Annotated in this window: 51 protein-coding genes (1 of these 51 running past the window's edge); 20 read left to right on the forward strand and 31 right to left on the reverse strand. The window is 69.4% G+C overall.

The genetic code is table 11. From position 1 onward, the window contains the following. Positions 1-596: 596 nt before the first annotated feature. The 11 genes from HSX43_RS15235 to HSX43_RS15285 form a co-directional block, all read right to left on the reverse strand. Positions 597-1,313: a DJ-1/PfpI family protein gene (locus HSX43_RS15235; RefSeq protein WP_208454629.1), complete on the reverse strand. Its 717-nt coding sequence runs from the start codon at positions 1,311-1,313 to the stop codon at positions 597-599. A gap of 129 nt (positions 1,314-1,442) precedes the next feature. Then, entirely contained in the window at positions 1,443-2,735 is a 1,293-nt protein-coding gene (locus HSX43_RS15240) for a PepSY-associated TM helix domain-containing protein (protein ID WP_179380997.1), read from the reverse strand. A 57-nt stretch (positions 2,736-2,792) separates the two neighbouring features. Then, a complete protein-coding gene (locus HSX43_RS15245) occupies positions 2,793-3,131 on the reverse strand; it encodes a hypothetical protein (protein ID WP_179380998.1) in 339 nt (112 codons plus the stop codon). A gap of 320 nt (positions 3,132-3,451) precedes the next feature. Further along, positions 3,452-4,819, reverse strand: coding sequence for a hypothetical protein (locus HSX43_RS15250; RefSeq protein WP_179380999.1), 1,368 nt, complete (start codon positions 4,817-4,819; stop codon positions 3,452-3,454). Beyond that, a complete protein-coding gene (locus tag HSX43_RS15255) occupies positions 4,722-7,277 on the reverse strand; it encodes a peptidoglycan-binding protein (protein ID WP_179381000.1) in 2,556 nt (851 codons plus the stop codon). Before HSX43_RS15255 ends, HSX43_RS15250 begins: the two co-directional genes overlap by 98 nt. Further along, positions 7,274-8,095: a M15 family metallopeptidase gene (locus HSX43_RS19940; protein WP_179381001.1), complete on the reverse strand. Its 822-nt coding sequence runs from the start codon at positions 8,093-8,095 to the stop codon at positions 7,274-7,276. The genes HSX43_RS15255 and HSX43_RS19940 overlap by 4 nt, the downstream gene beginning before the upstream one ends. A 340-nt stretch (positions 8,096-8,435) precedes the next feature. Then, positions 8,436-10,592, reverse strand: a complete 2,157-nt coding sequence (locus HSX43_RS15265) for a TonB-dependent receptor (RefSeq protein WP_179381002.1) — start codon at positions 10,590-10,592, stop codon at positions 8,436-8,438. Next, positions 10,589-11,824, reverse strand: coding sequence for an MFS transporter (locus HSX43_RS15270; protein WP_179381003.1), 1,236 nt, complete (start codon positions 11,822-11,824; stop codon positions 10,589-10,591). The genes HSX43_RS15265 and HSX43_RS15270 overlap by 4 nt, the downstream gene beginning before the upstream one ends. A 99-nt stretch (positions 11,825-11,923) precedes the next feature. Then, on the reverse strand, positions 11,924-13,645 hold the full coding sequence (locus tag HSX43_RS15275; RefSeq protein ID WP_179381004.1) for an IucA/IucC family protein: 1,722 nt from the start codon (positions 13,643-13,645) through the stop codon (positions 11,924-11,926). After that, on the reverse strand, positions 13,645-14,520 hold the full coding sequence (locus HSX43_RS15280) for a GNAT family N-acetyltransferase (protein ID WP_179381005.1): 876 nt from the start codon (positions 14,518-14,520) through the stop codon (positions 13,645-13,647). The genes HSX43_RS15275 and HSX43_RS15280 overlap by 1 nt, the downstream gene beginning before the upstream one ends. Further along, a complete protein-coding gene (locus HSX43_RS15285) occupies positions 14,517-16,148 on the reverse strand; it encodes an IucA/IucC family protein (RefSeq protein ID WP_179381006.1) in 1,632 nt (543 codons plus the stop codon). The genes HSX43_RS15280 and HSX43_RS15285 overlap by 4 nt, the downstream gene beginning before the upstream one ends. Before the next feature lie 89 nt (positions 16,149-16,237). Between HSX43_RS15285 and HSX43_RS15290 the strand changes: the two genes are divergently transcribed. Then, on the forward strand, positions 16,238-17,371 hold the full coding sequence (locus tag HSX43_RS15290) for an MFS transporter (protein WP_179381007.1): 1,134 nt from the start codon (positions 16,238-16,240) through the stop codon (positions 17,369-17,371). Next, on the forward strand, positions 17,346-18,656 hold the full coding sequence (locus HSX43_RS15295; RefSeq protein ID WP_179381008.1) for a lysine N(6)-hydroxylase/L-ornithine N(5)-oxygenase family protein: 1,311 nt from the start codon (positions 17,346-17,348) through the stop codon (positions 18,654-18,656). The genes HSX43_RS15290 and HSX43_RS15295 overlap by 26 nt, the downstream gene beginning before the upstream one ends. Positions 18,657-18,665: 9 nt before the next feature. On the opposite strand, the gene HSX43_RS15300 is transcribed toward HSX43_RS15295, so the two are convergent. The 8 genes from HSX43_RS15300 to HSX43_RS19695 form a co-directional block, all read right to left on the reverse strand. Continuing rightward, positions 18,666-19,700: a siderophore-interacting protein gene (locus HSX43_RS15300; protein ID WP_179381009.1), complete on the reverse strand. Its 1,035-nt coding sequence runs from the start codon at positions 19,698-19,700 to the stop codon at positions 18,666-18,668. Between the two features lies 1 nt (position 19,701). Further along, positions 19,702-20,622: a TonB family protein gene (locus HSX43_RS15305; protein ID WP_179381010.1), complete on the reverse strand. Its 921-nt coding sequence runs from the start codon at positions 20,620-20,622 to the stop codon at positions 19,702-19,704. After that, positions 20,619-21,005: an ExbD/TolR family protein gene (locus tag HSX43_RS15310; RefSeq protein ID WP_179381011.1), complete on the reverse strand. Its 387-nt coding sequence runs from the start codon at positions 21,003-21,005 to the stop codon at positions 20,619-20,621. The genes HSX43_RS15305 and HSX43_RS15310 overlap by 4 nt, the downstream gene beginning before the upstream one ends. Further along, positions 21,002-21,361: a biopolymer transporter ExbD gene (locus tag HSX43_RS15315; protein WP_179381012.1), complete on the reverse strand. Its 360-nt coding sequence runs from the start codon at positions 21,359-21,361 to the stop codon at positions 21,002-21,004. The genes HSX43_RS15310 and HSX43_RS15315 overlap by 4 nt, the downstream gene beginning before the upstream one ends. Further along, positions 21,348-22,004 carry a MotA/TolQ/ExbB proton channel family protein gene (locus HSX43_RS15320; RefSeq protein ID WP_179381013.1) on the reverse strand — a complete coding sequence of 219 codons (657 nt, stop codon included), beginning with the start codon at positions 22,002-22,004 and terminating at the stop codon, positions 21,348-21,350. The genes HSX43_RS15315 and HSX43_RS15320 overlap by 14 nt, the downstream gene beginning before the upstream one ends. Next, positions 22,001-22,438, reverse strand: coding sequence for a hypothetical protein (locus tag HSX43_RS15325; protein ID WP_235962688.1), 438 nt, complete (start codon positions 22,436-22,438; stop codon positions 22,001-22,003). The genes HSX43_RS15320 and HSX43_RS15325 overlap by 4 nt, the downstream gene beginning before the upstream one ends. 126 nt (positions 22,439-22,564) lie before the next feature. After that, positions 22,565-23,293, reverse strand: coding sequence for a LysR substrate-binding domain-containing protein (locus tag HSX43_RS15330; protein ID WP_235962689.1), 729 nt, complete (start codon positions 23,291-23,293; stop codon positions 22,565-22,567). A 51-nt stretch (positions 23,294-23,344) separates the two neighbouring features. Beyond that, entirely contained in the window at positions 23,345-23,470 is a 126-nt protein-coding gene (locus tag HSX43_RS19695) for a LysR family transcriptional regulator (RefSeq protein WP_235962690.1), read from the reverse strand. Between the two features lie 97 nt (positions 23,471-23,567). Between HSX43_RS19695 and HSX43_RS15335 the strand changes: the two genes are divergently transcribed. Next, a complete protein-coding gene (locus HSX43_RS15335) occupies positions 23,568-24,140 on the forward strand; it encodes an NAD(P)H-dependent oxidoreductase (RefSeq protein ID WP_179381014.1) in 573 nt (190 codons plus the stop codon). A 430-nt stretch (positions 24,141-24,570) separates the two neighbouring features. Here HSX43_RS15335 and HSX43_RS15340 read toward each other — a convergent pair whose 3' ends face one another. From HSX43_RS15340 to HSX43_RS15370, 7 genes are all read right to left on the reverse strand, one after another. Further along, positions 24,571-26,289: an ABC transporter substrate-binding protein gene (locus tag HSX43_RS15340; protein ID WP_179381015.1), complete on the reverse strand. Its 1,719-nt coding sequence runs from the start codon at positions 26,287-26,289 to the stop codon at positions 24,571-24,573. Between the two features lie 30 nt (positions 26,290-26,319). Continuing rightward, positions 26,320-26,595, reverse strand: coding sequence for a DUF2160 domain-containing protein (locus HSX43_RS15345; protein ID WP_179381016.1), 276 nt, complete (start codon positions 26,593-26,595; stop codon positions 26,320-26,322). 189 nt (positions 26,596-26,784) lie between these two features. Beyond that, on the reverse strand, positions 26,785-27,069 hold the full coding sequence (locus HSX43_RS15350; protein WP_179381017.1) for a GIY-YIG nuclease family protein: 285 nt from the start codon (positions 27,067-27,069) through the stop codon (positions 26,785-26,787). A 78-nt stretch (positions 27,070-27,147) separates the two neighbouring features. Further along, a complete protein-coding gene (locus tag HSX43_RS15355; RefSeq protein WP_179381018.1) occupies positions 27,148-28,032 on the reverse strand; it encodes a carbohydrate ABC transporter permease in 885 nt (294 codons plus the stop codon). After that, positions 28,029-28,898, reverse strand: a complete 870-nt coding sequence (locus tag HSX43_RS15360) for a carbohydrate ABC transporter permease (RefSeq protein WP_179381019.1) — start codon at positions 28,896-28,898, stop codon at positions 28,029-28,031. Before HSX43_RS15360 ends, HSX43_RS15355 begins: the two co-directional genes overlap by 4 nt. Before the next feature lie 187 nt (positions 28,899-29,085). Continuing rightward, complete coding sequence (locus HSX43_RS15365; protein ID WP_179381020.1) at positions 29,086-30,162, reverse strand: ABC transporter ATP-binding protein; 1,077 nt, start codon at positions 30,160-30,162, stop codon at positions 29,086-29,088. After that, positions 30,163-31,242 (reverse strand): ABC transporter ATP-binding protein, encoded by a 1,080-nt coding sequence (locus HSX43_RS15370; RefSeq protein WP_179381021.1) that lies wholly within the window; start codon positions 31,240-31,242, stop codon positions 30,163-30,165. It lies immediately after the preceding gene. A gap of 315 nt (positions 31,243-31,557) precedes the next feature. Here HSX43_RS15370 and HSX43_RS15375 point away from each other — a divergent pair, with 315 nt between their 5' ends. Further along, positions 31,558-32,325, forward strand: a complete 768-nt coding sequence (locus HSX43_RS15375) for a DeoR/GlpR family DNA-binding transcription regulator (RefSeq protein WP_179381022.1) — start codon at positions 31,558-31,560, stop codon at positions 32,323-32,325. A gap of 9 nt (positions 32,326-32,334) precedes the next feature. Here HSX43_RS15375 and HSX43_RS15380 read toward each other — a convergent pair whose 3' ends face one another. Next, positions 32,335-33,264 (reverse strand): LysR family transcriptional regulator, encoded by a 930-nt coding sequence (locus tag HSX43_RS15380; RefSeq protein WP_179381023.1) that lies wholly within the window; start codon positions 33,262-33,264, stop codon positions 32,335-32,337. 134 nt (positions 33,265-33,398) lie between these two features. On the opposite strand from HSX43_RS15380, the gene HSX43_RS15385 reads away from it, so the two are divergent. From HSX43_RS15385 to tssH, 16 genes are all read left to right on the forward strand, one after another. Continuing rightward, positions 33,399-34,406 carry a TAXI family TRAP transporter solute-binding subunit gene (locus HSX43_RS15385; protein ID WP_179381024.1) on the forward strand — a complete coding sequence of 336 codons (1,008 nt, stop codon included), beginning with the start codon at positions 33,399-33,401 and terminating at the stop codon, positions 34,404-34,406. Positions 34,407-34,647: 241 nt separating this feature from the next. Next, complete coding sequence (locus HSX43_RS15390; RefSeq protein ID WP_179381025.1) at positions 34,648-36,858, forward strand: TRAP transporter permease; 2,211 nt, start codon at positions 34,648-34,650, stop codon at positions 36,856-36,858. Between the two features lie 4 nt (positions 36,859-36,862). After that, the gene (locus tag HSX43_RS15395) at positions 36,863-38,095 is read left to right on the forward strand and encodes an NAD(P)/FAD-dependent oxidoreductase (RefSeq protein ID WP_179381026.1); all 1,233 of its coding nucleotides are present in this window, start codon (positions 36,863-36,865) and stop codon (positions 38,093-38,095) included. 433 nt (positions 38,096-38,528) lie between these two features. Further along, positions 38,529-39,344, forward strand: a complete 816-nt coding sequence (locus HSX43_RS15400; RefSeq protein ID WP_179381027.1) for an alpha/beta fold hydrolase — start codon at positions 38,529-38,531, stop codon at positions 39,342-39,344. Between the two features lie 35 nt (positions 39,345-39,379). Continuing rightward, positions 39,380-40,351, forward strand: coding sequence for a polysaccharide deacetylase family protein (locus tag HSX43_RS15405; RefSeq protein WP_179381028.1), 972 nt, complete (start codon positions 39,380-39,382; stop codon positions 40,349-40,351). 14 nt (positions 40,352-40,365) lie between these two features. Further along, positions 40,366-41,250, forward strand: a complete 885-nt coding sequence (gene bla / locus HSX43_RS15410) for a class A beta-lactamase (protein ID WP_179381029.1) — start codon at positions 40,366-40,368, stop codon at positions 41,248-41,250. A gap of 199 nt (positions 41,251-41,449) precedes the next feature. Beyond that, a complete protein-coding gene (locus tag HSX43_RS15415; protein ID WP_328795433.1) occupies positions 41,450-41,995 on the forward strand; it encodes a DUF6931 family protein in 546 nt (181 codons plus the stop codon). Between the two features lie 6 nt (positions 41,996-42,001). Further along, positions 42,002-43,243 (forward strand): type VI secretion system-associated FHA domain protein TagH, encoded by a 1,242-nt coding sequence (gene tagH / locus HSX43_RS15420; protein WP_179381030.1) that lies wholly within the window; start codon positions 42,002-42,004, stop codon positions 43,241-43,243. Continuing rightward, positions 43,240-44,517 (forward strand): type VI secretion system protein TssA, encoded by a 1,278-nt coding sequence (locus HSX43_RS15425; RefSeq protein ID WP_179381031.1) that lies wholly within the window; start codon positions 43,240-43,242, stop codon positions 44,515-44,517. The genes tagH and HSX43_RS15425 overlap by 4 nt, the downstream gene beginning before the upstream one ends. A 103-nt stretch (positions 44,518-44,620) precedes the next feature. After that, complete coding sequence (gene tssB / locus HSX43_RS15430; RefSeq protein WP_179381032.1) at positions 44,621-45,145, forward strand: type VI secretion system contractile sheath small subunit; 525 nt, start codon at positions 44,621-44,623, stop codon at positions 45,143-45,145. Further along, positions 45,145-46,635 (forward strand): type VI secretion system contractile sheath large subunit, encoded by a 1,491-nt coding sequence (gene tssC / locus HSX43_RS15435; protein WP_179381033.1) that lies wholly within the window; start codon positions 45,145-45,147, stop codon positions 46,633-46,635. The genes tssB and tssC overlap by 1 nt, the downstream gene beginning before the upstream one ends. A gap of 60 nt (positions 46,636-46,695) precedes the next feature. Then, a complete protein-coding gene (locus tag HSX43_RS15440) occupies positions 46,696-47,193 on the forward strand; it encodes an Hcp family type VI secretion system effector (protein ID WP_179381034.1) in 498 nt (165 codons plus the stop codon). Between the two features lie 92 nt (positions 47,194-47,285). Continuing rightward, on the forward strand, positions 47,286-47,882 hold the full coding sequence (gene tssE, locus HSX43_RS15445) for a type VI secretion system baseplate subunit TssE (protein ID WP_179381035.1): 597 nt from the start codon (positions 47,286-47,288) through the stop codon (positions 47,880-47,882). Next, entirely contained in the window at positions 47,879-49,816 is a 1,938-nt protein-coding gene (gene tssF, locus HSX43_RS15450) for a type VI secretion system baseplate subunit TssF (RefSeq protein ID WP_179381036.1), read from the forward strand. The genes tssE and tssF overlap by 4 nt, the downstream gene beginning before the upstream one ends. Then, a complete protein-coding gene (gene tssG, locus HSX43_RS15455) occupies positions 49,813-50,814 on the forward strand; it encodes a type VI secretion system baseplate subunit TssG (protein ID WP_179381037.1) in 1,002 nt (333 codons plus the stop codon). Before tssF ends, tssG begins: the two co-directional genes overlap by 4 nt. Positions 50,815-50,844: 30 nt before the next feature. After that, entirely contained in the window at positions 50,845-53,478 is a 2,634-nt protein-coding gene (gene tssH / locus HSX43_RS15460; RefSeq protein WP_179381038.1) for a type VI secretion system ATPase TssH, read from the forward strand. Between the two features lie 25 nt (positions 53,479-53,503). Here tssH and HSX43_RS15465 read toward each other — a convergent pair whose 3' ends face one another. The 4 genes from HSX43_RS15465 to HSX43_RS19945 form a co-directional block, all read right to left on the reverse strand. Then, on the reverse strand, positions 53,504-53,917 hold the full coding sequence (locus HSX43_RS15465) for a hypothetical protein (protein WP_179381039.1): 414 nt from the start codon (positions 53,915-53,917) through the stop codon (positions 53,504-53,506). A gap of 105 nt (positions 53,918-54,022) precedes the next feature. Then, positions 54,023-54,847: a hypothetical protein gene (locus HSX43_RS15470; protein ID WP_179381040.1), complete on the reverse strand. Its 825-nt coding sequence runs from the start codon at positions 54,845-54,847 to the stop codon at positions 54,023-54,025. After that, on the reverse strand, positions 54,847-55,752 hold the full coding sequence (locus tag HSX43_RS15475) for a DUF4123 domain-containing protein (RefSeq protein ID WP_179381041.1): 906 nt from the start codon (positions 55,750-55,752) through the stop codon (positions 54,847-54,849). Before HSX43_RS15475 ends, HSX43_RS15470 begins: the two co-directional genes overlap by 1 nt. Positions 55,753-55,827: 75 nt before the next feature. After that, positions 55,828-57,224, reverse strand: the 3' portion of a protein-coding gene (locus HSX43_RS19945; protein ID WP_179381042.1) for a peptidoglycan DD-metalloendopeptidase family protein. It continues 937 nt past the right edge of the window; only the last 1,397 of its 2,334 coding nucleotides appear in the window; its start codon lies off the right edge, out of view; the stop codon is at positions 55,828-55,830.

The following is a 57,224-nucleotide window of genomic DNA, read 5'->3' on the forward strand; positions in this document are numbered from 1 at the left end:
GCGTCCCAGGCATCGTAGGACGTGTCGGTCGGCTTGACCGGCACGACGAGCGTGACCGTCAGGCCCTGCGCTTTCGCGTCGTCCAGAAATGCCGCGAGGGCGGCCGGAATGTCGTTGTTGTTCCGCAAAAACGGAAGCCGTGACAGGATCTTCTACAAATATCGGCATAAGAAGGGTGGCAGGGAAGTGACCGATGTAAAGCATTGAAAACCCGGAAGATCAAAATGTGAAGCTCGCAAAGATACCGGCGGAGCAGATAACGGCTCCCCGATTTTAGGTTTCTGACCTGAGCTTCGGCTGCCCTCCGGCCGATCCGAGGGTGTGTCGTTCGATTTCAAGCCCCACGCGGCCCGTATTTTCAGTCCCGGTTTGAATGCGATTTCCCAGTACGTAAGGTTGACGAAAGTTTTTGCGAGACGCGCCGTCCGAACGGCGACATGCGGGTGACTGCTCTGTTCGTTTCCTACAGGGGATGAACTTCACTTCGGACCACAGAAAGAAACAGATCAGCACATCGGGCAACTCGCTCCCGTCGATGCTGCCGATCCGAGTGTGCCCTCGATCAATGGCGTTGACCGAGGGCACGCCTTCCGTCTCTACAGCCGTTTGCCCGCCTCGCGCGCGACGCGTTCCGCTTCTGCGAGGATGCGGCCCCGTCGGTCTAGGATGGAGGCGACGTGATCGGCTTCGGCCTGTTCCGGCGTTCCACCGATAAACGGTGGCTCGGGCGCGTATTCCAGCGTCAGCATGATACGTCTGGCCCAATCATCGCCCCGAAGACGGCTCGCGATGGTCAGGCCGAAGTCGATCCCGGCGGTGACGCCCCCTCCGGTCAAGACCCTGCCGTCCTCGACCACGCGGCCCTCGGTCTGGATCGCGCCGAAATGGGTCAGCATGTCCCGAACGTACCAGTGTGACGTCGCTCGTTTGCCTTGCAGGAGGCCAGCCGCACCCAAAACGAGGGCCCCGGTGCAGACCGATGTCACATAGGTTGCGGTCGAAGCGACGTCTTGCAGGAAGGCGAGCGTCTCGGAATCCTGCATCAGTTCGATGGTACCAGCGAGGCCACCCGGCACGAACAGGACATCCACATCCCTCGGACAGGTCTCGTAGGTCTCGGTTGGCATGACGGAAATGCCGAGCTCACTCGCGACGGGCGTGGCGTCCTTCCAGACGAGGTGATTGGTCCCCATGCAGAGGTTGAAGACGGTCATGGGGCCGATGAGGTCCTGCATGATCATCTTCGGATGGACCAGCATGGCGAACTTCGGCCCCTTGGACCTGTCGGTGTCCTGTGCTTGGCCAGCGTTCATCAAGGAGAGCGAACCGGCGGCGGCAAGTGCAAGAGTGTTGAATGTGCGACGATCAATCATAGTAGACGTCCTTCGATAAAAGATAGGCAGGACCCGGGCTTCCGCGAGTGCGCATGCCCGGGTTTCGTTTCAGGCGGGGCGGAACCATCCGGCGCGGCGGAAGATCAACCGGTCGAGGACGAGCGCGACGATCAGCGACGCGCCCATCAGCGGAAACAGGATCATCAGCGCGACGGCGATCACGATCATGACCGTGCCGAGCGACGCCTGCGGTGCCGCAGGCACCCCAAGCGTCCCCTTCGGACGTCGCATCCACCAGGCGACGAAGCCCGAAACCGACAGAACCACGCCAAGCTCCGCCGCCAGCGTGTTCTGCGCCATGTTCAGCCAGCCATAAGCCTCTCCCTGGTGAAAGCTGATGCCCCAGGACACGGCCTTGGACACCACGGGGTTGTCGCCGAAGTCGACCCGCGCCAGCACCTCGCCGGAATAGCGGTCGATCACCAACTCGCTCTGGTCTGGCCGATGGATGCTGGCCGAGCGGATCCAGAAAGCGTCGTCGGGCTTGCGCGGCGGTCGAAACTCCAATGGGTAGGCGAGACCCTGTGCCTCGGCGGTGGCGATGACCTCGGCCCAGGCGATCGTCTCGCCTTCCGACGCGCCGGATTTGGGTGCGGCACCACCGAAGCGCAGCGACTTCGATGTCTGTTCCGTCGCCTCCTGCACCGCCGATAGCCCGCCACCCCAGATATCGGTCCAGGGCAGGCCCGAGATCAGGATCGGCACGATCAGCACCGTTGCCAGTATTCCCGTGAAGAGATGCGTCTCGCGCCACCAGGACCGCTCGCTCATCCCGCCACGCGGCAGGGCCACGGCATCGCGCACCCGGCGCGATCCCCGTGGCCACCACAGGATCGCACCCGTGACGAACATGACCACGGCCCAATGGGCGGCGAGTTCGACGAACTTGGTGCCGATATCGCCGAGCAGCAACTCGCCATGCCGCTTGCGCAGCACCTGCATCGCCATCGCGTCTCGGGGCGTGCTTGCCAGCACCTCACCGCGATATTGGTCGACCCAGGAGATCGAACGGGTACCGTCCGTATCGTCGTACTCGATCACGGTGGAGGCCATAGGCCCGCCCGCGACCGTCACGCCGCGGATGCGGCCGGCACTAAGCAGGGCCGCCTGCTCTTCCAGCGCAATCGCCTGCCCCTCCGCGCAGACTGTGAGGCGATCGGCATAGAGCCACGCCTCGATCTGCGGCTTGTAGAGGTAGAGGCCGCCCGTCAGTGAAAGCATCGCCATGAAGGGAAGCACATAGAGGCTGGCAAGGAAGTGCCACTTCCATACGAGCCGATAGAGGGTGCCGCCGCGCGCCGTCTCGCGCGCATCCGGCCCCCGAAGAGGGGTATCTGTCATTTGTCCTGTCCGTCTTTTCCTGTCCGTCGGTCTCCGGGCGCGAGCCCGGGGGGAGGGTCAGGCGGCAGGTGGCCCCCTGTGCGGTGGCGGGCCGGTCCAGGGGGACGGTGCGATCAGGACCGCCAGCCAACGGAGGGGGCGCGGGCGAGCAGGCACGAAGTCCGTCCATGCCGATTTCGGCACGGCCAGGCCCTTGGGCTCCACTGCGGCGAGACACGGACCGTGATCCTCGATCTCGGTCTCCACCGGCGTGCCGTCGGCACCTATGGTGATCGTCACCATGTCGGCACCCCGACAGATCACCATGCTCTCGAAGCCCGCCAAGTCCGCCAGCACCGCTCCGGTGCGGGGCAACAGGAGCCCGAAACCCAAAAGAAGGAGCAAGAGAAACCGCATCCCCAGGACGTTACCGCGACACTCGCTCTTCTTTCCAGAGCGACAAATCGCCTGCCCGCCTCATTCAGGACAATGATCTCTCCGTAAATGCAGATTGCACGCTCTCGAGGAGACCGTCTTACGGTTTTCTCGATTTAACCCGCAGAGTTCCGATCCGGAAAGTCAGCGCATCCAGGCAAGAGAGGGCGGTGAGTTCCTGATGACACTCACTGCGATCGACCACCATGCGGCTGTGATACACGGCGTTGCCGCCGTTTCACGTCGGTCTTTCCACTCTCGCGGTTGCAATGTCATTCGACCGGACGCTTCTCCGTCTGGCCCTAGAAGTCGATTTCTCGGTCCTCCGCCGCGGGCACACCGGACAACGTCTCGTCCACGATGCGCAAGGCCCCGATGTCGAGGAGCATCATGGAGAAGGCCGCTCCACCCTGCTGCGCCGCACCCTCGGGCTCGAACGTCAGGACGCGGCCGCAGCGGGTGGCCTGCTCGGCGTAGTCCACGGGCATATCCGCGATGGCCCAGTTCCAGGCGGCGGACGGTTGCGACAGATCCAGAGCGCTGTCGCCGCCTTCGCGCAGGTGCCATTCCCGAAGGTCGATGCGACGCGGAAAATGGACGCGACAAATAGCTTGGGCAGCGCCCGGTGTACCGTCGAACCAGTACATCTTCGAGCCTTCGGAAGCGGCATTCTCGATTGCGGGTAGACCGTATTTGTCGATAAGCGACTGCCGGATCGTATCGAATGGCAGATCACCTCGTGGCAGCTGCAACCGGCGCAGGATGGCAAGTACGGGACCGTCGGGGCCGGGTGCGGCCAATGTGATCGCCTCCGTGCCGTCAGCGGCGATGTACATCCTCTGGTAAAGCGTTGCGCGAACGCTGGCCGGATCGGGTTCCGGGCGGGGCCGTTCGAAGATCGTTACGATGCCGTCGCGCGCGGCCAGTACCGCCTGCGCTTGCGCAAATGTCATGCCGGTCTGCAAGCCGAGCATGTCCCATTCGCTCCGCGCCACATCCAGATCGGGCGTATCGGGCCAAGTCTCCTCCGGTTCCTGCGGCGTTGCGGGAGGCACCGCACGCGCTTCGGTACGTGGGGCAGTCACCGCAGAGGGCGTCTCGGAAGCCGGTGCAGAGACCTCGGCCGACGGCACCGCAGGGGATTCCGGCGCGGCGGGGGCTTCGAACTCCAGCAGGGCAATGGCGGTGTCACGGTCGAAGGCAGGCGAGACCCTCATGGGCTGCGACGGAGATCCCTGCGGCAGGAAGAGGAAAAGCTCGCGCAGCTGCGCGGAGGCCGCTAGCCTGTCGGGCCTGCGTGGAGGCCCCATGTCGATCCGTGCGTAAAATTCAAGCGGTCCCGACCGCCGTCGCGCCGCCGTTCGGGTCGCGTCGAAGTCGCGTGCCTCCTCGACGGACATCGGCACGGACAGCGCCCTGGTGTCGATGTCCGGCTGAACCCGACGGGCCACCGCCTCCTCCATCCGGTCGCCGGTCGGCAATGCGAGGGTCAGGCCGTTCACCGGCCAGACCTGCCGTTCGAGATCGTAGGCCCCGAGCGTGATCCGTCCGGCGACCCAGGGCGCGGCCCCTTCAGCGCCCGCTTCGGCCCGCTCGATTGCGGCCCTGGCCGCGGCGAGCGCGTCGAGACGGGCGAAGGTATCGCCGGAATGGAGGTTGGCACGGTCCATGACCGCATTCAGGTGCACGTCCAGATCCACCTCTCGCAACTCCGCCCCCTTGGCGGCAAGCCACCAGACCGACGGCAGGAACACGCGCTCCTGAGGCGCGGTTTCGGCAACGGCCAACGCAGGGCGCGCGAGTATTTGTCGCGCGCCGCCGATGCCCGGCTCCGTGATTTCGAAGGCCTCGGGCCGGACCACGGCAACCAGAGCGGATCCCGCTGCGCCTTCCATCCGCATCGGCCCCGAGATCCTGGCCAGCAGGGCCACGTCTTCCTGATTGCGCCGCTGCGCGAACGCGGGGTCTATGGGCTCGCTTTCCGAGCGCGGCATAGGGAGACGTGAAAATCAAGACGAGCTCGGTGTCGGGCACGCCCCGCGCGTTCGAGATCAGCTGCGTCCAAGCGACATGTTCCAGCGGCTCACCCGTCTGCGCAGCGACCTGCTGCGCAGGTACCTCGGGCAGGAAGAAATTGGCGATGGAGAGGCGCACCGGCTCCGCGCCGTCGGTCGGCAAGGCCGGCAGGCGGACGAGCAGACCGTCGCGCAACGCCGCGGGATCGGCGAGCACGGTGCCCAGGCGCGCCGTATCGAGCGCGGAGGCACCGTCAATCAGACGGGCGGCGGGACCGGCGAGGCGCAGATCGACCGCCTCTGCGGGGCGATTTCCAGATGGGGCATCGAAACGCAGGATCTCTTCGCCCGGCGTTCCGCTCCAGCGAAGACCCACGGGGCCGGTCCGGCGAAGCGCCTGCGTCGTGGCGACAACACCATCCGGTCCCGCCTGTGCGCCCGGCTGGCGCTCGATCCGAAGCTCCCCGTCGAACGCGAGCATCAGCGGCTGGATGCGCGTCGAGCCCTGCGCATCCGTGCCGAGATAGCGGCGGGCCAGATCCTCCACCCGTGCGGCTTCCATTTCGGTACGTTCGGGCACGGCTCCCCCAAGATCGACACCGGGATCGTTCAGGTGGCATCCGTTCTCGATCATGGAGGCCCAGTCTACTGTACCCGTATCGAAATCGTAGGCCTGGTCGATCGGCCCGAGCGGGCAGAAGACGCGCACCGGGAGCGGGACGTCCAGACGGCTTTCCTCTACCGTACGGGCGATGACCTCGGCGGCGCCCTGTTGGAAACGGCGCTGGTCGAACGTGGTCTCGAGCCGCTGCGTTGCGCAGGACAGGCGGGGTCCCCGGGTTCTGTTGAGGCAGGATTCGCTGTGGATGTCCGTGACGTTGGAGATCGACAGCCCCAGTCGCACGATCTCGTCCTGTGCCGCGCGCGGCAGAAGGTCGAAATCGGTTCGCAGGTAACCGGGGTTCGGGGTGTCTGCGAGCGTCGCGGCGAGATCGTCGGAGCCGATAGCGCGTGCGGTCAGGGCCAGGTGCCGTGCCAGTTCCTGCTCGTGTTCCCGGACGACGGAGCCGCTTTCGGTGAGTGCGAGCGCATTCGCGTCGACCAAACTATAGAGAACGCGGCCGTCCACGGTGATGAGCCCACCCTCGCCGGCAACCGCCATCGCGCCGCCCGGCTCCCCCGGCGCGGAGACCGCGAGGTCAGCCACAGGTGCCGCGGACGGCGCGGGCAGCTCTCCGCCCAGCACCGCCACGCGTTCCCGCGTCGCCTGCTCGAGACAGATCACGTCGCTTCCGCAGGCATCCCGTCCGGCGATCCAGCGCCGTTGCTCGACCAGGAGCGCGTCAGAACCGTCGACTTGCCGGCGCGCGCGCCAGGCCTCCGCCAGGGCACGATCCAGCACGGCAAGCGCGGGGTTCGCGCAAATCGCCCGCTCGGCCGGAGTTCCCGCGCGCGTGCAGTCGAAACTCGGACCGGGCGTGGTGGTCACGGCCTGCAGGATCTCCCATTCGGAGCGGGTCAGCGCGCCTGTCCCCGCACGGCCCAGACTGAGCTGGAAGGCTGCGACGGCATCGCGTGTCCGGCGTCCGGGCTGACCGTCGACTGGTCCCGCATCGAACCCGCGCGCGTTCAGCGCGGACTGGATGCGCGGGGCATCGCGTGCGATCTCGGCTTCGGTCAGCGGGGGGTCGGCGGAGCCCGCAGCCTGCGGTTCCGGCCCTGCGGCAACGTCTACGGTCACGTGGCTGACGGTCCCGCCGCCGCCCCAGATCCCGACGTCCAGCACCACGCCGCCGCGACCGTCGAGCGCTCGTTGCGCCGACGGACTTATCGACCCGCGCGCCAGCAGCGTCGCCATGGCCGCACGTCGTTCCCGAACCGAAAAGACCCCGTCCACCGTATCACCGGCCTGCCGTTGACCGAAGCGATGCACATTGGCCCGATCCTGGGCCAGGATCGCGGCCGGATCCGCAAGCACCACGCCCGAGGAGTTGCGGCGGTCGACCGCAGCTATCTCGGCCCGATATGTTTCCATGAGCGCCTGCGCTCCGGCCACGGCAGGCAGAAATGTCACGAACAACGCGGTGCTTGCCGTCATCAGTCGATTGGTCATCCTCTGTCTCCTCCTAAAATGCGCCCGTGAAGAATGAGCTCCGGGCGATACTCGAAATGCATTCCGTCGAAATGGTGCCACTTGCCGCCCCAGACGAAGCCGAACCGTTCCAGGGTCTCCACAAGAGACCAGGGCACCCGGTTGCGATACGGACCAACCGCACCCTCGGTAGAGCCCGTCCAGCGCCAGTAGCCCCCGAGCGCGGCGTTCACGTCGATCGCGATACCCCAGGAATGGGGACTGAGCCGGTCGGTCCCGGCAATGGGACGCCAGGCATAGCCTCCGCCTGCCTCCGCGAAGACGGGGGCGAGCGCCGCGCGATGGGGTTTCATCAGGTCGAGGGCAGCGCGGAGCTGGCAGGCCACGCCATGCCGCCGGGTCACGCGAAACCGCGCGGAACCGAAGGTGACAGTCTCAAGCTGCGCTTCGACGTCGACGGAATCGTGACCGTAGAGAGCCGCGAAGAATGCTCCGTTGCGCGCCCGTCCCGGGTCGAAGAACGGCTCCGAGCGGCTTTCCAGATCGCGGGAGAGCGGATAGGCCGGAACGAACTGATCGCCGAGCGTCGGAGCAGCGAGCCGTTCGCGCGGCGGCCGCCCCGTCGGCCCATTTGCGGCCAGAACCTGCCCGTCCGGTGCGCGCAGAGTGTCGGCGCGGGTTCCAGGACGCAATGCGGGATAGGCGAGCAGGAGGGCGGATCGCCAAACGGGCGAGGATTGCTCGTCCGGGAGTGGTTCGGCAAGAAAATCACGCGGCACGCAATCCTGCGCGGCCGCGACGCCGGTCATCAGACCGAAGATCAGGACTGCCGCGAACACCCTCGAACAATAACCAGCGAGTACTCGACGCAGGGCATCGCTTCGGGTCGACCGAGGCGCTGAAAGAGCCTGGAACACAACCATCATACACCGGTCACGATAGCATCCGCGCGGCGAAAAATGTAGCGTCTCGTTCGACACGCCCGCCGGCGCACCCTGGATCGCGGGCGGATAAACTGGCTTTGTCTGCGGCCCGGGATCCTTTCTTACCGCCGATCTCGGCCCGTCCGAAGGATTTTAGCGCCGTCCCGACCATGGTTCCCGCGCGTGTCGGGCCACGATATTCAACCCGGTGCCCGGGTCATCCGACGTTCGGACATCTACCGCATCGTTTGTCCGATCAGAACGTGACCGCGTAGCCGATGGCGATACGGCGGCCCTCGTCGGCGACCCGAAGCGCGTTGCCGGTGATCGGGTCGCGGCGAACGCTGCTCGCCGTATTGTTGTCCTGCCGGGTGTCGAAGAGATTGGTGACGCCGAAGGTCAGTTCGCCCGAACCGACCGGATAGCTGCCGCCGAGGTTGACGCGGACGATCTCCTCGAGGCGCGGCTCGTCGCCCTTGTCGCGGCCGGCCTCGTAGACGAGCTCGCCCGAGAGGGCGAGACCGGTCTCGAAGAGGTAGTCGGTATAGAGCGTCGCGGTCACGGGGGCCGGGATCCGGCTGTTCGGCAGCCAGCTGTCGATGCGGCCGTCGTCGTCGTCGTCGAACCGTCCCTCGACGAAGGCGAGCTGCGCGCCCGCGTTCCAGCCGTCGCGGATCAGGTAGTCGAGGCTGAGTTCTGCCCCCCAGATCCGCTCCTCCTGCTGGGTCAGCGTGTTCGTCGTGTTGTCGAAGACGGTGCCGTCCTCCGAAGTCGACAGGAAGATCGAGCCGTCTGCCGTGAGCCGCGCGCCGCTGTAGCGCAGCCCCGCCTCCCAGGTGTCGACGATCTGCGCTTCCGGGCGGATCGAGGCGAAGGAGATCGTCTGCCCGGGAAGGAGCGGATTGGCGGCGCGGGCCCGGCGGGTGAAACTCCCGACGTCGGGGATGGAGAAGCCCTGGCTGAAGCCCGCGTAGAGGTCGAGCGTATCGCTCGCGCGGAAGACCACGCCGATATTGCCGACCACCGCGTCGTAGTCGAAGTCGCCGCCCGTCACTTCGAGCGCCGGCAGGAGCTGGGGCCCGCCCGCCGTCAGTTGCACGGCGTCGGGACGCACGAAATCCTCGACCGAGAGACTGAAGCGTTCGGCGCGCAGACCGCCGCTGACCTCCCACCGGTCGCCGAGCGACAGGTCGAGTTGCGCGAAGAGCGCCGTGCTCGTCTGGGTCATCGGCGCGATCACGTCGGTCCCGTCGATCAGGCGCTGGTCCACCTCGTCGCGTCCGAGATCCACGCCCCAGGTCAGCGTCGCGCCGGAGCCCAACCCGTCGAGCGGGGTCTGCACCGTCGCCGAAAGGCCGTAGGTCCGGGTGAAAAGTTCGGTCTGCGCGTCCGGATCCTGCGCGAGGTTCGTAGGGCTGATAGGATAGTAGAGGAAGTTCGCCGGCCCCGCCTCCACGAAGGCCGCCCGGCGGTCGATATCGGTGATCGAGCCGCTGATCTCGATATCGCCGAGGGCCGAACCCGTGTGCCGGTAGGTGAGCGTGGCCGATGCACCCTCGTCGACCACGTCCTCGCCGCTGTAGGGTCGGGTCGAGGGGCGGACCGGGTCGGTCGAATAATCCGTGAAGAACGCGATGTCCTGCGTCAGCCGGTAGCGATCGAGGCGAAACTCCAGTTCATGGGGTCCCCGCGTCCAGTCGCCGGCCACCGCGACGGAATAGGTCTCGGTGTTGTCGCGGCTCCCCTGCCCGATGATCGGATCCGACGGCAGCAGGCGGCCCGCGCCATCGAAGAGGTCGCCGGTGTCCCGCCTCGACAGTTCGAACCGCAGCCCGAGGTCGCCGACCCGGCGGTCGTGCGCCACGAAGATCTCGTTCGAGAGACTGCTGCTGTCGTCGTCCTGGAACGAAAGGCGAGACTCGACGGTGGTGCGCGGCGTGTCGCCGTCGGGACGGCGGGTGACGATGTTGATGATGCCCCCGGTCGCGCCGTTGCCGAAGCGCGCGGTCGAGCCTTTGACGATCTCGATGCGTTCGATCGAGGCGGGGTCGATCGTCGCCAGTTCCCGGTCGAAACCGCGCAACTCCGACGTGCGGGCGACACCGTCGATCAGGATCTGCGCGGTGCGGCCGCGCAGGGTCTGACTCGCGCCGCCGATGGTGCCGTTGCCGGGGGCGAGGCCCGGCACCCGGTCGCCGAGCGCCTGCGCCAGCGAACGGCCCTGCCGGACGGTCCGCAGGATCGTCTCGCGGTCGATGACCTGCACCGAGCCCGGGATCGAGCCCTCGGTCGCGCCGGTCCGCAGCGCCTCGATCACGATCCCCTCGAGGAAGACCGGCTCGTCCGACTGCTGTGCCAGAGCCGGGCCGCAGAGAAGAACGGGGAGTAAAGTAAGGGAACGGGGAAGCGTCATGTCGCGGCCTCTGTCGTGTCGAGTGGGGGAAGATGCCGCACCTGACGCGGCAGGAGGGTCAACGCGAGCCAGCCGACGGTGCCCGACAGCACGGCAGCCGTCAGGAAGACAGGGCCGTACCCGAGCGTCTCGGCCAGCATCCCCGCGAGGAGACCGCCGGCCATGTACATCACCAAGGTCGCGCTGGTGAGGAGGGTGAAATCGGTCGCAGCCTGCCGCAGGGAGGCGAAGCGCATGAAGGCGGTGTAGAGCCCCGTGATCTCGATGTAGCGCAGGAAGGTGTCGAAGACCGAAAGCGCGGCCAGCCCCCAGAGCCCCGCCCCCGAGACGGCCACGGCATAGAAGGCGGCGAAGGCCAGCGTCCGACCGCAGATCAGCAGGATCAGGAACGGCAGGAGCCCCCAGGCCCGGATCATCGCCGCCCCCGCGAAGGCCCCGAAGAGACCGACCGCCGCCGCCGACCCGCCCGAGATCGCGCCCACCTGCGTCAGGGTCAGGCCCTGATCCACCAGGAAGGGCTGCTCGAGCGCCTTCACCAGCCCCTCGGGCAGACGGAAGAGCAACGCGAAGGCCAGCATCGCCATCGCTCCGGGCACCGCGAAGAACCGCCGCAGCGCGGGTCTCCCGCGGTCCCGCGGCAGCGGGCGGCGGCCGAGGTCGACGGGCTGCAGGAAGAACGGCAGGACCACGAGACAGGTGAGCGCGGCCATCACCCGCAGCGCCGCGTCCCAGCCGATCAGATCGTGCAGCACGAGCGTGCCCGAACCGCCGACGAGGACGCCGGTGGCCACCGCCGCGCCCTGCAGCGCGTTGCCGCCTGCCTGCCGGTCGGGGGCGAGGTGTTCCACCGCCCAGCCGTCCGAGGCGACATCCTGCGTGGCCGACGAGAGCGACATGGCCATGAGGATCGGAAAGAAGATCGCAGCGTCCCGGACCGGGTCGAGGGTGGACAGGGCCAGGATCCCCACGAGCGTCACCGAAAGGCAGAGCGCGACGACGGCCTTCAGCCCGACGCGGGAATGGTGGCACAGGCGGTCGACGTAAGGAGCCCAGAGCGCCTTGAGAACCCAGGGGGCCAGCAAAAGCCCCATGCCGCCGATCACGTCGAGCCCGATCCCCTTCTGCCGCAGGATCGGCGGCAGGGCGGCCGCGACCATATAGAGCGGCACCGCCTGGGCCAGATAAAGACCGAGGATCGAGACGGACAGACGGGGAACGGGCAGGGCCAGCATGAAATCGAAACTCCGATGACGATTGCTGGCGAGGGGCTGGCCCCTCCATCCATCACGTCACCATCAGTAATACAAGTGATTCAGTCAGGTATTTTGGACCTAGGCCGGCACCGCGGCCTCGGGCAGCGCGGCCAGCGGGTTGACGAGATCCGTGCCCCGGGCCGGCAGGGGCCGTGCTGCGCTGTCCTCGTAGCCGATGGCGAGACGCACGCGGTTGATGCAGACCTTGGGCATCGTGGGCGCGAAGAGGTCGAAGAGCGCGAACCGCTCGGCCCGATCGGGATGCGCCGCCGCGTGTCGCCGAAGCACCTGTCGCAGCAGGTCGTAGAACTGGCGTTCCGGCACCGCGCCCGACCGCGCCAGGCCCGCCGAAAGAAACCGCAGCACGGTCACGAAATGCGCCGTCTGGATGTCGTGAACGATGTAGGCCGGCGGCTTGCGCGGGAGCAGCGCGCGGATCGCCGGGTCGAGCCCTGACATCTCGGGAAAGTCCCGGTCGACGAGATCGAGATCGCCCTGGAAATCCTTGATCGCCATGCCGACCGGCACATGGTCTCGCAAAACGACGGTGACGTTCTGCCCGTGCGCTATGAACCCCGTCCCGTAGGTGCAGAGCGCGTGCCAGAGCGGCAGGACGGTCACCTCGAAGAGCCGCTCGAGCCATTCCGCCATGGCAAGACCCGCCGCCCGCGCGTGCACCTCGGCCAGCGTCCGGCCGCAGGCCCCCCGATGGAAGAGCGCCGCCGCCATGACGGCCTGCGCCGCCGATCCGGCGCGGTGTTCGGCGTTCTCGCGCCAGATCGCGCCCAGCATCTCGTGGTGGCGATAGGGGGCCCCGGGGCAATCGGCGAGGATGGGGTGCCTGTACCAGCAGCCATCGACCTCGCGCAGCACGGTGACGCAGGGCGACAGGACCGGATCGGCCGCGACGACATCGGCCAGCCAGTCGGAGATCGCCGCCCCATGCTCGATGTACTTGCCCGGCATCCCGCGCCAGGCAGAGGTGTTGAGAATGCCGAGCGACAGTTTCACGTCGTAGGGTCCGCCGCCCACCGGCGTCAGCGTCCGGAGGCTCGGCGTGGCGACGAAGGCCGGTCCGAACGTCCCGAGCGGCACGATGCGGCCCTCCGCGATCTCCTGCACGAAGGCCTGTTCCAGATGCGCCTGCCACTGCCACGGGTGGACCGGGACGGGCAGATGGGTCTCTGCCACGCCCGCCGCGACCAGCGCCTCTTGCAACTGCGCCGCCGCCTCCGCACCGATCGCTTCGGCGAGGACCGGTCCCTGCCCGGCCGCCCGGCCGAGGCGCAGGCTGTCGCGATCCGCGGCGATCCAGTGAAGCGGGATCGGGGCGGCATATTCGGGCGCATAGCGCTCCAGATCCGCCACGCCCCAGCCGAGCCGGCCCTTGTTCGCCACGGCCTTCGGGTGACCTTCGAGCCGCGCGTGAAGCTCCGGCACCGGCAGCGCGATCAGGGCCTCGGCCGTCCATCCATGGTTGCGCCGGGCCAGTACCGCATCCTGCCGCAGGGTGTTCGACAGCTCGCGCAGGAACATGGCCTCCGTAGCCGCGTTCATCGCGAGCTCGGCGCGCGCATCGACGACGAAACGCAGCGGGTCGACCGTCTCCGCCCCGTCGACCGACAGGCTTTCGGGATCGACGTCGAGGTTGTCCCAGATCCGCCGGACCGCGCGAAACCGATATGTCCGCCCCGACGCGAGCGGAAGCGCGAAGGCCCCGTCCCCCGTCGGGTGCAGAACCTCCTCCCACGACAGCTCGCCGATCATTTTCGCCAGCAGGGCGCGGGCCACCGCCTCCATCACATCGGAACCCGGTCGAAGAAGGCCGAACGCCGGCACCGCATGAGGGCCGATCGCTTGTGCGGGAAGTCGAATTCCTTGACCTTCTCGTAGGCCATCGCATCGGCGTAGCGCAGCAGCTTGGCGTTATCGACGCGCGGCTCGCCGACCACCACCTCGGTCATCGGGCAATCGAGGAAGATGTAATGGGTCAGCGCCCGGATCCAGGCCGAGGTCTTGCGCCGCCCGAGTTGCGCCGTCTCCCCGATCAGGCCGTGCCACCCCCGGTCCCACGCCCCCGCGTCGTAATGGGCTCCGAGCCGGTCCTCCCGCGCCCAGTAGATCTCGAAGTAGCCGACGGGTTCGCCGTCATAGGTGCCGATGACCGAGAAGTTGTGCGGATCCGCCTGCCGCGTCTCGAGGAAGGCGCGCAGCTCCTCCTTCGATTTGTCCTCCTCCCAGAAGTAGGCGACGCGCGGGTCGTTCTGCCAGCGGTGGAACATGTCGAGGTCGCGATCGACCTCGACCGACCAGAAGGCCACGGTCACGCCGGCATCCGCGAAATGACGCTCGTAGACGAGGCCCTCCGGGTTCGCGGGGCGCAGCGGGTGGTCGCGCCCCTCGGGGCCCGCGACGTCGGCCGCGCCGGGGCGCGGCGTCTGCGGATGGCGCAGCCACGCGTCGGGAGCCTGCAGGAAGCCCGCCTTGCGGATCGTCGCGCCCCCCGCCTGCCGGGTGACGTAGCGCGGCAAACCGTTCCGCGCGGCAACCGCCAACTGCTCGGCACTCAGCTCCAGTTGGCCGCGCGCCGGCTCCGCGGCGAAGCGGGCATCGACCCAGCGAGCGAAGGCGACGGGATCCGAAGGCGGACGGTCGGGAAAGGTCTGGATGTTCATGCGCCTACGGTCTCCTTGAGGGGATTGGGAATTTCGAGGAAGGCCGCCAACTGCCCGCGGGCATCGCCATCGGCCTCGTTCACACCGCTGAGGCTGGTGGCGAAATTGCCCTTGCAGGTCAGCGTCGGCCGCGTCAGCAGCTTGTCGTAGAGTGTCGGATCGCCTGGCGTTTCGGCCCGCGCCCGACGCAGCGCCTCCCGCCAGACCTCGAGGAGCGCCGCCTCCCAGGCCAACCCGTCGAGTACGAGCGTCGCCATGGTGTTCAGCACGCCGTTGACCACGACGTAATAGGTCACGAGCCCGTCGCCGAGGTCCGCGTCCACCACGTTCTCGGAGCCTTCCCCGATCGCGGGGCAGGCCGCCGTGAGATGGCCGTGGAACGCGCGCAGATGACCCGTGCCCTGGCAGTCGCGGATCCAGGCCGCCGCCGGCCAGCCGTCCTTCAGGTCGAGCATCATGTTCTGCTGATGCGCCCCGAAGAGCAGCCCGTGCCGCGCGCGCAGTTCAAGAAGCGGCAGGACAGCCACGGCGAGAAAGCGCGCGAACCACGCGGCACCGGTCCCGGGCCCGAGGCGCGCGACGATCCGTCCGAGCGGCGACCGGCCGTCCGGCCCCGGCTCGCACAGCGCCGCCAGCATGACGGGACCGGGGCGTGCCGCATCGCGGAAGGGATTGTCCCGCAGCACCGAAATCGTCTGCTCGATCGGTGCGCCGGCCGCATCGTTGAGCGCGACATAGCCCGGCTCGGCCAGCAGGCGAAGCGTCGGGAACTCTGACCGGATGCGCCGTCCGAGGGCGGAGCCCAGCAGATCGGTGATGTGGATGCCCCGCACGACCTCACGCAGCGACAGGTCGCGCACCGAATTGGTCAACCGCAGGCTGAGCGAGGTCTTGAGCATGTAGGGCGCATGGAACCCATGCAGGCTGCGCATCGAGGATGTCGCGCGCCAGGCCGCGGTGCCGGGGCCGAGATCGGTGAGCCGCCCGGCGGCGAGATGCGCCCGAAGGTCCGCGCGGTCGAGCAGGCGGCGCGCCTGCCACGGATGCCATGGCACGGGCACGCCGCGCGCGGGCAGCGTCCCGAGATCGGCCTCCGCGAGCGCGCGCATCCGCTCCGCCGCCCCCGCGCTCAGCGTGAGGAGCGCCGGGTCGACAGCGACCCAGTGCAGCGCGAACCGACCCCGGCGTTCGGGCGCGTAGCGGCGCACCTCGGCACCGGTCATGCCGTCACGGCTGCGCGGGTTCGGATGGAAGGCGTGACCGGCCAGCAGCGCCTGTTCTCCCTCGGCGAAGGACCAGCGCTCCGGATCGCCCGTCGCCCAGTCCGCCGTCTCGATCGCGGCGAGGCTGTCGAGCACGCGGGCCCGGAATGTCGCACCGCCCTCGCCCGCCAGATCCGAGAGGAGCGTTTCGATCGACACCGGCCGCCAGTTGCCCGCCTGCCGAAGCGCGCAATCGGCACCGAAACACCGCCGCCAGGTCGAGCGCGCGCGCACCGGCACGCGAACCTCCCGCCCGCGCGCGTCGCGGAATCGAAGTGCTCCCGGCTCTTCCCTCGCGTCGCGCAGACGCCCCTCGCGCAGGGCGGAGTTCAGGAAGGCGTCGAGCGCCAGAACGGCGGTGGTCATGGGCGGCATCCTCTGTCGGCGCTGGTTCGCCGATCGCATTTACGAACGGCCCTGCGGCTATTACCAAGTATTTTAGTCAGGATTCGTCAATGCCCAATACCACCGCCTCCGCCCTTGCTCCGGTTCTTGCCGGTCACGCCTTCCAGCAGACGGCGCTGATCGCGATGATTCCCCTTCTGGCGCAACAACTTGGAACAACCCAAAGCGCGATCGGCGCGGCCGTCGCCCTGGGCATGATCGCCGCCGCGCCCTTCCTGCCGTTCCTCGGCGCGATGCCTGCCCGCGGCCTCCTTCCGCTCGCGCTCGGCACACTCCTCGCGACGAACCTCGCGCTTCTCGCGCTCTTTCTGCGCGGCGACGCGGTGCCGCTGGCCTGGGTCGTGGTCGCGGTACTCGCGGGCCTGCGGTTCCTGCAGGGGCTGGCGGCCGGTGCGGTGCTGGTCTTGGCGCAGACGGCCGGGGCCGGCGCGTCGGAGCCGCGCCGCGCGCTTGGCCGGGTGCAAGCCTTGGGCGGGATCGGTCGGGCGCTCTCTGCGGTGCTCGTCGGTCCGCTCGCGCTCCTGTCGCCGGCGGTGCCGCTCCTGCCCGCGACCTTCGGCGTGATTCTCGGCCTCGCACGGTCGCGTCGCCTGCCGGTGCCGCGCTTGCCGCGTGCGGTCGCGCCGCCGCCGCTCGTCACTTTCCGCGTCACGATCCTGGCCCAGGGGGCGGTAGGCGCGGCGCAGGTCGGCCTCGCCCCGCTTCTCGCCGCACGGCTGGCGCAGACGGCCGACGGCGCGGTCGTGCTCGCCGGTCTCTGCCTCGCGGCAGCGAACCTCGGCCTGCTCCTTGCCGCCCGCCTGATCGCCCCGCGCGCCGGACGCGGCCACGCGCGCCTCGCCGCGCTCCTGCTCTGCCTCTGCGCGGGCGGCATCGGCCTTGCCGAAAGCGCGGCGGCTTTCGCGGCGCTGAGCCTCCTGCTCGGCGGCGCGGCGGCGCTGATGACCGTTCTGAACCTCGCCGACATCCTGACCCGCCCGGGCATCGCCGACCGGCAGGTCGCCGCCTGGAACGGCACGGTCCAGATCGCCGCTCTGGCCCTCGGGGTCGGGGGCGGCGCGCTTCTTCTGCCGCTAGATCCGGCCGCGCCATTCGCGCTCGTCGCCGGTTGCGGCCTCCTCCTCGCCCTCCTCCCTCCCCGATCCAGAAGGAACGACCATGACCCAGACCCGACCCACGCTTGACCTCGCCGGCATCGGCGTCGGCCCCTTCAACCTGAGCCTCGCGGCATTGGCCGACGGCGTGCCGGGCCTCGCCACCGCGTTCTTCGAACGCGATGCCGCCTTCTCCTGGCACCCGGGTCTCGGCTTCGACGGCAGCGTGATGCAGACCTCCTACCTCAAGGATCTCGTGACCCCGGTTCAACCGACGAGCCGGTGGAGCTTCGTCAACTTCCTCGTCACCCACGGCCGTTTCTACGACTTCATGGCCGGGCGCTTCGGTACGGTCACCCGACGGGAGTTCACCGACTACATGGCCTGGGTCGCGGACAAGCTGCCGCAGACCCGCTTCGGCGCTCCGATCGAGCGCGTCGAGCATGACGGCAACGGCTTCCGCCTCACCACCGCGGCGGGCGAGACTTGGCAGAGCCGCGCGCTCTCGATCGGTACGGGACAGGTGCCGCGGGTGCCGGAGTTCGCGCCTCTCGGGCCCGACTGCCTGCACGGCGTGGACTACCTGACCCTTTGCCCCGGAACCGCCGACAGGCGGGTCGCCGTGGTGGGCGGCGGGCAGACCGGGGCGGAGATCGTGCTCGACCTGCTGTCGCGTCCGGATCGCCCCCGCGAGATCACCTGGATCAGCCGCCGCGACGCTTTCTGGGAGCTACAGGAGGGCGGGCTGATCGACCAGATCTACACGCCCGCCTACCGCCGCGCCTACCGCTCGATGCCGGCGCGGCAGCAGGGCAAGGCGCTCGAAAGCCAGAAATACAGCAGCGACGGTCTCACCCCGCAAACGGCCGACGCGCTGTACGCGGCACTCTACCGGCAGCATCATCTCGGCGGCGGGACGGTCGCCCGTCTGCGGCCCGGTCGCACCGTGACCGGGATCGAGCGCGCCTTCCGGTCCTTCCGCCTGACCGCACGCACCGATTGCGGCGGCGCGGAACAGAGCACCGCCGACATCGTCGTCCTCGCCACGGGGTTCCGGCCCGAGGTGCCCGCCTGCCTCACGCCGATCCGCCATCGCCTCGGGATCGAGACCTCGGGCGCGCTGGCGCTCGGCGAGGACTACCGCGTGCTCTGGGACGGGCCGGAGACCACGCCGATCTACGGTTTGAACCACGGCCGCCGCTCCCACGGGATCGTCGACCCGCAGCTCAGCCTGACGGCCTGGCGCAGCGCGACGATCCTAGAGGATCTCTGCGGCCGCCCCATCTTCGACGCGCTGCGGCATCCGTCGCAGGGTCTGGTCGACTGGGACATGGCCCCGACCGCGCCACCGACGCTCGAGCTGCGCTCGGCCTGAGCGAGCGGGTCAGCCGGCCGCGCGGGTCCAGTAGGCTCCGACCTGCGCGGCCCCGCGGCCCGGCGGCTCGGCCTTGAAGGCGGCGCGTAGCTGGTGCGCCTCGGCCTTCTCGCCCGCGAACCAGACGGCCCGTTCGGGCCAGACCGCACGATCGGCGAGCGCCTGCGCAGCCAGATCGAACACTCCCGTGTGCCAGATCACCTCCATGCCGGAGGGCGCGACGAGAGGATAGCCGCAGGCGGCCCCCGCCCCGGCCCGCAGTACGACGCGACCCCGCGTCTCCGCCGACGCGCTCTCGACGATCCGGGCGATCGCCGGGAACGCCGTCTCGTCGCCATAGAGGTTCAGCCCCGCATCCGCCGTCGGAAGGCCGCCGCCGCCCGGTCCCAGCAGCCCGATCCGGTCTCCGGGCCGGGCCGTCTCGGCCCAGCCCTGCGCCCGTCCGCCCGCGTGGCGGAAGACGTCGACGGTCAGCAGGCCGGCATCCCGGTCGATGGTCCGCACGGTATAGACGGGGCGATGGGGCGCGGGCATCTCCGCCGGCCAGACGAGGCTCCCGTTCGGCGCGGTGCCGGGGGATGTCGCGAGAGCCCGGCCGTCGGGCGTGAGAAGAAACCGGAAATGCAGGGCGGAATCGTCGAAGGCCCGGATGTCCGGCACCGCGAGCCGCAACCGCAGGAACGTGGTGCCCAGCGGTGCGACCTTGCGCACCTCGGCGAAGCGGAAGTTCGGCGGCGGTTCCGTCGCGGCGGGCGCATCCGACCAGACCAGCGCCGCGTGCGCCACGGGGAGGTCGTCGAGCACGTGGTCGAGCACCGTTTCCTTGAGGGTCTGCAAGCGATCCGCCCGCGACGCCGCAAGGGCGAGTTCCGCCCCGTCGTCCAACGCCCGCGCCTCGAGCGTGCCGAAGGGCGTCGCGATCGAAACTTCCTCCGCCGCGTCGATATGCAGGTCCAGCCCATGCTCCAGCGCCTCGCGCCGGATCACGCCGCGCAGCGTCGCGAAGGGCACGCCGGGAAGGGCCAGTGTCGCGCGTCCTGTCATGTCAGCGTCCCTGAATCGGTATTACGAAATTGCGCTGCGCACCCGCCGGCGGTGGCGGAAACGGAGCCGCCGCCCGGATCAGGCGGAGAGCCGCGTCGTCGAGCCGCGCGTTCCCCGACGAGGCCGCGAGCCCGATCGAGGCGAGCCCGCCGCTTCCGGCGACGGTGAAGGCCACGCGCACCGTGCCACGGCCCACGCCGCGGGGCGTCCGCTCTCGCGCGATGCGCCGCTGGACCTGACCGGGATAGGACGACGCGGCCGCGGTGCCGGCCGCCTGTGTCCGTCCCGTCCCCGAAGAGGCCGCCGCGCCACCCCGATCGGAACTGCCGCGGTTGGCCGAAGGAGCCGTCGTATTTCCCCGCGGGGCGGGCTGTGCAGCGGCGGCATCGGCTTCGGCGCGCTGCCGCGCCGCGCGTTCGGCGGCCTGCGCCGCGGCGGCCCGCTGCTCGACCGAGGCAGGCCGCGTGCGGGGCCGGGCCGAGAGACGCGGCGTGGTCGTCTCCTCGATCGCCGCCACCTCGGCTCGCGGTGCCTCGACCGGTGTCGTCACCGAGGATGCCTGCGCGGGAGGCGTGACCGGAACGACGGGCACGGCCCCGGCCTCAGCGCTTCGGGGAGACGGTGCCGAAGCGGGCTCCGTCGCCGGTGTCGGCGGTACAACCTCTGGTGGGGCAACGGGTTTGGCCGCGGTCGTGGAGGCCGGGACGGGCGCGGCGACCTCGGCGGTGGGGACGGGCGCGGTGACGCCCTGCACCAGATCCTCGAAGGCGGTGCCCGCCATCGTCATTCGCGCGCCGCCCCCGCCCTCGACGGCGACCGGGTCGGGCCCTGGCCCGACGCCAGCGCCGCCCGCGTGCAGGGCCAGCGACACGCCGAGCGCCAAACCGGCGATTCCGGCCGACCGGGGCACGCCGGCGCTCACTCGAGCCCCCGCTCCGTGACGACGAAGACCTGCTCTGCCCCCGCCGCGCGCAGGGCGAGCGTCACCTCCACGAGCCGCGACGCCGGGACCGCGCGGTCCGGCACGATCCGCACGGCGCGCCCCTCTGCGCCGAGGGTCTCCAGATGCGCCGCCGGATCGGTCGCCGCCCCCCGGAACCACAAAGCCCCCGCTGCATCGAGGACCAGCGCGTCGGGCGGAGCCCGCCCGTCGAGCCCGGCGACCCGCGCGAGCGTCAGGTCGGGGCGCAGCGGCGGGGCGACCGTTCCGGCGACCAGGAAGAAGATCAGCATCAGGAAGACCACATTGATGAGCGCGATCGTCGGCTCGGCGCGGTGGCGGGCGGTGGGGCGACGGGCGATCATCGCAGCACCGTCAGCCGCAGATCCGGCACTCCGCGCATGGCCCCCATCAAGTCGATGAGCCGCTGCGCCTCGACCCCCTCGGCCAGCGAAACCAGCGTCGTCGTGCCCGGCAGCGTCTCGGTCAGGTCGGCGAAAGTGACCGCGCGTCCGGCCAGATACATCTCCTCCGACCCGAGGTGCAGGAACCGCAACTCGCCCGCCGGAGCCGCCCCGGCCCCGCCCGTTGCGGCCGCGATCTCCACCTCGCCGTAGCGCGAGAACGTCGAGGTCAGCATGAAGAACAGCAGAAGCAGGAAGATCACGTCGACGAGTGGCGTCAGCGACAGCGCCCGCCTGCGCAGGCTACGCCGGGACATGGTCCGCTCCCCCGGCGTCCGCGCGGGCCGGTGCCCGCGGGGCGGCGGCGCGTGCCAGCAGCAGGTCGGCGAAGTCCCTCTCCCGCGTCACGCGGCTTTCGAGCCAGGACAGCGCCAGCGTCGTCGGCATCGCGACGGCGAGCCCCGCCGCCGTCGTCAGGAGCGCGACCCAGATGCCGCCGGCCAGCACCGACGGGTCGACCGCCGATCCGGCCGCCTGCAGGGCACGGAAGGCGTCGATCATGCCGAGGACGGTGCCGAAGAGCCCGAGGAGCGGGGCGATCTGCCCGATGTTGTCGAGGACGCGGAAGCCGCGTTCCAACCGGGCGAAGGACATGGCCGCCTCGGCCTCCAGCCGCTCCCGGATCGCTGTGTCCCGGCCGCCGTCGAGCGCGAGATGCGCAAGCGGGGCGAGGTGGCTGCGGCTTTCGGCAAGCCGCGCGCGCGCGCCGCCCCGATCCCCCGCGTCCCAGGCGTCAAGCGCCGCCTGCAGCCGGGCATGGGTGCCGACACGGGCGGCGCTGAACTGCCAGAGCTTGTAGAGCACCACGGCAAGAGCCAGGACGGAAAGGCCGGCCAAGAGCGCGACGACCGGGCCGCCGAGATCCAGAAGGTCCGAGATGCGTTCGATCGCCCCGCTCATCCCAGAAGCTCCACGTCCGTGCGGGAACTGACAGACAGGGGGCACGCCTCCGCGCCCTCGCAGGTCTGCACGCCGTTGACCAAAAGGCTGCCGACCGCCTCGCAGGAGGTGCCCGCGATGTCGAACTGCCGCACCCGCGGCCGCCCGGCCGGCAGGTCGGCGAAGTCGAAGAGCGCGATCTGCGAAACGCCGCCCTCGGCGTCGAAGGCCACCGTCTCTAGCACGAGCGCGGTGATGTCCGACCCGAGCCCGTTGCGCGCCACGAAGACGAGGCGGCACGCCCCGTCCACCGGGTCGAGGGCGTTGAGCTCGACCGCGACGGCCGGTGCCGTCTCCTCCGCCGCGCCGGGGCCGGAGAACGCGAGGGGCAGCAAAGCCAGAAGCCCGGCGGCAAGGTGGACCGGCCGGCGAGCCGGGTGCGGGAAACGGGTCATCTGAAGCCTCTCGATCTGGGAAAGGCCCTGGCTGCGCCCGGTGGCATCTGGCTGAGGCAGGCAAAACCTACTGAAAGAATCGGAATTGTCCAGTTCGCCGTCCGCAACCCGGCGAACAAGCCCGACTCAGGCCACGATGTCGCGGAACGTGGCTTCGAGGGTCGCCACAACATGCGCCAGCGCGGGCTCGCCCGATTGGCGGACGTGCCAGGCAAGGCGCAACGGGAAGCCCGCCACCGGAAGCGGCGGCGCGAAGGTCGCAAGCCCCGCATCCCCGTGAAGCGCAAGGCTCGGGCGCGGCAGCATGGCGACGTGGTCCGACGCCCGCAGGATCGGCGGAACGAGGTGGAACGCGGGCACCGTCGCCCCGATCCGGCGGTGCCGCCCCAGAGGCGCCAGATGCGCGTCGAGCGGTGTCCGGCTGTCCCCCCGGCCCGACACGAGCACATGCGGCCAGTCGAGCCAGGCCTCCAGCCCGAAATCCGCCGCCGCGGGGTGATCCCGCCGCATCGCGACGACGTATCGTGCCTTGAGAAGCCGGCGGGTCTCCAGACCGTCCATCGCCGCATCGAAGACCGACAGCGCGAGGTCCGTCTCCCCGTCGTGCAGATCGCGCAGCGCGGCCCCTGCCCCGCGCCAGGGCCGGATCACCACCGAAACGCCCGGTGCCTCCCGCGCGAGCGCGGCCATCAGGGGCCTGAGCAGAAGCGCGGCGGGATCGTCGGCGGCGGTGATCCGGATCGTCCGTTCGATCTCGCGGAGCGCGGGCACCGGCGGGTCGATCAGCGCCGTCACCTCGGCCAGCGCGGATTTCAGCGGTGCGCGCAACGCCTCGGCTCGGGGCGTGCGCCGCATGGTCCCGCGGCCGCGCTCCAGAAGCGGATCCCCGAAGAGGTCGCGACAGCGCTAAAGCGCCGCGGAAACCGCCGGCTGCGACAGGTTCAGGCGCGCGGCCGCCCGGCTGACATGGGCCTCCTCCAGAAGCGCGTCGAGCACGACGAGCAGGTTCAGATCAACTGACCGTAAATTCATACGGTCGATAATGACACATACAAACGATCGCTTGGACAGATTTCTTGGCGATACCCATCCTCCTCCCTGTCTTCCCCCGCGACACAGGAGCCCCGACATGGCCGGCACACGCATCCTCTTCTTCCATTCCGATCCTGCGCGCTCGCGCGTCAACGCCGCCCTCGCCGCCCGGGCGCGCGACCTGCCAGACACCGAGGTCGTCGACATGGCCGCCCGCTACCCGGACGATCGCGTCGATCTCGCCTGGGGCGCGGCGGTCGAGGCGCAGGGTCTCCTCGCCGCCGATCGCATCGTGCTGCAGTTCCCGATCCACTGGTACGCGGGGCCGCCGCTCCTGAAGGCCTGGCAGGACGCGGTGCTCACCCGGATGTACTACATCCATGCCGAAACCGAGGGTGACCGCCTCGCGGGAACGCCCCTGATGATCGCCGCGACCGCGGGCAACGGGCCGACGGCCTACCGGCGCGGCGGGCAGAACGGCTATGCGCTCGACGCGATCCTGACGCCCCTCAAGGCCACCGCCCGTCGGTGCGGCCTGCCGTGGCACCGGCCCTACCTCGTCTACGGTGCCAACCGGATGGACGAGGCCGCGCTCGCGACGGCGGCGACGGGCTACGCCGGGGCGCTCCGGGCCTTCGCCGCGCGGACGGCGCGGACCGCGGCGGTCTGATTTCGTATGACTTCCGCGGAGAGGGAAGCACCATTGCCGCATGCATCACGCGCCATCTGGCGGCCACCGCGCCCGACGCTATGCCGATGCCGCTTGTGGGCGACGCCCGGTGCTACCCAACCGCATCCTCTTCGGGTTCGGCAAGCGCATCGGGCGGGCCCTCCGAAATGTTGCCGTACCGGAACTTCGTAGCCCGGGCGGAGGCCGAAGCGACTGTCGGTCCTGTCATGGATGTTCGTCGCCGACCGATCGAACGGACCTTCGACCGGTTCGCAACACAATTCGTCCGGCATATCCGTCGGGAAGGGAAAGGACAGTGGACCGGACCTCGCAGACGGGTCGGACACGGTACGCGTCGTGCATCCTGCTGTCGGAGGGCTTGCCGAGGGGAAAATGACCGGGGCCGGTCAGGCGGCCCCGGTCGCGGGCATCAGTTCTGCCAGGACTGGATCAGCTCGTCGTAGGAGACGGTGATCGGCTCCTCGTCCTCGTTTTCGAGCTGCGCCTTCGGCGAGCCCTCCTGCGAGAGCCAGAAGTCGGGCTCCTGCTCCTCGTTGAGGACAGGGCCGAGCTCGCCCTGGACGCCGGCGCGCTCGAGGCGCTCCATCACCTGCTCCTGATCGGCGCAGAGCTGGTCGAGGGCCTCCTGCGGGGTCTTGTCGCCCGACATGGCGTCCCCGATGTTCTGCCACCAGAGCTGCGCGAGGCGCGGGTAGTCCGGCACGTTCGTGCCCGTGGGCGACCACTGCACGCGCGCGGGCGAGCGGTAGAATTCCACGAGGCCGCCGAGACGCGGGGCGCGCTCGGTGAAGTGCTCGCTGTCGATGGTCGACTCGCGGATGAACGTCAGGCCCACGTCGGACTTCTTGAGGTCCACCGTCTTCGAGGTGACGAATTGCGCGTAGAGCCAGGCGGCCTTGGCACGGTCGACGGGGGTCGATTCCATCAGCGTCCAGGAGCCGGCGTCCTGGTAGCCGATCTTGGTGCCTTCGGTCCAATAGGCCCCGTGCGGCGAGGGCGCCATCCGCCAGAGCGGCATCCCCTCGTCGTCAAGCACGGCATCGGCCCCGTCACCCACCATGTCGGCGGTGAAGGCGGTGTACCAGAACATCTGCTGCGCGATGTTGCCCTGCGCCGGGATCGGGCCGGCCTCGCCGAAGGTCATGCCGGCGGCGGTGGGCGGCGAGTACTTCTCCAGCCATTCGATCGCCTTCGTCACGGCGTAGACGGCCGCGGGCGAGTTCGTCGCCCCGCCCCGCGCCACGCAGGAGCCGACGGGCTGCGAGTTCTCGTTCACGCGGATGCCCCATTCGTCGACCGGCAGGCCGTTGGGCTCGCCCACGTCTCCCATGCCGGCCATCGACATCCAGGCGTCGGTGTAGCGCCAGCCGAGCGACGGGTCCTTCTTGCCGTAGTCCATGTTGCCGAAGATCTCGCCCTCGATGCCCATGTGGCTGAGGTCGCGGCCGGTGAAGAACTCGGCGATGTCCTCGTAGGCGGACCAGTTGACCGGCACGCCCAGCTCGTAGCCGAACTGCTCCTGGAAATCGGCCATGTTCTTCTCGTCGGTGAACATGTCGTAGCGGAACCAGTAGAGGTTCGCGAACTGCTGCGTCGGCATCTGGTAGAGCTTGCCGTCCGGCCCGGTAGTAAAGCTCAGCCCGATGAAGTCGTCGAGGTCGAGCGTCGGCGAGGTCACGTCGGCCCCCTCGCCCGCCATCCAGTCGGTCAGGTTGCGCACCTGCTGATAGCGCCAGTGGGTGCCGATCAGGTCGCTGTCGTTGACGTAGGCGTCGTAGATGTTCTCGCCCGACTGCATCTGCGTCTGCAGCCGCTCGACCACGTCGCCCTCGCCGATGAGGTCATGGGTGACCTGGATGCCGGTGATCGCCGTGAACGCGGGGGCCAGGACCTGGGCCTCGTACTCGTGCGTGGTGATCGTCTCGGAGACGACGGAGATCTCCATGCCCTGGAAGGGCTGGGCCGCGTCGATGAACCATTGCATCTCGGCTTCCTGCTCCTCGCGCGTGAGGACGGACGTGTCGCCGATCTCCGCGTCGAGGAAGGCCTGCGCGGCCTCCATGTCGGCGAAGGCCGGGCCGGTCAGGCCGAGCGCGAGCGCCGTCGTTGTCATCAGAAATCTGTTCATGTTTTCCTCCCTTTTCGAACAGGTTGCGTGTCACACCCAGCGGAAGACCGCCGCGGCATAGAGGGCGCAGAGCACGAGCGCCTGCCATTGCGGCAGATCGGTCAGCCCGAGCCATGCGAGATTGATGAAGGCGGACCCGAGGAGCGTGATGAAGAGCCGGTCGCCCCTGGTGGTCTCGATCCGGAGGACGCCGCGCCGGGGCGCCTCCGGGTACTTGATCGCCAGCACTGTGAAGGTGAGCAGGATCGCCGCGATGATCGCGAAGAAGGCCGCCGTGGGCCAGGTCCAGGCCATCCAGTCAAGCATTGCGCGTCTCCTTCTCGGAGACGCGCAATGCGCAGCCCCCGGGCCTGACCCGGGGGCCTCCGATCAATGTCGTGTTGTCATTCCCGGTCGCGCCGTCATCGGCGGGCTTGACCCGGCGATCCATCGCTCGACTGGGCAGTGCGCGCGGATGCATGGATTGCCGGGTCGAGCCCGGCAATGACGCCTCAGCTAACGGCAGATGCCGGGCCAGAGGTCGTGCCAGTCGGGGTTGTGGTCCTCGATCAGGGCGATCTTCCAGGCACGTTTCCATTTCTTGAGGGTCTTCTCGCGCTGGATGGCGAGGCGCGGTTCGGACTGTTCTTCGAACAAGACGAGCTTCGTGACGCCGTAGCGCGCCGTGAAGCTGTCGGGTTGCGTCTTCACGCGATGCTCCCGGACGCGGCGGACCAGATCGCCGGTCGCGCCGACATAGAGCGTGCCGTTCTTCTGGCTGGCGAGGATGTATGTCCACATGCGCGGTGCGGGTCCCGAGGTGGATGGCGGGGTCGAGCCCGGCCATGACGCGCAGGGAGAGGTTACCAAACCGTTCCATCACACCCGCCCCAGGGCGAAGCCCTTCGCGATGTAGTTGCGCACGAACCAGATCACCAAGGCGCCCGGCACGATGGTCAGCACGCCCGCCGCCGCCAGCACGCCCCAATCGACGCCCGAGGCCCCGACGGTGCGTGTCATGGTGGCTGCGATCGGCTTCGCGTCGACGCTCGTGAGCGTGCGCGACAGCAGCAGTTCCACCCAAGAGAACATGAAGGCGAAGAAGGCGGCCACGCCGATCCCGCTCGCGATCAGCGGCATGAAGATCTTCACGAAGAACTTCGGGAAGGAATAGCCGTCGATATAGGCCGTTTCGTCGATCTCCTTCGGGACGCCGCGCATGAAACCCTCGAGGATCCAGACCGCCAGCGGCACGTTGAAGAGGCAATGCGCCAGCGCCACCGCGATATGCGTGTCGAAGAGGTTCACGCTCGAATAGAGCTGGAAGAACGGCAGCGCGAAGACGGCGGGAGGGGCCATCCGGTTCGTCAGGAGCCAGAAGAACAGGTGCTTGTCGCCCATGAAGTGATAGCGCGAGAAGGCATAGGCCGCCGGGAGCGCCACGGTCAGCGTGATGACGACGTTCATCGTCACGTAGAGGAGCGAGTTGATGTAGCCCTGATACCACGACGGATCGGTCAGGATCGTCGCGTAGTTCTCCAGCGTCAGGTTGCGCGGCCAGAGCGTGAAGCTGCCGAGGATCTCGGCGTTCGTCTTCAGGCTCATGTTCAGAAGCCAGTAGAGCGGCAGCATCAGGAACAGCAGGTAGAGCGCCATGACGACGGCCGAGCCCTTGACGGGCAGGCGACGGCGCCGCGCGACCGGCGCCTCGGTGACGCGACCCGGGATCGTGGCCGCGCCGGGGGCCTGGGCGGTATCGGTCATGCGTCCCTCTTATCCAGGTTGGTCATCACGGTGTAGAACACCCAGGAGATCAGCAGGATCACCAGGTAGTACATGATCGAGAAGGCGGCGGCGGGGCCGAGGTCGAACTGCCCGAGGGCCATCTTCACGAGGTCGATCGAGAGGAAGGTCGTCGAGTTGCCGGGGCCGCCGCCGGTGACGACGAAGGGCTCGGTGTAGATCATGAAACTGTCCATGAAGCGCAGCAGGATCGCGATCATCAGCACGCCCGCCATCTTCGGCAGCTCGATGTAGCGGAAGACGGCCCAGCGGCTCGCCTGGTCGATCTTGGCCGCCTGGTAGTAGGCATCGGGGATCGACTGCAGCCCGGCATAGGCGAGGAGCGCCACCAGCGACGTCCAGTGCCAGACGTCCATCACGATGACGGTGGCCCAGGCGGCGTAGAAGTTCTGGGTGTAGTTGTACTCGATCCCGATCGCGTCGAGCGTGTGGCCCAGGAGGCCGATGTCGACGCGCCCGAAGATCTGCCAGATGGTGCCGACCACGTTCCACGGGATGAGAAGCGGCAGCGACATCAGAACGAGGCAGAACGAGGCCCAGATGCCGGATTTGGGCATGTTGAGCGCGACGTAGATGCCGAGCGGGATCTCGATCGCGAGGATCAGGCCCGAGAACGCGAGCTGTCGCCAGAGCGCGGCCCACATCCGCTCGGATTCGAGCATGTCCTCGAACCAGGCGATGCCGTTCCAGAAGAAGACGTTGTTCCCGAAGGTGTCCTGCACGGAGTAGTTCACCACCGTCATCAGCGGGATCACCGCCGAGAATGCCACGAGGAGCAGCACCGGCAGGACGAGGAACCACGCCTTCTGATTGACCGTCTTGTTCATGCGGCGGCTCCGTACTTCATGGGTTTGAGAGCGTCATCCTCGGCCGCGATCGGGTCATCCTCGGGCTTGACCCGAGGATCTCTCATCTCCCGATGCGCAACAGCGGCCGAAGATCCCCGGGTCAAGCCCGAGGATGACGGCACGGGGCGCTGCGGGCCCGAGGATGACAGTGTATCCGCACCCCCCCTCATGCCGCGTCCTCCGGCACCACGCGCCAGTCGTCGGCGTAGACGTTCACGCCCTCGGGCGCGAAGGCGACAAGGGTCTCGCCCGCCGGCACGGGCGCCCCCTCGCCCAGGATCGCGTTGACCTCCCGGCCCGCGACCGCGGCGCGCACGATGCGGTGGCGGCCGACGTCCTCGACCCGCGTCACCGTCGCGGGCAGCCCGGCGTCGCCGAGGCGCACGAACTCCGGCCGCACGCCCAGCTCCACCTTGCCCGCGGGCGCACCGAAGCTGCGGCCGAGCGCGATCTCCGTGCCGTTGATCACCGCGCGGTCCCCCCGCACCTCCGCCGGCAGCAGGTTCATCCCCGGCGAACCGATGAAGTAGCCGACGAAGGTATGCTCCGGCCGCTCGAAGAGCTCCTGCGGGGTGCCGATCTGCACGACACGGCCGTCGTGCATGACGACCACCCGGTCCGCGAAGGTCAGCGCCTCGGTCTGGTCGTGAGTGACATAGATCATCGTGTGCCCGAACTCGTGGTGCAGCGACTTCAGCTGCGTCCGAAGCTCCCACTTCATGTGCGGGTCGATCACCGTCAGCGGCTCGTCGAAGAGGAGCGCGTTCACGTCCTCGCGCACCATGCCGCGGCCGAGCGAGATCTTCTGCTTGGCATCCGCCGTCAGCCCCCGCGCCTTGCGGTCGAGCACGTCCTCCATGCCGATCATCGCACCGATCTGCTGCACCCGGCGGGTGATGTATTCGGCATCGGCCCCCCGGTTGCGCAGCGGGAAGGCGAGGTTCTGGCGCACCGTCATCGTGTCGTAGACGACCGGAAACTGGAACACCTGCGCGATGTTGCGCTGCGCCGTGGGCGCATGGGTCACGTCCTCCCCGTCGAAGAGGATGCGGCCCTGGCTCGGCTCCAGGAGGCCCGAGATGATGTTGAGGAGCGTGGACTTGCCGCAGCCCGACGCCCCGAGCAGGGCATAGGCCTCGCCGTCGGCCCAATCGTGGTCGAGCTGCTTGAGCGCGTAGTCCTCCGGCCCTTTCGGTGCCGGGGCGTAGGAATGGGCCAGGTTGTCGAGGGTGATCTTGGCCATTCAGGCGGCCTCCGCATAGGGCGCGGGCGCGACGAGCGTGCCCCCCGCGTCGAAGAGGTAGACATGCGCCGGGTCGAGATAGACCGTCGTGCGCGCCCCCGGTGTCAGCTCCCGCACGCCATGGATCAGGCCGACCCAGCGGTGACCGGCATGGTCGAGGTGCACGAAGGTCTCCGACCCGGTGATCTCGGTCACGGCGAGGTCGCATTCGAAGGCGAGCGCGGTCTCGGTGTGACGGCTGAGGTCGAGGTGATTGGGCCGGAACCCGGCACGATAGGCCCCGTCCGCGGCCCCCGCCGGCGCCGCCGCGCCCTGCCCGTCGCCGTAGTCGACGCGGCCGCCCGCGACCGTCACGTCGAGGAAGTTCATCGGCGGGTCGCTGAAGACCCGCGCCGTCGTGGCGTCCACCGGCTTGCGATAGACCGAGGGCGTCGGCCCGAATTGCGTCACGCGGCCTTCCCAGAGCGTGGCGACGTTGCCGCCGAGCAGAAGCGCCTCCTCCGGCTCGGTGGTGGCGTAGACGAAGATCGAGCCCGCCTCGCGGAAGATGTTGGGGATCTCGGCGCGCAATTCCTCGCGCAGCTTGTAGTCGAGGTTCGCCAGCGGCTCGTCGAGGAGGACGAGCCCCGCATCCTTCACCAGCGCCCGGGCCAGCGCGCAGCGCTGCTGCTGCCCGCCCGACAGCTCCAGCGGCTTGCGGTCGAGGAACGGCGTGAGCCGCATCAGCGCGGCGGCGCGGTCGACGGCCGTGGCGATCTCGTCCTTCGACTTGCCCAGAAGGCGCAGCGGCGAGGCGATGTTCTCGAAGACGGTCATCGAGGGATAGTTGATGAACTGCTGGTAGACCATGGCGACGCCCCGGTCCTGCACCCGCATTCCCGTCACGTCGTCGCCCTGCCAGAGGATGCGCCCCGTCGTGGGCACATCGAGCCCGGCCATGAGCCGCATGAGGGAGGTCTTGCCGGCGAGCGTCGGCCCGAGGAGGACGTTCATCGTCCCCGCCTCCAGCGCGAGATCGGTCGGGTGGATGTGCGTCTGCCCGTCGACCGCGAGCGACACGTTCTCCAATGTGAGCGTCATCTCCCCTCCCCCGTTCCTGCGCGGCGGCCGGCTTCCGCCCCGCCGATGGGGGCGAGGTGCCCGCGGTCGGCCGGTCGCCGCCCCGAGGGTGCACCGAACGCCGCCGGGCGTCCACTGCTTGCGGCACGCGGATCGAGCCTTGTCTTCACGTCTTGTCTCCCTGCGGCCCTCCCGGCCACGCGCCAATCAATGGCAGAAACGATCACGAATGGAAGATAAAAATGTTCGTTTGCGCGCAGTTTTCCGCAAGACATTGATTTCATTGGCTCGCCTTGGGCATCTGGCCCCCGCGGGCGCGGACGGGTAAGCAAGATCATGGTCCAGACGCTTCGAAAACCGGAGATCATCCAGATCGCCCGCCGCGAGGGCAAGGTCACCGTGGAGGGGCTGGTGGCGCATTTCAACGTCACGCCCCAGACCATTCGCCGCGACCTCGCGGAACTGGCCGACTCGGGACAGCTGGAGCGCGTGCACGGCGGTGCGATCCTGCCCTCCTCGACGGTCAACATCGCCTACAACGAGCGGCGGCAGCTCAACCAGACCTCCAAGACCGACATCGCCCGGCGCGTCGCCCCGCTCATCCCCGACGATTGCTCGGTCTTCCTCAACATCGGCACCACGACCGAGGCCGTCGCCAACGAGCTCGTGCATCACTCGGGGCTGATGCTGGTGACGAACAACCTCAACATCGCGGGCATCTTCTCCAACCACCCGAGCAACGAGCTCGTCCTCACCGGCGGCACGCTGCGCAAGTCCGACGGGGGCCTCGTGGGCGGATTCGCGACCGAGACGGTCGAGCGCTTCCGCTTCGATTTCGCCGTCATCGGCTGCTCGGCGCTGCACCCCGGCGGCGACATCCTCGACTTCGACATCCGCGAGGTCGGCGTGAGCCGCGCCATCATCGAGCGCAGCGATTGCGTCATCCTCGCCACCGACCTGTCGAAGCTCGGGCGCAAGGCGCCGATCAAGATTGCCTCGCTGGCCGAGGTCGACATGCTCGCGACCGACGTGGCCCCGCCGGAGGACTACGCCGCCCTCTGCCGCGAGCACGGCACCGAGATCCTGGTCGCGGGCGAGACCTGAGCATTCCGTTCAATCCTCATCGCGCCGGCCAAGATAGGTCTCGAAAGCGTCCTTGAGCGCGCCGCGGAACGACACGGCCAGCTGCGACAGCGGGGTGTTCCGATGCACGATCAGCGCGACGTCGAAAGCGATCGGCGGCTTCAGCGGGCGGAAGTTCAGACCGCCATCTCCGCCATTCAGCTCCCGCCAGGAATGGCGCGCGACCGGATCGACGACGGCAAAGGCAAGCCCCTGCTGGGCGAATCGCAGGAGCGGCAGGAACATCTGCGCCTCGAAGCGGGTATTGAGCCGCGCACCGGCGTCGGACATCAGCTGCATGAGATGGCGTGTGGTATCATGCTCCCCGATCAGATGCGCGACGGGCCGTTCGGCCAACTGCTCGGGCCCGATCGACGTGCAGGCCGCCTCGGGTGCCGAGGCGGGCAATGCGCAGAGACATTCCAGCCGCATCAACTCGGCCGCGACCGGCAGTTGTCCCGCTGCGGCAATGGCCGAGGCATCGCAGAGGCCGATGTCGGCCTGCCCCGCCGCCACCTCGCGCACGACCGTCTCGGACTGGCGCGAGATCAGTCGCATCCGTGCGTCGGGCCGGTCGGCCCCGAACCGCGCCAGGAGGCCCGGCACCATCCAGACCGCCGGCCCGGGCATCGAGGCGACGGTAAGCGTACCCACCTCGCGCTCGCGCATCCGCTTCATGTCGCGGTCGAGCCGGTCGAGCCGCGCCAGGATCTCGCGCAGTTCGCCGTCGAGGTGCCGCGCCTCGGGCACGGGAACGAGCCGGCGCCCCGTGCGCTCGAAAAGCGGCATCCCGTAGGACGCCTCGAGCTTGGCGATGGCCGCCGAGACCGAAGGCTGCGTGCGCCCGAGCGTGCGGGCGGCGCGACTGATGGAACCGGTGGCCATGACCTCCCGGAAGGCGCGGAGCTGGATCAGGTTCACGACGGCTCCTCATAAAAACTATCTATACTTTAAACAGAATTAGCGATTTGTATCTATGTAAATCTCCCCGCACTCTGGTCGGAACGGAGTCCCCCGAGGATCCGTGCGACGAAAAGATGAACAGGGAGCCGACAATGTCCTTCATCCGTACCCTCGGCGCGACCGCCCTCGCGCTCACGCTTGCCGCCCCGGCCATGGCCCAGGCACCGACCTTCTTCCGCATCGGCACCGGCGGGGCCGGCGGCACCTACTTTCCGATCGGCGGCACCATCGCCAACGCCATCTCCGCGCCCCCCGGCTCGCGCCCCTGCGAGGAGGGCGGCCAGTGCGGCGTGCCGGGCCTCGTGGCCATCGCCCAGTCGACGAACGCCTCGGTCGCCAACAACGCGGCGGTGCAGAACGGCTCGCTCGAGGCGGGCATGACCGCCGCCGACGCGCTGCGCGACATGTACCTCGGCGAGGGCAAGTACGAGGGGAATCCCCACGACAAGCTGCGGATCGTCGCCAATCTCTTCCCCGAGGACCTGCACCTCGTCGTGCCTGCCGGATCCGACCTGGCGAGCCTCGGCGACCTCGCCGGCAGACGTGTCGGCATCGCGCAGGCAGGCTCGGGCACGCAGGTCGCGGTGCTTCAGATCCTCGGCACCCAGGGCGTCGACCGCGACAACATGGAAGAGGCGGAGCTCAACAACTCCCAATCGGCGGAACGCCTCGCCGACGGTCAGCTCGACGCCTATTTCTACGCCGCCGGCTGGCCCGTCGCCGCGATGGTGCAACTGGCCTCGACCAAGGGCATGGATCTCTACTCCATGAGCGACGAGGAAGTCGCCGCCGCCTCCGAGGCCGTCCCCGCCTATATCCAGTCGACCATCCCGGGCGGCGTCTACGAAGGTGTCGACGAGGACACGAACACCGTCGCAGTGCCGGCCATGCTCGTCGTCTCCGCCGACCAGCCCGAGGAGCTCGTCTACGAGATCACCAAGGCGCTGTGGAACGACAATTCGCGCAAGCTGCTCGACAACGGCCACGCCAAGGGCAAGCTCATCACCCCCGACACGGCGCTCGACGGCGTCGAGGGTCTCGGCGTGCCGCTGCACCCGGGGGCGGAGCGCTTCTACCGCGAGGCCGGCCTTCTCGAGTGATCCGACACGGGCCGCGGCACCCTCGACGCCGCGGTCCGTCTCCCCGCCGCCCCCGGGCGTTCGCCCCGGGGGCGGTCACACCGCTCCGAACCGGATCGTCTCCGGGCCAGCAGCGGAACGGACGGGCCGCCGACGCCCCGCGATCTTCTCGATCTCGCGCACGGATCCGCTCCGCCGGGACGATCCGAACGCGCCCGATCCCGCCCCATGCAGTGACACCGCAGACGGAGACGTCGACGCCATGACGCAGACCATTCCCCAAGAGGCCGGCGACGACCTCACAGCCGAGGAGCTCGCCGCGATCGAGGCGGAATACGACGAGGTCGCCGCCGCGCGCCCGGTCACGCCGAACCTCGGGCTCCTGCTCAAGATCGTGGCGGTGGTCTTCGCCGTCTATCATTACCTGACCGCGGGGTTCGGGCTGCCGGTCGACTACTGGCACATGGGCTGGCACCTTTCGGGCCTTTTCGTGCTGATCTACGCCTTCTACCCGATCTTCCGCACCCGCACCTCGCACGATCTGCGGCCGGGCGGACTGCGCCCCGGGAACGTGCCGGTCTGGGACTGGACGCTGATGGCGCTCGGCATCGCCTCTGCGCTCTGGCTCGGACTCGCCTGGCAGGGGGTGCCGCTCCTCGACGTCGCAGAGCAGGCCCTGCGGCAGGGCAACCCGAACGCATGGGATCTCTTCTTCGGTGGTCTCCTGATCGTTCTGGTGCTCGACATCGCCCGTCGGACGCTCGGCTTCGTGCTGCCGCTCATCATCTGCGTCTTCATCGGCTACGCGCTCTTCGGGCCCTATATCCCCGTCCAGATCCTGCAGCATCCGGGCGTCGACCTGCGCGCCTTCATCAACAACATGTATTTCCCGGCCGAGGGCATCTTCGGCGTCACGCTCTGGGTCGTCTCGACCATCGTGTTCCACTTCGTCCTCTTCGGGGTCGTCGCGCAACGCACGGGGCTGGGCCAGCTCTTCATCGACAACGCGATGATCCTCGCCGGCAAATACACCGGCGGGCCGGCCAAGGTCTCGGTCATCTCCTCGGCCTTCTTCGGCACGATCTCGGGCTCCTCGGTGGCGAACACGGTCTCGACCGGCTCGCTTACGATCCCGAACATGAAGCGGCTCGGCTATCCGGGCCATTTCGCAGGCGGGGTCGAGGCCGCGGCCTCGGCCGGCGGACAGATCACGCCGCCGATCATGGGCGCGGCGGCCTTCATCATGGCGGAGTTCCTGGAGGTGCCCTACACCACCATCGTCATCGCGGCCGTCTTCCCCGCCCTGCTGCACTACGTCGGCGTCTTCTGCGTGGTGCATTTCATGGCCCGCCGGCTGGGCCTCTCGGGCGCGGACCCGTCGACGCTGCCGCTCCTCAAGGCGGTCTGGAAGGACGGCTGGGCCAATCTCATCCCGCTCGTCGGCCTGCTATGGGTGCTCTTCTCGGGCTACACCCCCTACATGGCCGCCTTCTGCGGCACCTCGCTCCTCGTCTGCGCGGGCGTCGCGCGGCCGCGCAACCCGGTCTCCTGGCTGCCGGCGGCGCTCTTCTCGGCTTTCGTCGTCTGGAAATATCTCAACGGCAGCTTCCTCGGCGATACCGCCACCGTTCTCGTCCTCGGCGCGGTGCTGACGCTGCTGAACCCGCAACGCCCTCTGACCCTGGGCGAGCTGATCGAGGCGACGGCGACGGGCGCGAAATACGCGCTCGCCGTCGGGGCCGCCGCGGCGGCGGTCGGCATCGTCGTCGGCGTCATCAACACGACCGGTGTCGGTTTCCGCGTGGGTTTCATGGTCACGAACGGCGCGACCTCAATCGCCGACGCGATCCTCCCGGTGGTGGGTCTCGGCATGGGATTCGTGGAGATGGCGGACCTGACGCTCTTCGTCAGCCTCGTCCTGATCGCGATGTCCTGCATCCTGATGGGGGCGGGCATCCCCACGACGGCGCTCTACATCATGCTCGTCTCGGTGGCGCAGCCGGCGCTTGCGCAGCTCGGCGTGCCGCCCATCGCGAGCCACATGTTCGTGCTCTACTACGGCGTCGTCTCCGAGATCACGCCGCCGGTCTGCACCTCGGCCTATGCGGCGGCGGCGATCGCCAATTCCAACCCCTTCCGCACCGGCATCTCGGCCTTCACGCTGGGCCTAGGGAAGATCGTGGCCCCCATGGCCTTCGTCTACGCGCCGGTCCTGCTGCTGGTGCCCGGCACGTTCGAGCTCTGGCCCTTCGTCTACACCTCGCTCTCGGCGATCGCGGGGGTCGTCTGCCTCTCGGGAGCGGTCGTCGGCTTCCTCCTCGCGCGGGCGGACCCGGTGTCGCGGATCCTTCTGGCCGTAGCGGGTCTCGTCTTCATCGCGCCGGGCCTCGGGGCGGACATCGTCGCGTGCCTGATCGCGGCCCCGGCGTTCGCGCTGCAACTCCTCGGCCGCCGCCGGGCCGCCGCGGCCTGAGCCCATGCGTCCCGTCACGATCCTCGGAGCCGGCATCGTCGGCGTCTGCTGCGCGCTTACCCTGCGGGAGCGGGGCCACCCCGTCGAGGTCATCGACCGGGCCGATCCGGGCGAAGGGGCGTCGCACGGGAACGCGGGCGTCATCTCGCCCTGGTCCGTCGTGCCACAACCCATGCCCGGAGCCTGGCGCGGGGTGCCCGGCTGGTTGCTCGACCGGGACGGGCCGCTGCGCATCCGGGCGGGGGCCTTGCCCCGCATGGTGCCCTGGGGCCTGCGTTTCCTGCGCAACTGCACCGAGGCCCGCGCCCGCGCCATCAGCCGCACCATGGCCCGCCTCGCCACCGACAATGTACATGCCTACCGTCGCTATCTCGACGGCACGGCCGAACAATCGCTCGTCGCCAACGCGATGTACGTCAACGTTTTCCGCCCGCCCGACCGCGCGGACCTGACCGACCTCGCCTGGCGGCTGCGCGAGGAGATCGGCGCACCGCTCGAGGTGATCGACGCCGCGGCCCTGCGCGCGCTGGAGCCGGCCCTGGCCGACCGCTACCACGCAGCGATCCTCATCAAGGACCAGGCCCGCGCGCGCCATCCCGGGCGGCTGACGAAGGTGCTGGCGGCGAAGGCCCGCGCCCTCGGCGTCCGCTTCCGCAGAGCCGAAGTGACGGCTCTGGCCCGTGCGGGAGCGTCCACCCGGCTCGTGACGCGGGACGGACCGATCGACGCCGAACTTTTGGTGCTCGCCGCGGGCTATCACGCGGCGCGGCTGGCGCAGGGTCTCGGCCTCGGCACGCCACTCATCGCCGAGCGCGGCTATCACGTGGCCTTCCCGAACGCGGGTGTGACGCTCGACAACTCGATCATGGAGATGCGCGCCAAGGTCGTCGCCTCCTCGATGGAAGGCGCGCTCAGGGTCGCCGGCACGGCCGAATTCGCCCCGCCCGACGCTCCGCCTGCCATGGCGCGGGTCGAGGCGCTCACCCGAATCGCACGGGCGATGATGCCTGGACTCGACGTCTCGGGCCGCGACTGGTGGATGGGCATCCGCCCCTCCTTCCCAGACAGCCTGCCGGCGGTCGGCCCGATGCCCGCGCACCCGGGCGTCATCGCCGCCTTCGGGCACAGCCACTACGGCATGATCCTGGCCCCGGGCACCGCCCGTCTCGTCGCCGAGATGATCGCCGGCGCGCCGAACGACCGCACCCTCGCCGCGGCCCTCGACCCGGGGCGCTAGAACTCTTCTGAGGACCCCGAAGCGATCCATTTTGGTTCTGCATCGGTTTCGGCGCGCCGCCCATGCGGCAGCTCGGGCGTCCCGGCGGTGTGTCTGCGCCAACATCGAGACGGCGACGGCTGGCCCCTCGGATTCCGGTGCGACCGGAAGTGACCGGATTCCCCGTAACTCGGTGCGAGTCGCGAAGATTGCGTTGTGCGATTCCGCAGGAGCGGCTATTCCGAAATCGACCACGACGATGGCCGCGTCCTCCCACACGGAGAGACCGCGGCGCTCGACGGGTCGCTGTTCCTTTTTCTGAGTGTGTCCGGTGTCCGTCCCTGCAGGGTCGGACGCCCGGGATATCGCAGACACGCCACGCACCCCATAGAACGGTCCGGGACAGCACAACCGACGTCCCGGACCGCGCCAGAGCCGAGAGAGGACAGAGCAGATGAACACGCCGATCCCGTTCACCCCGCTGAGACAGCAGCGGACCGTCCCCCCGCTCGCCCCGCAGCGACTGGAGACCTACCCGAGCGTCTGGATCCACGGGGCGGGGATGTCGGGTTCCACCTGGCAGAGCATGACCGCCGACCTGCCGCGTGCGCGCACGCCCGACCTGCCCTGGCACGGCGCGGCCGAGCCGGTGCTGCCGCCCCGGGTGGAACGCTTTGCCGATGTGCTGAAACCGGACGTGCCCGAGGGTGCGATCCTCATCGGCCATTCCCTCGGCGGGATGGTCGCGCTGGAGCTGGCCGCGCGGATGCGGCGGCGCATCTCCGCGCTCGTCCTGGTGGAATCCGTGCCGACGGTGCGCGACCGGGCGACGGGCCGCCTCATGGGGCGTCTGGCGATGGGGATGATCGACCTGCTGGGGCCCGAACGGCTCGCGCGGCTCTCGGGCGTGGGCCAGATCCCGGCGACCCGGGCCGAACTGCGCCGGCAGCTGTCGCGTCACGACAGGGCGAGCCTGCGCGCCGCCATGGAGGCCGCGACCGCCTACGACGGGCGCCCGTGCCTGCCGCGGGTCGAGGTGCCGACGCTCGTGGTCATCGGCACCCAGAACAAGGCGACCCACGCCGGCGCGATGACGGCCGCGCGCGGGATCGCCGTGGCCGAGCTGACGGCGATCGAGGGGGGGCATATCCTGAATGTCGACAACCCCCGTTGCCTGCGCAGCGTCATCGACGACTTTCTGATGCGGCGCCTCCGCCCCTATCCATCCGGATCTTCCCGGGTGGGGGAGGCTGACCGTAGGGCGGGCTGAGGGACCTGCTGGTCACTCCAGGTAAGGCAGATTCCATGTTCTTCAGACCCGCCCACCGGGGCTTGCTCGGGCTTGCTCTCCTGATCGCCCTCCTTGCCCCGGCGCTCGCTCCCGCCGCGGATGTCCCCCCGCGGCGGGGCGAGATCGCCCTGAGCTTCGACGACGCCCCGACGGGCGACGGCTCCTTCCTGACGGGCCCCGAGCGCACCGCGCGCCTGATCGCGGGGCTCGAGGCGGCCGGCGTGGAGGAGGCGCTCTTCTTCGTGATGACCGGCGGCCTCGAGACGGCCGAGGACGCCGAACGGCTCCGGGCCTATACCGGCGCGGGCCACGTCCTCGCCAACCACACGCACAGCCACCCCTGGCTGCGCGAGACGGAACCGGCCGACTACCTCGCCGACATCGACGAGGCGGCCCGGATCCTGAGCGATTTCGTGCCCGTCGCCCCGCTCTTCCGGTATCCCTACCTCGACGAGGGCCTGACGCACGGCCGCCACATGGCCGTCCGCTCCGGGCTGCGCGCGCGGGGGCTCGACAACGGCTACGTCACCGTCGACACCTACGACTGGTACATGCAGGCGCTCGCCGGGGGCGCGCGGGATGCCGGGCGCGACCTCGACATGGAGGCGCTGCGCGATGTCTACGTCTCGACCCTGCTCGAGGGCGTGACCTTCTACGACGACGTGGCCCGTCGCCACCTCGGCCGCTCGCCGCGCCATGTCCTGCTGCTGCACGAGAACGACCTCGCCGCGCTCTTCGTCCCCGATCTCGTCGCCGCGCTCCGGGCCGAAGGATGGGAGATCATTCCGGCGCGCGAAGCCTACGACGACCCGATCGCCGAGATCCGGCCCGACACGCTCTTCAACGGGCAGGGCCGCATCGCCGCCATCGCCCACGCCGCCGGCGCGGAGGCCCGCGATCTCGTGCCCCGTGTCGAGGACGAGACCTATCTGCGCGCGCTCTTCGTGGAGCGCGGGCTTCTCTCCGACACGCAAGACCCCGACTGACCCGAAAGGCCCCCATGCATTCCTTCATCAAATGCGCCGCATTGCTGGCCACGGCGACCCTCGGGCTGATGTCCATCGCCGGGCCGGCCAGGAGCGCGCCCGAGACGGCGCTCGCCGAAACGATCGCCCGGCTCGAGGCCGATCTCGACGCGCGCATCGGCCTGCACCTCGAGGACGTCGGGACGGGCTGGACGCTGACCCATCGCGCCGACGAACGTTTCCTGATGGCCAGCACCTTCAAGTCGCTTCTCTGCGGCGCGGTCCTCGCCGGGGTCGACGCGGGCGAGGTCGACCTGGGCGAGACGGTCGAGATCACCTCCGGCGACCTCGTGCCCTACGCGCCCGTCGTCGAGGACGAGGTGGGCAACGCGCTCACCCTGGCGCAGCTCTGCCGCGCGACCCTCGACATGAGCGACAACGCGGCGGCGAACCTGCTGACCCGGCGGCTGGGCGGCCCGGCGGAGGTCACCACCTTCCTGCGCGGCATCGGCGACGCGGTGACCCGCATCGACCGTTGGGAGCCCGACCTCAACACCTTCGCCCCCGGTGACCCCCGCGACACAACGAGCCCCTCCGCCATTGCCGGCAGCTGGAAGGCGCTTCTGCTGGGCGATGCCCTGTCGGTGGCCTCCGCGGCGCGGCTCGAGACCTGGATGGGCGACGGCGGCGTCACCGGCAATCTGCTGCGGGCCTCCACGCCCGCCGACTGGGAGGTGGCCGACAAGTCGGGCGGCGGCCTGCACCACACCCGCAATCTCGTCGCGCTGGTGCGGCCGGAGGGCGGCGAGCCGTGGCTCGTGGCGATCTACCTCTCGGACACGCCCGCCGACTGGGACACCCGCAACGCCGCCATCGCCGAGATCGGGGCCGCCGTGGTGGAGGTGATCGAGGCGCGGTAGGCGCGCCGCGCCGTCCGCCGACCCCGTTGCGACTGTCCGGTATCCGGCCGCGCCCGAACCGCCCCGGCGGTGGCGCGGTCCTTTTGCGCGCGCCCCGGCTTGCGGTCGCCCCCCCGCCTCCGGTTAATGGGGCAAGACGCGCAGGCACGAAGCAGGAGCCGGGGCCATCGCCAACGACGACGACAAGACGCGCCCGCCGGTGGGCGCCCTCCACGCGGGCGACGCCCGCGACATCTTCGCCGCGATCCCGCAGGTGGCCGAGCTGATGCAGCACCGCCCCCGCGCGGGCGAGGACGCGGGCGATTTCCTCGCCCGCCTGCGCAGTTCGACCACCCCCGAGGAGGCCGTGACCTTCACCGCCTTCGCCGCCCTGCCGCAGATGGGCGTCTGGTGGGGCTACGAGGCGCTGCGCTCCATGCCCGACGGGATCGAGCCGCGCGACCACGGGCTGATGAATTTCGTCGCCGCCTGGATCGCCACGCCCTCGACCGACCTGCGCCACCGGATCATGGCGCAGGCGCTCTATGCCCCGGTCCGGTCGCCGGCGGTGATGCTGGGCCTCGCCACCGGCTGGTCCGGCGGCTCCATCGCGCCCAACGACCCGATGCCGGTGCCGCGCTTCCGGGGCCCGCGCTCGCTCAACTCGGCGGTGCTGTCGTGCCTCGCGCGGATGCCCCTCGCCGACCGCTCCGTCCACCTCGCCCGCGTGATCGCGCTGGCCGAGACGCTCTATCGGGGGATGTGAGCCGCGATGAGCCTGACGCTGACGCTCGAAAACGTCGACCAACTCGACGACGGCGGGCCGGTCTCGGTCGCGCTGACGACGCGGCCGCTGCAGGTCGGGCGCGGCGGCGGAATGGACTGGGTGCTGCCCGATCCGACGCGGCACCTGTCGTCGCATCATTTCGACGTGGTGTTCCGCGAGGGGTCGCATTGGCTCGAGGACGTATCGACCAACGGCACCTTCCTGCAGGGGCAGCGCTATCGCCTCGACGGGGCGCACCGGCTGCAGGCGGGCGACCGCTTCCAGGTCGGGCCCTACATCATCGCCGTCTCCCGCACCGAGGTTGGAGGGGCCGCGCCGGGGAGGTCGCCGGGGCCGGCACCGGCGAGTTCCTGGGGCACCGAGGACGACCCCTGGGCGATCGGCGGACCGCTCGATCCGGTCGATCCGCTGCCGCGCGCGAAGGTCGGCCGGCGGGACGATTTCGCCGACGAGTTCCTCGCCCCGCCGAGCTTCGCCGCGCCGCCCGAGCCGGAGCCGGAAACGCCCGCCCCGCCGCCGGAGCCATCCGCCCCGCCCGAGCCGCGCCCGCTGACGGCGGCCCCGCGCCCCGACCCGTCGGCGATGCGCCCGCCCGAACGGTCGCGTGCGCCCGAAACCGCCGAGGAGCCCGCGGCGTCTGCCGTGGTCGCCGCCTTCTGCCAGGGCGCCGGCCTCGATGCGTCGCAGTTCGGCGATGTCGATGCCCTGGCCCTCGTGCGCGAGGCGGGTGCCGCGCTGCGCGGCGTGACGCAGGAGAGCATGGCCCACCTGCGCGCCCGCGCCGCCTTCCGCAAGGAGACGCGGGGCGCGGTGGAACGCACGATGGCGGGTCTCGCCGGCAACCCTCTCAAGACGGCCCCCCTGCCCGAGCGCGCGCTCGAGGAGCTGTTCTTCCGCCCGCGCGCCGGGGCCGCCAAGGGGGCCGAGGCGATGGAAGCGGCCGCCCGCGACCTGCGCCTGCACCACGCGGCGGTCATCGCGGCGCTGCAGCCCGCGCTTGGCGCCGTGCTGCACGACCTGGCCCCCGAGGTGATCGAGAAGGAGGCCGCGGGCGGCCTCCTCTCGGGGCGGCGGGCGAAAGCCTGGGATGCCTTCGTCGAACGCTGGGACGGCAAGGCGGCGACCCATGAGAACGGAATGCTGGACGAGTTCTTCGTCCATCTGTCGCAGGCCTATGCCGAGGCGCTGCGCCGCGCCGAGGCGCCGAGGGAGGAGACCCGAGAATGACGCTGGAGTGGCTGACCGAGCCGATCGACCCCGAGGCACCCTGCGGCCCCGACCTGGAGCGCGGGGACGACGAGGACTTCCTCGATTACTACTACGACGCCGAGGGCCGGCTGCCGACGCGCTACATCACCACCGGGCAGACGCTCGGGCAGGACGGGCGGCCGACCGACCGGCTCTACGACGCGAAGGACGTCGACATCGCCGGCGAGCGGCGGGAGATCGACGCGCTCCTGAAGCGCTCGCGCGATCTGCGGCTGCTGTCGCTGCGCGCCCGCTGGGAGGCGCTGGCCTGGCAGCCGGCGGGGCTGGCGGATGCGGTCGAGGGGATGGCGGCGCTCGTCGCGGCCCACGGCGACGCGGTGCATCCCGCCCTGCCCGACCGCACGCGCGATCGGCGCGCCGCGCTCGAGGCGCTGACGACGCAGGCGCAGCTCATCCAGCCGCTGCACCACTATCCCCTGACCGGCGCGCGCGAGGTGACCTGGCGGCGCTGGCTCGTCTCGCAGGGACGGGTGGAGGCGCGCCCCGGCGAGGAGGAGGTCGACGCCAACGCCATCCTGACGGCGCTCGGCGAGCGGGGGAACGCGGCGCAGGTCGACGCGCTGCAGGCCGATCTGGCGCGGCTGCGCGAGGCGGCGGGGCGGCTGCATCCGACTTTGCTCGCCCCGGTGACCGACCTGCTCGACGGGATGCTCGGCCTCATCGCGCAGGCCCGGCCCGACCTGAAGGCCCCGGAGCCGAAGGCCGAGGCCCCGAAGCCCGAAAAGACGGAAACCCCGGCCCCACCGGCACCGGCCCCCGCCGTCGACGCCACCACGCCCGAGAGCCGCGCGTCGGCCAAGGCGGCGCTCGGCGCGGTCGAGCACTACCTCGCCACGCGGGAGCCCTCCTCGGCGGCGCTCCTTCTGGTGATCCAGGCGCGGCAGCTGATCGGCCGGCCCCTCGTGGAGGCGCTCGACGTGCTCCTTCCGGCCGAGGCGGCGCGCACGACGGTCGATTTCGGCCCGACCCATGGATTCGTCATGTCGATGGACCGTCTGCGGAGCCTGAGCGCCGAGATCCCCGCGCCCGACGAGGGCGAGGCCGGCGGACCTCCGCCGACGGTGGCGACCCGGGGCGAGGCGGCGGGTCAGCTCGCCGCCGTTGCCGCCTTCTTCCGCCGCGCGGAGCCCGCGAGCCCGATCCCCGTGCTGCTCGACCGGGCGCGCACCTGGCTCGAGCGCGATTTCGAGGGATTGCTTGCGGAAATCCTGCCGACGCCCGATGATGCGTAAAGACACAGGACCGCAATAAGACCACGTCTTTGCGTTGACTTACGCGCGGACTGTGGGTTCACATTTTCGCAAACGACACGCCAACCCAACGGGAGAGGCATTCATGGCATCCGACAAGGCCACCGATTTCCTGAAGCGCAACCGTCCGCCGCGCGTCAACATTTCCTACGAAGACCCCTACGACAGCGAGAAGATGGTCGAGCTGCCGTTCGTGATGGGCGTCATGTCCGACCTGTCGGGCAACGATTCCGAGGTCGAGAAGGCCCCGGTCGAGGATCGCGATTTCGTCGACGTGACCGGCGCGACGCTCGACACCGTCATGTCGAAGATCAAGCCGGCGTCCTCCTTCGCGGTCGAGGACAAGCTGAACCCCGGGTCGACCGACAAGCTGGGCGTCCGCCTCGAGTTCAACTCGATGGACGATTTCAACCCCGCCAAGGTCGCCGAACAGGTTCCGGCCCTTAAAAAGCTGCTGGAAGCGCGCAAGCAGCTCGCGAACCTGCAGCGCTACATGAATTCCAAGCCGAAGGCCCAGGATCAGATCAAGGTGCTCCTCAACGATCCCGAGCTGATGGCAGCCCTCGCCGCGCGCGGCGATGCGGACGACACCTCCGAGGGAGACGCCTGATGGCCGAGACGCAGAGTCAGACCGAAGCCCAGGGCGGGGCCCTGTCGGAGCTCGACGAGTTCTCCGACATCCTCCGCCAGACGATCAAGCCCCGCAGCGAAGAGGCGGCGGCCGAGGTCGAGAACGCCGTCACCGCGCTCGTGCGCGAGGCGATGGACGACCAGACCCTCGTGACCGAGGACGTCCTCGACACGATGGACGCGATCCTGGCCAAGCTCGATTCGAAGCTGAGCGACCAGGTCAACGCGATCATGCACCACGAGGAGTTCCAGAAGCTGGAGTCGGCGTGGCGCGGGCTTGCATACACCGTCAACAATTCGGAAACGGACGCCTCGCTCCGCGTGAAGGTGATGAACATCTCCAAGCAGGAGCTGCAGGGGATGTTCCGCGCCTATCCCGGCGCCCGCTGGGACCAGTCGCCGCTCAACCGCAAGATCTACGAGCAGGAGTTCGGCACGCTCGGCGGCAACCCGTTCGGCGCGCTGATCGGGGATTACTACTTCGGCATGGGCTCCGGCGACGTCGGCCTCCTGCGCGACATCTCCAAGATCGCCGCGGCCGCCCACGCGCCCTTCATCTCCGCCGCCGCGCCCGAGCTTCTGGGCATGGACGGCTGGAACGAGATCGGCACGCCGCCCGACCTCTCGGAGATCTTCGAGACGCCCGAGTACGCCAAGTGGAACACGCTCCGCGACAGCGAGAACAGCCGCTACGTCGCGCTGACGCTGCCGCGCGTCCTGTCGCGCGATCCCTATAGCCAGGACAGCGAGAGCCAGGTCGCCGAGTTCAACTTCGAGGAAGAGACCGACGGTCATGGCGGGCAGAAATACGCCTGGATGAACGCGGCCCACGCCATGGCCGTCAACATCAACCGCGCCCACAAGGAGCACGGCTGGACGGTCCAGATCCGCGGCGTGCAGGCCGGCGGCGAGGTGATGAACCTGCCGACCCACACTTTTGAGACCGGCGACGGCGACAAGGACCTGAAGTGCCCGACCGAAGTGTCGATCACCGATCGCCGCGAAGGGGAGCTGTCGGCCGCGGGCCTCATCGGTCTCGTGCACCGCAAGCACACCGACAAGGCCGCCTTCATCGGGGCGCAGACGCTCTACCGGCCCAAGAAATACGTCGACGAAAAGGCAACGGCTTCGGACAATATGTCGGCCCGGCTGCCTTATATCTTTGCGGTTTCGCGCTTCAGCCACTATCTGAAGTGCATGGTCCGCGACAAGATCGGGCAGAGCCCGTCGCGCCTGCAGCTCGAAAACGATCTGCAGACCTGGATCAACAAATACGTGTCGGGCAACCCCGATACAGCGTCCGAGCAGGAGAAGGCCAAGAAGCCGCTGGCGGGCGCGAACGTCCAGGTGATCGAAGACGAAGAGAACCCCGGTTACTACGTCGGCAAGTTTTTCCTCAAACCGCATTTCCAGCTGGAGGGTATGGACATCGGGATGAGCTTGGTTTCGAAGTTGCCGGGCAGCAAGTAATTCAACTGTCGGGTCCGCGAGGGGCGGGCCCGCGACTTCACTTCACGGAGAGCTTAAAACATGGCTGTCGATATTTTTCTTCACCTCGCCAACGGCATCAAAGGTGAATCGCAGGATTCCACGCACAAGGACGAGATCGACGTCCTGGCCTGGAACTGGGGTCTGACCCAGTCGGGCACGACGCACGTCGGCAAGGGTGGCGGCGGCGGCAAGGTCGAGGTGGCCGACATTTCGCTGACGAAGTACGTCGACCTCGCCTCCAACGACCTCATCAAGCGCGCCACCTCGGGCGAGCACATCGCCGACGGCCGCCTCATCGTGCGCAAGTCGGGCGGCGGTGCCCCTGTCGAGTATTTCATCATCGACATGGAAGAAATCATGATCACGTCCTACCAGACGGGCGGGTCGAAGGACGGTCTTGACCGGATTCAGGAAACGCTGACCCTGAACTTCCGCCGCTTCCAGATCACCTACACCCTGCAGGAAGACAGCGGCGTCGCCGGCCCGCAGTCGAGCACCGGCTGGGACATCGCCGAAAACTCGGAGTGGAGCGTCTAAGCGCCGCTTCCGACACTCGGACCGAGACATCGCGGGGGCCGGCCGATTTGGCCCGGCCCCCGTCTTTTTTCCAAGACCGGCGAATTTGAGAGATGCGTAGAGCGGCAGAGGTGACGCGGCCCGACCTGCGCGCGGGCGGCAAGGGCAAGCCCCCGCGCCAGATGTCGATGATGCACGTCTTCCGCACCGCCGCCGAGCACGGCGACGCCCGCGTCGACCAGGAGCGGACGACGGAAGACGCCGACGCCGACCGCGCCCGCCGCATCTTCCGCGATACAGTCGACGAGGCGGAACTGCGCCGCCACCTCGCGCTCGACCTCGAAAGTCTCATCTCCACCGTGCGTCTCGACGCAAGCGTCCCCCTGCCCGAGGACAGCCGCATCGCGCGCTCGGTCGTCAACTACGGCTTCGCCGACCTCAGCCGTGCCGCCGGCACCACCAAGTCGCGCGACGCCATCGCCGAGACCATCCGCGCCTCGCTCCTGTCGTTCGAGCCGCGCCTCGTCCCCGGCTCCGTCACCGTCTCCCCCGGGGAGGACGAGGACGAGGCCGCCGAGAAGAACCGCCTGACCTTCCGCGTCGAGGCCGAGATCGCCGCCGACCCGGCCGACCTGCCGCTCGACTTCGTGGCCGAGGTCGACCTCGGGGCCGGCAAGCTGCGCACCCGGCGCCTGCGGACCCAGCGATGAGAAAGGCCTTCCGCGACGCCTACGAGCGCGAGCTGTCGCTTCTCTACGAACGCGGGGCCGAATTCGCCGCCGAATACCCCGGCATCGCCGGCCGGCTGGGCGGCCTCCTGCGCGAAAACGCCGACCCGGCCGTCGCGGGCCTGATGGAGGGGGCCGCCTTCATGGCCGCCCGCGTCCAACTCAAGATGGACGAAGAATTCCGCGGCCTGACGACCGAGATCCTGGAGCAGATCTTCCCCGACGCGCTCGCCCCCCTGCCCGCGATGATGCTGGCGCAGGCGGGCCTCGTGCCCGGACAGAGCGGCATCGAGGAGGGCATCGCCCTGCCGTCCGGCAGCTACTTCGACGCGCGCTTCGTCGATGCCGACCACCGCGTCGCCTGCCGCTTCGCCACCTCTGCGCCGCTGGAACTCTGGCCGATCGAGGTGGGCGGCGCGGCCTATCTCTCCGGGGCCGCCGAGATTTCCGCCCTCGGGCAGGACGCGACCGAGGGGGCGGTGGCGGGCCTGACGCTCACGCTCGACATCACCGAGCCCGGCCACGCCTTCGGCACCCTGCCCGTCGCGCGCCTGCCGGTGCATTTCACCGCACCTTCCGCCGATGCCTCCGCGCTCTACGAGCAGGTGCATTGCGACACGCTGCGCGCCTCGCTCCGCTGGCTCGACGCGCAGGGCGACCCGGTCTTCCGCCGCCTGCCGCCCGAGGCGCTCGCCCAGATCGGCTTCGAGCGGTCCGAGCGGATGCTGCCCCATGACACCCGGCTCTTCGACGGCTTCGCGCTGCTGCGCGAGGGCTTCGCCTTTCCGCGGCAGTTCCTCGGCATGGTCCTCACGGGGCTCGATCGCGCGCTCGTCGGCATCGACGCCCGGCAGGTGCAGCTCGTCCTGGAATTCGACCGCCTCGACGCGGGCCTCGCCTCGCGCCTGAAGCCCGGCGACATGCGCCTGCGCTGCGTGCCGGCGGTCAACCTCTTCGTGGAGTCCGCGCAGCAGGTGCGCCTCGACGGCAAGCGGCACGAGTTCGTCGTCACCCCGGCCGGCAGCCCCTCGACGCACTACGAGATCCACCGCCTCCTCGACGTGAAGGCCCACTACAACGCCTCTCGCACGCGGATCCCAGTGCATCCGCTCTACGGCCTGCCCGACGAGAACGGGGCCGACCCGCGGCAGGCGCTCTACTACACCTCTCGCCGCAAGGCCCGGCGCCTGACCGAGGAGGAGATGCGCTTCGGCCGGCGGCAACGCTACCTCGGGACCGAGACCTTCATCTCCGTCTGGGAGCCGCCCGAGCGCGACGACGGCACCGACGCCGAGCGGGGCGGAGGCGCGCAGCGGCTGCAGATCCGCACGCTCTGCTCCAACCGCCACCTGCCCGCGCTCCTGCCGAAGTCCGACGCGGCCGACGCCTTCCGCATGGTTGACGACCAGACGATCGCGCTGCGCGCCGTCGCCGGCCCGACCGCCCCGCGCGAGCCGCTCTCGCTCCTCGATTTCGACGCGCCCCACCGCGCGGTGCAGGGCGACGTCCACTGGCGCCTCATCAGCTATCTGGCGCTCTCGCACTTCGGCATCGAGGACCGGCAGGGCGGTACATCGGCCGCGGCCCTGCGCGAGATCCTGTCGCTCTTCGCCGATCTCTCGGACGCCACCGACGAAAAGCAGATCGGCGGCATCCTCTCGCTCGAAACCCGCCAGATCAGTCAGCTCATCCGCCGGGAGGACGGGCATTTCCCCGCCCGCGGCGTCGAGGTGCGGATCACGCTCGACGAAGACGCCTACGAGGGGTCGGGCGCGCTCCTGATGGGGGCGATCCTCGACCGGTTCCTGGCCGAATACGCCCCCGCCAACAGCTTCACCAAGACCATCATCGCCACCCGCCAGCGCGGCGACATCAAGCACTGGCCGCCGCGCACCGGCTCGGGGCCGCTGCTGTGAGCGCCGCGCGTCCCGACCCGGTGGCCGAGCGGCGGACGGCGGCGACCCGCCTCGGCCTCTTCGCGCTCCTGCGCCGGCAGGAACGGCGCAACCCCGACAAGCCCGCCATCGGCCGGAACGCCCGCCTGAAGGACGAGGTCGCCGTGCTGGGGCAGGACCCGTTCCTCGACTTCCCCGTGGCCGACGTCTCCGACGTGGAGCACCTGCCCGACGGGCGCGTCGCGATCCGCTCGAACGTGCTGGGCTACTTCGGGCCGCAGGGCGCGCTGCCGCTCAACACCACCGAGGAAGTGCTGCGCTGGACGCTGATCGCGGGCGACGAGAGCTTTCCGAAGTTCGCCGACCTCTTCGCCGCCCGCTTCCTGCAGCTCTTCTTCCGCGCCTGGTCCGACGCCCACGCCATCAGCCAGTTCGACCACCCCGACCGCGACCGCTTCCGCGCCCATGTCGCCGCACTCTCGGGCGTGTCGACGCCGGCCTTCCGCGACCGCGACGGCATCCCCGACATCTCGCGCACGCAACTCGTCGGCCTCCACGCCACGCGGGTCCGCAGCGCCGTGCGCCTGCGGCAGCTGATCGAGCTCTACCTGCGCGCCGACGTGAGCGTCGAGGAACACGTCCCGACCTGGATGGAGTTCGAGCCCGAGGACCGGAGCCGCATGGGCCTCGGGGCCGCGACGCTCGGGCGCGACCTCGCGCTCGGCAGCCGGATGCGCACGGTCAACGAACGTATCCGCCTGCACATCCGCACGCGCGACCTCGACGACTACACCGCCTACCTGCCCGGCCATCGGCGGCACCGGCAGTTGTCGGATCTCGTCTTCTGGTACCTCGGCCCCGGCATCGACGTCAGCGTCGCGCTGTCGCTGCCGGCCGAGACGGTGCCGCCCGGCGCGCTCGGGGCGACGATGACGCTCGGCTGGATGGCGGCCATGGCCCCCGACGAGACGGCGACGGGCCCGGTCGAGGTGGCGGAATTCGGACTGGAGGCGGCGTGAGACCGCATCGGGATCAAGGGGACGATTTGAATGGCTGAAATCACGATCGAGAAGTTTCTCGGCAAGGCCAACCGCACCGGCTACGACGCCTTCCTGGGGGCCATGCGCTATGCCCGCGCCGAGGAGAACGCGCGGGTCGAGATGATCCACTGGCTCTTCCACGCGCTCTCCGACAAGGACAGCGATTTCGCGCTCACCCTGCCCGCGATGGACGTCGACCGCACCACCGTCCTGCGGCAACTCGACGCCGCGCAGGCCGGTCTGCGCAAGGGCGTGACCGAGAGCCCGCAGGTCTCGGACGCGCTCAAGAAGCTCCTCGAGCTCGCCTGGACCTACGCGACCCTCTTCTTCGGGGAAGCGCAGATCCGCACCGGCCACGTCCTCTTCGCCGCGCTCTCCGACGACCGCCTGCGCCGCGAGATCACCGCCGCCGCCCCCGCGCTCGACGCGCTCTCCGCCGACCGCATCGCGCGCGAGCATCAGGCGATCTGGGCGCAATCGGCCGAGGAGGAGCTGCGCCCGATGGACGGCTCGGGCCTCACGGCAGGCGGCGCGAAGGACGCGGCCGAGGGGCGCGGCGGCGACACCCCGCTCGGGCGCTATTCGGTCGACCTCACCGCCGACGCGGCCAGCGGCACCATGGACCCGATCGTCGGCCGCGACCCCGAGATCCGGCAGATCGTCGACGTCCTGCTGCGCCGGCGGCAGAACAACCCGATCCTCACCGGCGAGGCCGGGGTCGGCAAGACCGCCGTGGTGGAGGGCTTCGCGCAACGCCTCGCCGCCGGTGACGTGCCGCCGAACCTGCAGGGCACGCGGCTGCACATGCTCGACATCCAGGCGATGCAGGCCGGGGCCTCCATGAAGGGCGAGTTCGAACAACGCCTGAAATCCGTCATCGACGAGGTGCAGGCGAGCCCCGTGCCGATCATCCTCTTCATCGACGAGGCGCATACGCTCATCGGGGCTGGCGGGGCCGCTGGCACGGGCGACGCGGCCAACCTGCTGAAGCCTGCGCTTGCCCGTGGCACCCTGCGCACCATCGCCGCGACGACGTGGTCGGAATACCGCAACCACATCGAGAAGGACCCGGCCCTGACCCGCCGGTTCCAGCCCGTCGACGTGCCCGAGCCGGACGTCGCCCGCTGCTGCACCATGCTGCGCGGCATCCTGGAGCCGATGGAGAAGCACCACGGCGTGCGCATCGCAGACGAGGCGCTCGTCGCCGCCGTCGCGCTCTCCGACCGCTATATCCCGGCGCGGCAACTCCCGGACAAGGCCGTGAGCCTGCTCGACACCGCCTGCGCCCGCGTCGCCGTGAGCCAGGCCGCCACCCCCGCCCGCATCGCCGACCTGCGCGCCCGCATCGCGGCCCTGTCGTCGGAGATCGCCGCCAAGGAGGCCGAGCGCGACCTCGGAGCCACCGACGAGGAGCGGCTGTCGGAGGCGCTGGAGGACCGGTCGAAGGCCGAGACCGACCTCAGCGTCGAAGAGAACCGCTACGCCGAGGAGAAGGCCCTCGTCGACCGCATCGTCGCCCTGCGCCGCGATTTAGCCACGCCGGGGGAGGACTTCGACGAGGCCGCCACCCGCGCCGAAATCGCCGCCAAGATGGCCGACCTCTCGGGCCGCGACGCCGACGACCGCATGGTCTACGCCCATGTCGACGAGCAGGCCGTCGCCAGCGTCATCAGCGACTGGACGGGCATCCCCGCGGGCCGCATGGTCGCCGACGAGCTGCAACAGGTGCTCACCCTCGCCGACACCCTGCAGGAGCGCGTCATCGGCCAGGACCATGGCCTCAAGATGATCGCCAAGCGCATCGAGACGAGCCGCGCGGGCCTCGGCAACCCCGACAAGCCCATCGGCGTCTTCATGCTCGCCGGCCCCTCGGGCGTCGGCAAGACGGAGACGGCGCTGGCGCTGGCCGAGCAGCTCTACGGCGGCGAGCAGAACGTCATCACCATCAACATGTCCGAGTTCCAGGAGGCGCATACCGTCTCGCTCCTCAAGGGCGCGCCGCCGGGCTACGTCGGCTACGGCGAGGGCGGGCGGCTGACGGAGGCCGTGCGGCGCAAGCCCTATTCGGTGGTCTTGCTCGACGAGATCGAGAAGGCGCATCCCGACGTGCACGAGCTCTTCTTCCAGGTCTTCGACAAGGGCATCATGGAAGACGGTAACGGCCGCCCCATCAACTTCCGCAACACGTTGATATTGCTTACGTCCAACGTGGGAACCGATGTCATCATGGAGATGGCGGGCGACGGCACGGTCGAGAACATGGAGGAGCTGGAGACGGCGCTGAAGCCGTTCCTGCTGGAGGTCTTCCCCCCCGCCCTCCTCGGCCGGATCGTCACCATCCCCTATGTCCCGCTCTCGGCCCCCGTCCTGCGCGGGATCGCGGGGCTCAAGCTCGGCTCGGTCGCGCGGCGGATGAAGGGGGCGCACGGCGCGCGGCTCATGTGGTCCGACGCCGTGCTCGACCACATCGTCGCGCAATGCCGCGATCCGGATTCCGGCGGGCGGATGATCGACAACATCATCACCAATTCCATCCTCCCCGATCTCAGCCGCGACGTGCTGAGCCGCATGGTCTCCGGCGCGGAGATCGGGGACGTCTCGATCGAGATGGGCGAGGACGGCTTCGTCTACGCGTTCGGCTAGACGGAACGGGCCGGTCCGCCGGCCCTCACTCCTCCCGAATGGGGGCCATTTCAATGGCCGTCGGGTCCGCCGGGACAAGGAAGGCGTAGGGCCGACCCGGAAGGACCTCCGACTGGATCAGCATGGAACCGTTCGTAAAGGCCGAAAGGTAGTAGCTCTCTATGACGGTCGCGTCTGACGGAAGTTGCTCCGGCTGTCCGCGTTCCCGGGCAAGGCGCCAGAGGCCCGAATAACGCGTCACGGCATCGCGGTATTGACCGACGTAGAATCCCGGTCCCTCGTCCTCGGCCCGGCACAGGCGCGCCCACCCCCGACCATCCAGACCGCCGATCATGGAGAGGCCCTCGGGTATCGGCTCGGCCCAGGCACGCTCGATCAGGTCGACCCAATAGGGGTCGTCCTCGATCTGCTCATAGGGCTGGATACAGGTCGCGTTCATGTTTGCCTCCCTCGGCAAGGTCGGGTGGACGTCGGACGTCATGATCAGGAGGATACCGGCAAGGACGACGCCGATAAGGATCGTGACGACGAAAGCCCTTCTCATTCACATACCATTGATGGTGCGTGGAAAGTACTCGCTCCCGACGAGACGGCCCGATGTGTTCAGGCGATAGTCGCGATACCGGTTCTGCATGATCTTGATCTGCCGGGCGGGCACCTCGATCGTCGGCGCGCGCATGGCGACGAGCCCCCTTGTGGCGAAGTTGCCGCCCCTGATCTCCAGATCGAGCTCCGGTGCCCCGGACACGCCCGTGTTCACCCCGGCGCTTCTGGCGACCTCCCGGGCAAAGGTAAAACAATGGTTCGACGTGACGTCGTAGATCGCCGCGGTTCCCGCGGTCGTATCTCGGATCCGGTCGTTGATGAACGACTGCATGACACCGAATGCGCCGTTGCGCAGTTTCACCCAGATCCCTTCCACCGCGTAGGGTCCGCCGTTCGTCGCAACCAGCTGCCGTCCCAGGGCGGCCATGCTCGCCGGATCCGGATTGCCGCTGTCGGTGAAGGTCATCGTCAGCGATTCCACCGCCGGAACCCATCGGGCCAGGCCCCGGTTCGCGGCGTCGTATCGGCCATATTCGGCATATTTGACGCCTCCGGTCCTGCCGTTGATGATGGCGATCCCGGCGTGCCCGAGACCCAGGACATAGTAGGAGCCACCTGAAACGCGTTGCACGCTGAGCGGCGGGCGACTGTCCGGATCGGTGAAGGTCGCCTGCATGGAGGCCGGGACGTCGATCCCGTCGAAGGGGATCTTCTCGCGGACCGCAGAGACCGGAATCGGAATCGGTTGCATCGGATAGACGAGCGGGATCGCCACGTCGCAGGGGTCGTCGCAGGGGCTGACGGGATTGCCGATCTCGCGCATCAGACGATGGCCTCGATGTCGATGACGCCGACGTCGCGCGCCGCGTTGACAAGACGATCCACCCGGATCGGCTCGGGCAACGCGCTCGTGTCCGACAGGCAGGCGCGGGCCCAGTTCTCCGACATCAGGCAGCGCCCGGCCCGATTGTAGAGGCGCGCCAGCTTCGTGACACCCTCCGCCGTGCGGAACCCCTGAAAGGAGACATCGCTGCGGAAGGTGGCGAAGCCGTCCGCGCCCAGGCCGTCCTCCGCCAAGAAGTCCCGTTCGACCCCGCGCCAGAAATGACGCCGGACATGGCTCGAGAAGGCTTCCATCAGAGCGGGCGTCAGCTGCATCGATCCGGTCGCCGCCGGAAGTTCGTCGCCCGGCAGACAGACCCAGGCCTCCTCCGGCCCCCAGGCGATCCAGCCGTCGATCACCCCACCGAAGGCACGCGGCCCGACCATCGCCGGCTCGATCCGCAGAGCGAGAGGCAGGATATCCGTCTCCCAGTAGCGGAACCAGAGCACCGACCCGTCCTCGCGCAGCATACGCGGCAGACGGCGCAGATGCCGCGAGACATCGTCGATCTCCGCATCGGACCATAGGCAGATGCCGGGATAGGCGTCGAAATGATCCCACGCCCTGTCGGACCGGGTGAAGAGCGCACGGAAGATGTCGTCCTTCGGGTCGATCCGCACCAGCCAGGGCGCGACGTCCCCGAAGTCCTCGGCCCAGCGTCCCTGAAAGAGGCAACGATGCGCGACCCCCGCCGCTTCCAGACGTTCGGGCAGGTTCGGGAACCGCCCCGCGTCGATCACCGCAAAGAGCGGGGCTTCCGGCGGCACATGCGCCCGCAGCGCGTCGGGCTGGGTGCCGCGCGGCGCATCGACCGGAAGGGGTCGCAGGCCGGAAATGGAGCTCACGTCCAACGTATCGCCTCGTCCCTCCCGCGTCCGGGCCACCTTATCGCAAACTGACCTTACGTCAAACAACGCCGCTCACCCCGAACTGGCCAGCACCTCGTCCACGAGGTCCACATAAAGCTGCACCTCCGGGTCGGGCGGCGGCGGGGGCGGGGCCTCGGCCAGTGTCGTCGCGCCCTGACCGCGGCCGCGCATCTTGCGGTCGGCCCAGGCGCGCAGGTCGGCCACGTCGTAGCGCGCGAGGAACGGGTTCGCCCGCACGACGCCCGCCCCCATCAGCGACAGGATCGACTGGCCCTCGGGAGCGGACAGCACCTTGTCCGCCCCGCCCGGCCCGAGGAAATGCGCGAGATAGAGCCGCCCCGCGGTGATCTGATGGCCCCGCGCGCGCAGGTAGCCCTCGTTCTCCTGCGCGAGGCGGGTCACCATCTCGCGGCTGAGCGTCGGGTCGAAGCGCAGCGCCAGCAGATCGGCCCGCGACAGTGTCGCGGCGAGGTCGGGCCGGTAGGTGCGCATCATCCGCAGCCAGGTGCTCTCGATGAACTGCCCGAGGCCCGTCGCCGTCGAGAGGGGGTTCTTCGCCCGTGCGTTGCCCGCGCTCTCGACCTGGATGATCTGGCTCACCAGCGCCTCCACCGCCCCCGAAGCCGCCGCCGGGGCAAGCGCCAGCACCCGCTCCCCGGTCAGGAGCGGCATCGGGTCGGTCGGCTCCCCGGCGAGGCGGGTCTCGAAGTGCAGGTGCGGCCCGGTGGAACGCCCGGTCGTGCCCACGGTGCCGATCACCTCGCCCGCCTGCACGGTGCTGCCCACCTCCTGCCCGGGCGCGAAGCCGTCGAGGTGGGCGTAGCGCGTCTCCAGCCCGCCCGCGTGGGCGATCGCGACGAGGTTGCCATAGCCCCCCGCCGTGCCGCGCCGGGTGATGCGCCCCGCCATCGCCGCGCGGACGGGGGTGCCCGTGGGTGCGGCCCAGTCGACGCCCGCGTGCAGGCGCACCTGATTGAAGATCGGGTGATTGCGCGGCCCGAAACGCGAGGTCAGCACGCCGTCGACGGGCGTGGCCAGAGTCGCCGCTCCCCGCGCCGCGCGTCCCGGCACGAAGCAGCGGAAGCCGCCCTCCGCGGGGTCGGGCACGACGTAGCATTGCCATTCGCCCGACGGCCCCGAGAGCGCGGCATACATCAGCTGGCCCTCGGCCGTGCCGTTCGGCCCGTGATCCTCGGCGAAGGCGAGGGTGATGCGGTCCCCCTCCCGCGCGGGGGCCTCGAGGTCGAGATCCTGCGACAGGACGCCGGTGAACGTGCCGGCAAGGTCCGAGGGCACGCCGCCCCGGAGCGCCGCGGAATAGATCGCGTCGAGCAGGCGGAAGGTGGCCCCGGCCGCCGGCGCGTCCTCGCCCGTCAGCTCCATCAGCGCCTCACCCACCCAGGGGTCGGAGGCGGCGACGAGGCCTGCGGGCGTCTGCGCCGCCGTCC

Origin of the sequence: Jannaschia marina (assembly GCF_013404595.1) — a bacterium.
Classification (GTDB): Bacteria; Pseudomonadota; Alphaproteobacteria; order Rhodobacterales; family Rhodobacteraceae; genus Jannaschia; species Jannaschia marina.

Bases quoted from the DNA above. Each gene is read 5' to 3' on its own strand.
- HSX43_RS15250 (WP_179380999.1), bottom strand. From the start codon at position 4,819: ATGGACCGTGCCAACCTCCATTCCGGCGATACCTTCGCCCGTCTCGAC.
- HSX43_RS15375 (WP_179381022.1), top strand. From the start codon at position 31,558: ATGGTCCAGACGCTTCGAAAACCGGAGATCATCCAGATCGCCCGCCGC.
- tssH (WP_179381038.1), top strand. From the start codon at position 50,845: ATGGCTGAAATCACGATCGAGAAGTTTCTCGGCAAGGCCAACCGCACC.
- HSX43_RS15320 (WP_179381013.1), bottom strand. From the start codon at position 22,004: ATGAGCGGGGCGATCGAACGCATCTCGGACCTTCTGGATCTCGGCGGC.
- HSX43_RS15275 (WP_179381004.1), bottom strand. From the start codon at position 13,645: ATGGAGGCGGTGGCCCGCGCCCTGCTGGCGAAAATGATCGGCGAGCTG.
- HSX43_RS15370 (WP_179381021.1), bottom strand. From the start codon at position 31,242: ATGACGCTCACATTGGAGAACGTGTCGCTCGCGGTCGACGGGCAGACG.
- HSX43_RS15395 (WP_179381026.1), top strand. From the start codon at position 36,863: ATGCGTCCCGTCACGATCCTCGGAGCCGGCATCGTCGGCGTCTGCTGC.
- HSX43_RS15465 (WP_179381039.1), bottom strand. From the start codon at position 53,917: ATGAACGCGACCTGTATCCAGCCCTATGAGCAGATCGAGGACGACCCC.
- HSX43_RS15270 (WP_179381003.1), bottom strand. From the start codon at position 11,824: ATGCTGGCCCTGCCCGTTCCCCGTCTGTCCGTCTCGATCCTCGGTCTT.
- HSX43_RS15280 (WP_179381005.1), bottom strand. From the start codon at position 14,520: ATGAACATCCAGACCTTTCCCGACCGTCCGCCTTCGGATCCCGTCGCC.
- HSX43_RS15325 (WP_235962688.1), bottom strand. From the start codon at position 22,438: ATGACCCGTTTCCCGCACCCGGCTCGCCGGCCGGTCCACCTTGCCGCC.
- HSX43_RS15290 (WP_179381007.1), top strand. From the start codon at position 16,238: ATGCCCAATACCACCGCCTCCGCCCTTGCTCCGGTTCTTGCCGGTCAC.
- tssE (WP_179381035.1), top strand. From the start codon at position 47,286: ATGCGTAGAGCGGCAGAGGTGACGCGGCCCGACCTGCGCGCGGGCGGC.
- HSX43_RS15405 (WP_179381028.1), top strand. From the start codon at position 39,380: ATGTTCTTCAGACCCGCCCACCGGGGCTTGCTCGGGCTTGCTCTCCTG.
- bla (WP_179381029.1), top strand. From the start codon at position 40,366: ATGCATTCCTTCATCAAATGCGCCGCATTGCTGGCCACGGCGACCCTC.
- HSX43_RS15350 (WP_179381017.1), bottom strand. From the start codon at position 27,069: ATGTGGACATACATCCTCGCCAGCCAGAAGAACGGCACGCTCTATGTC.
- HSX43_RS15385 (WP_179381024.1), top strand. From the start codon at position 33,399: ATGTCCTTCATCCGTACCCTCGGCGCGACCGCCCTCGCGCTCACGCTT.
- HSX43_RS15335 (WP_179381014.1), top strand. From the start codon at position 23,568: ATGGCCGGCACACGCATCCTCTTCTTCCATTCCGATCCTGCGCGCTCG.
- tssF (WP_179381036.1), top strand. From the start codon at position 47,879: ATGAGAAAGGCCTTCCGCGACGCCTACGAGCGCGAGCTGTCGCTTCTC.
- HSX43_RS15295 (WP_179381008.1), top strand. From the start codon at position 17,346: ATGACCCAGACCCGACCCACGCTTGACCTCGCCGGCATCGGCGTCGGC.
- HSX43_RS15245 (WP_179380998.1), bottom strand. From the start codon at position 3,131: ATGCGGTTTCTCTTGCTCCTTCTTTTGGGTTTCGGGCTCCTGTTGCCC.
- HSX43_RS15255 (WP_179381000.1), bottom strand. From the start codon at position 7,277: ATGACCAATCGACTGATGACGGCAAGCACCGCGTTGTTCGTGACATTT.
- HSX43_RS15360 (WP_179381019.1), bottom strand. From the start codon at position 28,898: ATGAACAAGACGGTCAATCAGAAGGCGTGGTTCCTCGTCCTGCCGGTG.
- HSX43_RS15390 (WP_179381025.1), top strand. From the start codon at position 34,648: ATGACGCAGACCATTCCCCAAGAGGCCGGCGACGACCTCACAGCCGAG.
- HSX43_RS15310 (WP_179381011.1), bottom strand. From the start codon at position 21,005: ATGATCGCCCGTCGCCCCACCGCCCGCCACCGCGCCGAGCCGACGATC.
- HSX43_RS15265 (WP_179381002.1), bottom strand. From the start codon at position 10,592: ATGACGCTTCCCCGTTCCCTTACTTTACTCCCCGTTCTTCTCTGCGGC.
- HSX43_RS15365 (WP_179381020.1), bottom strand. From the start codon at position 30,162: ATGGCCAAGATCACCCTCGACAACCTGGCCCATTCCTACGCCCCGGCA.
- HSX43_RS15470 (WP_179381040.1), bottom strand. From the start codon at position 54,847: ATGCGCGAGATCGGCAATCCCGTCAGCCCCTGCGACGACCCCTGCGAC.
- HSX43_RS15315 (WP_179381012.1), bottom strand. From the start codon at position 21,361: ATGTCCCGGCGTAGCCTGCGCAGGCGGGCGCTGTCGCTGACGCCACTC.
- HSX43_RS15425 (WP_179381031.1), top strand. From the start codon at position 43,240: ATGACGCTGGAGTGGCTGACCGAGCCGATCGACCCCGAGGCACCCTGC.
- HSX43_RS19695 (WP_235962690.1), bottom strand. From the start codon at position 23,470: ATGAATTTACGGTCAGTTGATCTGAACCTGCTCGTCGTGCTCGACGCG.
- HSX43_RS15345 (WP_179381016.1), bottom strand. From the start codon at position 26,595: ATGCTTGACTGGATGGCCTGGACCTGGCCCACGGCGGCCTTCTTCGCG.
- tssC (WP_179381033.1), top strand. From the start codon at position 45,145: ATGGCCGAGACGCAGAGTCAGACCGAAGCCCAGGGCGGGGCCCTGTCG.
- HSX43_RS15330 (WP_235962689.1), bottom strand. From the start codon at position 23,293: ATGCGGCGCACGCCCCGAGCCGAGGCGTTGCGCGCACCGCTGAAATCC.
- HSX43_RS15400 (WP_179381027.1), top strand. From the start codon at position 38,529: ATGAACACGCCGATCCCGTTCACCCCGCTGAGACAGCAGCGGACCGTC.
- HSX43_RS15300 (WP_179381009.1), bottom strand. From the start codon at position 19,700: ATGACAGGACGCGCGACACTGGCCCTTCCCGGCGTGCCCTTCGCGACG.
- tssB (WP_179381032.1), top strand. From the start codon at position 44,621: ATGGCATCCGACAAGGCCACCGATTTCCTGAAGCGCAACCGTCCGCCG.
- HSX43_RS15355 (WP_179381018.1), bottom strand. From the start codon at position 28,032: ATGACCGATACCGCCCAGGCCCCCGGCGCGGCCACGATCCCGGGTCGC.
- HSX43_RS15235 (WP_208454629.1), bottom strand. From the start codon at position 1,313: ATGAACGCTGGCCAAGCACAGGACACCGACAGGTCCAAGGGGCCGAAG.
- HSX43_RS15285 (WP_179381006.1), bottom strand. From the start codon at position 16,148: ATGACCACCGCCGTTCTGGCGCTCGACGCCTTCCTGAACTCCGCCCTG.
- tagH (WP_179381030.1), top strand. From the start codon at position 42,002: ATGAGCCTGACGCTGACGCTCGAAAACGTCGACCAACTCGACGACGGC.
- HSX43_RS15240 (WP_179380997.1), bottom strand. From the start codon at position 2,735: ATGACAGATACCCCTCTTCGGGGGCCGGATGCGCGCGAGACGGCGCGC.
- HSX43_RS15340 (WP_179381015.1), bottom strand. From the start codon at position 26,289: ATGAACAGATTTCTGATGACAACGACGGCGCTCGCGCTCGGCCTGACC.
- HSX43_RS15440 (WP_179381034.1), top strand. From the start codon at position 46,696: ATGGCTGTCGATATTTTTCTTCACCTCGCCAACGGCATCAAAGGTGAA.